Genomic DNA, 57671 nt, shown 5'->3' with positions numbered 1-57671 from the left:
TTTGCGAACCGTTTTAACACCGATGAAAAAGGAGAAGTAGCTCTGAAAACCGTCGGTGATCCTTTGACTCAATCAGATGTGCTGTATGTACTGAACAAAAATGAGCAAGGATTGGCGGATGACCTGGACCAAGCCATTCAGGAAGTGAAGGACGACGGCACGTTGTCGAAGCTGAGCATCAAATGGCTTGGAGAGGACTTCACAAAGTCCCTGGAGGATGTGAAAAAAGAAGGTTCCAGCAGTAAGAAGTAAGGACAGACTTGGACATTTCAGCGGTCAGGGTACTTTATGTATTCTGACCGCTGATGTATAGAAAGGAGGCAGGCATATGAGCAGAGAGTTCAATATTGATTATGTTTTTAGCTTTATCCCGAAAATGCTGTCCTATTTGCACATCACCTTGTTTATTGTGGCAAGCTCGCTTGTGTTGGGACTGATCATTGGTCTGTTGGTTGCGCTGCCTCGCATGTATAACATTCCATTTCTCAAACGTGTTTCTCAGGTGTATGTTTCTTTTTTCCGTGGAACCCCTATTCTAATTCAATTGTTTCTGGTGTATTACGGCCTGCCAGAGCTACTAAAGCTGGTGGATATCAATTCCTCCAGGTGGGATGTGCTGTGGTTTGCTGTAGCGACCTATGCGCTCAACAGTGGAGCCTTTATTTCTGAAATTATCAGGTCTGGTGTAGGAGCTGTAGATCGGGGACAAATCGAGGCTGCACAGTCAGTCGGCATGTCAGGCTATCAGACTTTTACACGTATCATCTTGCCACAAGCGCTGGCTGTGGTGGTTCCCATATTTTCCAATCTGGTCATTGGTAATTTGAAGGATACTTCGCTGGCGTTTACCATCGGTGCGATGGAGATGACAGGAAAATCGCAAACATTAGGCTCGGCTACCCAGCATTTTGTTGAAACGTATATCGCGTTGTCTCTTATCTATCTGGTGATCAGTCTGATTGTACAAAAATTATTCAAGGTGCTGGAAAATACGCTTCTCCGGCATGAGCATAGAGATTCAGTACAGAAAGAGCCCGCAAAACGAAAAGGTTTTGTGGTGCGTTACCTGAGAAGTCCTCGTCTGAGTAAAGGAGGTAAAGGCATATGAGTCTGGACTTTGGATTTGTATACACCGCCTTTTTGGGATTGTTCTCGGCGTTGCCCAACACTTTAATCATTACAGTGGTTTCCGTGCTGGCAGGGTTGGTCATCGGGATTATAACGGCGTTGGCACGTATTTATAACGTTCCTGTGTTGTCGCAAATCTCTCACGCTTACGTTACTTTTATCCGAGGTACACCGATGCTGATGCATCTGCTGCTTATTTATTTCAGTTTGCCCTTGTTGATTGATGCAGGAGCGAAGCATTTCGGTTGGTCACTGCAATCCAAAGACGTTCCTTATATGGTATTTGCACTCATTTCGTTCTCCATTACCAGTGGCGCCTATATGTCTGAGGTCGTCCGTTCCGGAATCCAGTCGGTCAACAAGGGCCAAATTGAGGCGGCTTATGCGGTTGGTATGACGACATGGCAAGTATTGAGACGCATCGTATTTCCACAGGCGTTTGTGGTGAGTTTGCCGAACCTGACGAATTCGGTTATTGGGATGCTGCATGGCTCTACCTTGGCCTTCACGGTTTCGGTCACGGAAATCCAGGCACAGGCTGAAATTCTGGCATCCACCAACTGGAAATATTTAGAGGTGTATATTGCGGCAGCACTGCTATTTTGGGGCTTGACGGTATTGATTGAGCGAATATCCGGTTTGGTAGAGAAAAAAATCAATGTGTTTAATGGAGGTCGAGCATCATGATCCGTCTACAAAATATTATAAAGTCGTTCGGCAAGCATGAAGTGCTCAAGGGCATTGATTTGACCGTGAACAAAGGCGAGGTTGTCGTTATTTTAGGACCAAGTGGTTCAGGAAAAACGACCTTGCTACGCTGCATTAATTATCTGGAAAAGCCGAATGACGGAGAAGTCAGCATTGGCGATTTTACCGTGAACTGCAAGCGACCTGCGAAGAAGGATGTCTTGGCCTTGCGTAAAAAGACGGCTATGGTGTTCCAGCAATATCATTTGTTCAAGCATAAAACTGCGCTGGAAAATGTCATGGAGGGACTCATTGTTGTCCGCAAGGTTAAGCAGGAGGAAGCCAAAAAAATCAGTATTGAAGTGCTGGAAAAGGTTGGCCTCGGCGAAAAACTGAATCATTATCCGAGCCAGCTATCCGGCGGGCAGCAGCAGCGTGTCGGCATCGCACGCGCTTTAGCGCTGAACCCGGAGGTAATTTTGTTCGATGAGCCGACTTCGGCGTTAGATCCTGAACTGGTAGGTGAGGTGCTGTCGGTGATCCGCAAAATCGCAAAGGAAGGCATAACAATGATTGTTGTGACACATGAGATGGGCTTTGCGCGTGATGTTTCTAATCATGTGGTTTTTATGGATGGTGGTCATATTATCGAGGAAGGCACACCGGACGCTATTTTTAATCACCCCAAAGAGGAACGTACCCAGCAATTTCTGAAGCGAATTACACCAGAATATAACTATTCCATTTAGACGGGAGAGGCAGAAAATGAGCATAAAAATCGGAGTATTGGATCAAAGCCCTATACACGAGGGTGAAACGGCGGCACAGGCCCTTCGCAACACAATTAAGCTGGCGCAGCGTGTAGAAGAGCTGGGATTCACACGCTTTTGGGTATCAGAGCATCATGATTCCGAGCAGGTTGCAGGCTCATCACCAGAGGTGCTTATTTCCCATCTATTAGCACGTACCGAGCGTATTACCATCGGGTCTGGCGGGGTAATGCTTCAGCATTACAGTCCATATAAAGTGGCTGAGAACTTTAATGTGCTAGCCTCTCTTGCACCGGGACGTGTAGATTTGGGTATCGGACGTGCGCCAGGTGGGTTGCCGAAATCTACACAGGCGTTACAACGCAACGTGCATGATGCGCCTTCTCTTGAAGAGAAAATTGATGAAGTAAGCCGCTATATTCATAATATCCCGCCTGAAGAAGGACCGCTCGCCGGATTACAGGCGAATCCGATTCCAGAAACACCAGCAGATATTTATGTTTTGGGCACTAGCACAGACAGTGCTGGCATTGCCGCGCGTTTGGGGTTGCCCTATGTTTTCTCGCAATTTATTAATAGTAGTGAACAGGTTGCACTGGATTCATTCCGTACGTATCGGGAGTCTTTCGATTACAGTTATGGACGTGAGCCGAAGGCTCTTTTTGCACTATCGGTTATTGTGGCGGATACTTCCAAGGAAGCAGCGGAGTTGGCCGGTGAGCAGAAGCTATACAAGATTCACCTGGCCAGTGGCAAAACGGCTACGGTGGGCGCGCTGGAAAGTGCAGAGGAATTTGGTAAGCAATCGGGTGAAGAATATACAATTGAAGTTACAGAAGCACAAATTAACAAAGGAAATAAAGACGAAATCTATGCTGCGCTGACGGATATACAAGCGAAGTATCAGGCTGATGAACTGATCGTGACGACAGGCATACGGGATATCGAAAAGCGTGTGCGCTCATTCGAGTTGTTGCATGAGGCTTTTGCCGGATTGCCTGTGCAGTTCTAGATACTATTGACATAAGAAAGTTATAGCCAATAATGGATTCACAAAGGAGGAATAGGGATGAGTGGATCAACCGGGACAAAGGAGCAGGTTTTGGAGCAGAAGCTGGTGGAAATTCGCCGTCATCTGCACCGTTATCCCGAGCTGTCTAACGAGGAGGTTGAAACTACTGCCTATATTCGCCGCCTGCTCGAAGAACAGAATATAATGATTCTGGATGTGCCGCTGCGTACCGGATTGGTAGCGGAAATCGGCGGACAGCAGGAAGGTCCAACGGTTGCGCTTCGTGCAGACATTGATGCACTGCCCATCCAGGAGGAGACGGGATTGCCCTATGCTTCGCTACATCCTGGCAAGATGCATGCCTGTGGGCATGATTTTCATACGGCATCCCTGTTAGGTGCAGCCGCATTGCTGAAGCAGCGGGAGCAAAAGCTGAAAGGGACGGTTCGACTGGTGTTCCAGCCAGCCGAGGAGAAAGCCAAAGGCGCTGCCCAAGTGCTGGAAAGCGGTGCGCTGGCAGGGGTACAGGCCATCTTCGGCCTGCATAACAAACCAGACCTGCCCGTAGGCACGGTCGGTATCAAAGAAGGACCGCTAATGGCAGCGGCAGACGGATTTTACATTGAGGTGGAGGGCTTGAGCACACATGCGGCAGTTCCGCATGCAGGGATTGACCCCATTGTGGTATCGTCGCATATCATTACGGCACTGCAATCGATTGTGAGCAGGAGCGTTAACCCGCTCGATAGCGCGGTCATCAGTGTCACGAAGCTGCACAGTGGCAATGCCTGGAACATCATTCCGGACCGCGCTCATTTGGACGGAACCATTCGCACCTTTGACGAGAACGTCCGAGCTCAGGTGGCTGAACGCTTCGAGCAGGTCGTCAAGGGCGTAGCCGATGCTTTTGGCACGAAAGCGACCATTCGCTGGATTGAGGGCCCTCCACCTGTACTGAACGACGGTAAGTTGGCTGTTATCGCGGTGCAGGCGGCCGAAGCGGTTGGTCTGGAGGTCGTTCGCCCTATACCTTCCTCGGCAAGCGAGGACTTTGGATTTTATCAGAAGAACGTCCCAGGTGTGTTTGTCTTTATCGGCACTGCGGGAAGCCAGGAATGGCATCATCCTGCCTTTGATCTGGACGAACGCGCGCTGCCGGGAACAGCGAAGTTGCTAGCTTCACTGGCTGAATCGGCGTTGAAATCCATAGAGTAGGAATACAACGCTACTCTATGGATGCTGATCCCCTCTCTATGAAGAGGGGATCTTTTTGTTTGACGGTATATTATTCCAATGATAATATAAAATTGTTATTTAATTCAAAATTGAGAGTGGGTGTAGGTGAGAGATAAACGTTTGTTATTTTGAATGTGCTCGTAAAAATAACAGGTACGGAGGTTGAAAAATGCCGAAGAAAAAAGGAATGATCATGGCTTCTTTTTCATTGGTAATGGCTGCTTCTTTACTGGTTGGCGGAGCTAATGTCGGTTCAGCAGCCTCAGATTATGAAAGCACCTCGAATATAGAAATAACGAGTAATAGCTTGGCTGCCGCTGAAATACCTGCTAAATTTAAGCCTTCGGTAGAATGGGTTTGGAAGAATAGGATAGTCAAAGAAGGCTCGACCAACCGTAAAAATTTGATTTTTGATCAAATTTATGCGGGAAAAGGAACGATAAATTATGTAGTACGCTGGCAATCCTCTAAAAATATCACTCTTCAGCAGCGTAAAGATATGGCTTCCATGCTAAGTCGCCAAATAAATAACTGGAATAAGCAGCTAAAAGGATATGACGGCTGGCCGTATAATTATATTACTGTAAAAATAGTAGGCTGGGCCGTTGCCAATCCGTCGCAGATTCTTAACAAACAATCGAATGAAATCGTTTACACGGATACGATTACCGATGACTTAAGTAAAACAGACCCCAATATTCCGGCAAAACTTCCGGTTGCTCCTAATGCACTGTCGAGATTTGAACATTTTATGGACCCTAACTATACGTATCCGGGGGGACTGGACAAGCGATTTGATATGTACTTATGGGGAACGTCTAATTTTCAGGGTGGAGCCGGTGGTGACTGGGGACAACGTATGCCTGATGATTATATCCTGAGCACCTTGAATTCGGATGAAGTTCAGATCACAGAGCATGAGATGGGGCATGGATTCGGCTTGCCTGATTTCTATGAAGAGCACGAGCGTCCACCTGGAGGGTTCCCTGTGCCTACGATTATGTGGGCCGGAAATTCTCCTAAAATTACAGAGTGGGATACCTGGATGTTGCGTTATACCTGGAGCCAGGTCAAGAAGGACACCTCTCGTTTTCCCACCCGTTAAAAGAAAATGTATGTATTCAAAGGTTGTCTCCTGCGATTTTTGGTGGGAGACAACCTTTTTTATTTTATAGATAAACAGTTTGACTCGGATGGGACTGACTTTGGCTTTGCATCAGTATTGTGCCTTCATTTTCGTATGAATGAATCACTAAGAATGAACGGATGTACGATAGTATGTATAATGGACATCAGATATGAAAGAAAAGAGGACAGAAAGCGATGAGTCACGACGTGAATGCTCCTTATGATGTACATGTAGCATATGGACCAGTGTTTGAACTGCTCAGCAGCTTACACACTTTTATTTGTCGTAAAGCGTATAAGAAGACAGATTTAATAGCATCCAGATGGGCGGACCAAGTGCGTGGAACGCTGTCTCCGAGGCTGTCCGCGTTACTGGAGTCCATGGAAATCAATGCAGACTGGAAAATTATTTATGGACTTGTATGTATGCTTTCTGATCAGGGGGGCGTTGAAGAGGTCGTGGATCGTTTGGAAAGCCAGTCTTTACAGGAACTAAAGCAACAGGCATCAGCCTATGGGATTCCGCTGTCTGACGACATGGAGAACCTCCGTAAACTTGCTTTGCAACTGCTATCCGGCTGGAACGAGGAGTATTTTCGTCACGTGGATACAAGTATCCTTAGCGGCCTGGAACTCGAAGCTGAATGCAGAAAACGGGAGGAGAACGCATATAGTTCTATGGAGCGGGTGGATCGTATAACTAATGGCTTCCGATTCGAGCCTTCCGCTGGACTGACGCAGGTGTTGCTGGTACCGCAATATCATTTTCAGCCGATGAATATTATTTATCGATTTGGGTCACTTTTGTTATGTCATTATTCCGCAGGAGTATATGTTCAGGAGGATGATTTTTTATCACCACAGGAATACCGAATGATTCGAAGTTTAGGGGAGAAGAGCAGGCTCAAGATTTTAAAATATTTGTACCAAAGCCAGTCCCCGCGAACCTTCATTGAGATTGTCCGTCATCTCAAGCTATCCAAGGGAATCACGCATGATCATATATTTAAGCTCCGTGCCGCTGGCTTTATTCATGCACATTTTGATGGCGAAACATTGCTTGGCTACAGTGCACGGCTTACGGCTGTGGATGAGATGCATGGGAGTATCCTTGGTTATATGGAGCGAAGGTAGGTCGCAATATTAATCATTGACAAAATTATTTATTTGTGCTATAATTTACAATTAATTATATTGATATTATAATAAGGTTCTCCTGGCCAGGGGAATCTTATTTTTGTTTTTATGGGAGGATCAATGTATGAAGCCAAATGAGTCTAGTTTAACTTCCTTAATATCAGCTTTTGGCCGAGCATATCATAGTCAACATGACACACCCAAAATTTTTGATGATTTTATGGCTAAAGATTTAATTTCCCAAAATGAGTTTTCAGATATCAGAGAGAATATGATTAAAGGAATAGCGTTTTTCAATAAAGATATTGCGCAAAGGTTCCAAGATGATCCGGATGAAATTTTAAAATGGATTACACAAGTTCAACTTTCTCCAACGACCTTAGCACGTGCTGCATATTGTGAAAAAGTATTACTTAATGAAGTTAGGTTAGGATTACAGCAGTATGTCATACTAGGGGCCGGGTTAGATACGTTTTGTTTCCGACATCCAGAATTGAAAAATAGCTTAGAAATATTTGAAATGGATCATCCAGCAACACAGGAATCTAAAAAGAAAAGGTTAGCTCATGCAAATTTAAAAATACCGAGCAATCTTCATCTGGTTTCTATGGACTTTGCCCATCCATTTTCGTATTCCAATCTATTGGATGAAGGGTTTGCTAATAAAAAAACATTCTTTAGCCTTCTGGGTGTTTCTTATTATTTAACTAAGGAGGAAATTTCAAGATTAATAAATCATTTGTTTACCAAGGTCCCATCGGGGAGTTCGATCGTTTTTGACTATGCAGATGAAAACCTTTTTAAAGAGAAAGGCATGTCTAATCGAGTTGAAAATATGGTAAAAATGGCTTCAGTAAGTGGAGAACCCATGAAATCATGCTTTGCTTATGATGAAATTGAGGGAATGTTAGAAGCTTCAGATTTACTAATTTATGAACATCTATCCCCGGATACAATAAATAGCCTTTTCTTTGGTGAGAGGGCAGATTATTTGTCCGCATTCGAAACGATTCATTATATCCATGCTATAAAAAAATAATATAACAATAAATAAGAGACAGCCTCTCAATCTACTATTAGGGATTGAGAGGTTTTATTTATATTTGTACAAGAATTCGGATAGATATTGATGAGCAGAGTTTTATATAAAAAAATGCAGTTCTCCCTTTACAGAACCCTAATAAATTCCTATAATGAGGTTTATCTTCTTAATCACAACTTGTTCTATCGGAATTTAATCATTTAACTCGGGGGGATTATGTTGAAAAAGGGTATTATTTTACTTAGCAGTCTACTTCTGGCGAGCTCTACCTTGCTGGCAGCTTGCTCTAACGGTGGATCGGAAAGCAACAACAATACTACTGCCCAAAATAATGGGGACACACAGACAACTGCTACAGCGCAGCCATTAACAAGTCTGGTAAAGGCTTCTGATATGTCCAAATTGCCGGAAGTGTCCAAAAAAAGAAACGACTCCATTATTGTAGGCCTGACTGACCCGGCCGGAGTATTCACGCCGTATTTTAACCAAAGCGGCTATGACGGCAACGTCATTTCGCAGTTATGGACTCCGCTGGTTACGGTAGATGAGAAGGGACTTCCACTGCCCAATCTGGCGAAGAGCTGGGATATTTCCAAGGATAATTTAACATATACGTTTCATCTGGTTCCCAATACCCAATTCAGCGATGGCTCACCTTTGACAGCAGAGGATGTCGCTTTTACCTGGACGTTAATCTATGACAAAGCCTATCCGGGCGATAGCCAAATCCGAAAGCTGAACATTAAAGGCGGCAAAGCCTATACGGAAGGCAAGGCACAACAAATTGATGGAATTAAGGTAATAGATCCACAGACTATTTCTGTGACATTGGAAAAGCCAAACGCGCTGGCTCTGACTATTCTCGGTGAATATGTATTGTCCAAAGCTTACTACGGCAAGGATTATAAGTTCGGACAGCTGGATTATTTTAAAAATTTGCATGGTAGCCCACTGGGGAATGGGGCATATAAGTTGGAAAAATTCATTCCAGGGCAAGAAGTTCGTCTAGAGGCAAACGATCACTTTTTTAAAGGCAAACCGAAAACGAAACACTTCATATATAAAACAGCGGAAGGCGATGCTTGGCAATTCATCGAAACAGGGGATACCGATTTTGCTTCCTTTACCGCAACGCAAGAAAATATCGACAAGCTGAAAGGACTCGGCTTTTTGAATATTTTGCCTTATACACCGAGCACCTATGGATATTTGCAAGTCAATCTGGAAAATGAAAAGCTGAAGGATAAAAAGGTTCGTCAAGCGTTGACCTATGGATTGGATCGCAAAAGCATTTATGTTGACGCAGCACAGGGAGCAGGGGCGGTCGCCAACATTCCTGCTTCTCCTATATTCTGGTCATACACGACCGATGGAATCAATCCATACAACTATGACCCGGAGCAAGCGAAAAAGCTGCTGGATGAAGCGGGCTGGGTAGAAGGCAGTGATGGCATTCGTGAGAAAAACGGCCAGAAGCTGACCATTCACTTGCTGACCTCCAAACGTCCAGAAACAGACACCTTTATCGCGCTTGCGGCTGAAAACTATAAAGCGATTGGCGTTGACTTGCAACCGGAAATCTTTGCAGACTTTAATGCAATGGTCGCCAAAGTGGAAGGTAAAGATTATGATCTCGCCGCCTTCTCGACAGCCATGCTGACAGACCCATCTGATGGAATCGAGCCGTTCGTCAATGGTGAAATCAAGGGATATAACAATCCGAAGCTCAAAGAGCTCTATGAAAAAGGTTTGGCTACGACGAATATGGAAGAGCGTAAGAAAATATATAAGGAATTATATGTACTGCTAAATGATGAACTACCCGTTATTTTCACCAACTACAAGAAGACTGTATATGCTTACAATGGTCGAATGGAACATGTAAAGGTCAGCCCATTCATTGGTTTGTCTGGTAATCTGTTCGAGTGGTCCCTTAAATAAGCCACCTTTGCGGGCCCCTTGTGAAGAACTTCCGGTTCGGATCAAGGGGTCTGCCAAATGGAGGACGCGTAATGAGTAGCCCGACCATGAATTGAAAGGAGTCTGTCATGAGCTCGTTTTTAACGAAAAGACTGACGTATATGATTATTATTTTGTTGGCCGCTTCGATGATGATTTTTTTTCTGTATGCCATGACACCGGGAGATTTCATTAGCGGTAATCTGAAGCTGTCGCCGGAGAGAAAAGCGGAGCTGAGGGAAATTTACGGGTTGAATAAGCCTATTCTTGAGCGCTACGGAAACTGGCTAGGCAATGCGCTGCATGGTAATTTCGGCTATTCGCTCGCTCAACAGAAACCGGTGCTAACCTTATTTAATGAATATATCTGGAATTCATTCTTGTTGGCCATTGTATCCACCTTCCTGACCTGGCTGATTGCAGTCATTATTGGTGTGGTTGCTGCTTACAAGCAGTATTCTTGGTTCGATACACTAGTCATGGTGGTGATTTTTGCCGCGATGTCTGTACCCTCTTTTTTTATCGGACTGTATCTAATCAAAATTGCGGCGGTCGATCTGAAATGGCTGCCACCGGGCGGGATGCTCAATACGGGCAGTAACGCTACAGGCATGGAGTATGTGAAGGAGGTTCTCCAGCATATGACCTTGCCGGTGATCGTGATGACACTGCTGGGCTTGGGGTCGCTGACCCGTTACTTCCGCAGCAATATGATCGACGTGATCCAGCAGGATTATATCCGTACAGCTCGTGCAAAGGGCTTAAAGGAAAGAAAGGTGCTTTTTACACACGCATTGAGAAATGCACTATTGCCTGCCATTACGCTCGTTGGCTTTGAATTGCCTGCGCTGTTTGGCGGATCTCTGATTATCGAAAAGATTTTTAACTGGCCCGGGATCGGTCAGCTGTACATGCAGTCTTTTTCGCTTCGGGATTATCCGCTGCTGATGGGCTTTACGATGCTGATTGCCATATTGAGCGTGATCGGGACGCTGTTATCCGATATTTTGTATCGCATTGCTGACCCGCGTGTGAAAGTGTAAGAAGGAGGCTATGGAATGTCATCCGTGAGCAGTAATTTGAGCAAGAGCAACCGCAGACTGCGATTAAATGCCAAATCTTCAATGTGGCAGCAAGCGCTCCGGCAGCTGTTCAGAAACAAGCTTGCTATGGCTGGACTGCTCGTCGTGGTATTTATGTTTTTGCTCTGTTTTATCGGTCCGTTATTTTCTCCTTATTCCGATAACAAAACGAACATATTAATAATGAACAAGGCGCCGAATATCCATCACTGGCTAGGAACAGACAAGCTGGGACGGGATGTGCTGACACGTGTGATGCAGGCAGGTCAAATTTCTCTTACTGTGGGTTTGGCTTCTATGGTGTTGTCTGTCTTTTTAGGAGCAACGCTGGGGGTTATATCCGCCTATTTTCGCGGAATTGCGGATCAAATCATTATGCGCATTGCCGATTTGCTGCTGACTATACCCAGTTTGCCATTGCTATTTATTATGGGTGCGCTGTTATCTGACTGGAAGGTTCCGCCTGATCAACGGATGTATATCGTCATGTTGATGCTGAGTCTGGTCAACTGGCCGGGGATTGCACGGATGGTGAGAGGTCAGATGCTTAGTTTGCGAGAACGTGAATTTATGCAGGCAGCGACGGTACTAGGACTATCGAATCGCCGAAAGCTTTTTAAGCATCTGCTGCCGAATATTTTGCCATTGTTGATCGTTATCGCTACATTGAACATTGGCGGAGCCATCCTGAGTGAATCTGTACTCAGCTTCTTTGGTCTTGGCGTGTTGCCCACGACACCGACTTGGGGCAATATGATTGATGCCGCCAACAATGTACTGGATTTTCAGCAACGACCTTGGTTGTGGATACCACCAGGCCTGTCTATTTTTGCAACAGTCATCGCTATTAATATTTTTGGTGACGGGCTGCGGGATGTACTCGACCCGAAACATAAGAGGTAGGTGATCATGCACCATGGACAATTTACTTTCCATTGAACATTTAAGCACTCATTTTTATACAGAAGAAGGAACGGTCAAAGCGGTGGATGATATCAGCTTTCGCGTGAAGCCGGGGGAGACGGTATGCATTGTCGGTGAATCGGGCTGCGGCAAAAGTATTACCGCCATGTCGATCATGGGCCTGATTCAGAGTCCCGGTGGTAAAGTGGCAGGTGGAAGTATCCGTTTTGAGGAAACCGATCTGCTAGAGCTTAGTAGAAATGAGATGCGCACGATTCGCGGACATGAAATCTCCATGATTTTTCAGGAGCCGATGTCTTCATTAAATCCGGTGATGACCATTGGTGAACAACTGTCTGAGCCACTGATTGAGCACTTAAAGATGGGCCGAAAGCAAGCTCGCAAGCGGGCGCTAGAGCTGATTGAACAGGTCGGCATATCCCGACCGGAGCAGATTTTAAAAAGCTATCCCCATGAACTGAGTGGAGGGATGCTGCAGCGAATTATGATTGCCATTGCTGTTTCTTGCGGACCCAAGCTGCTTATTGCGGATGAGCCGACCACGGCACTGGATGTAACAATTCAGGCACAGATTCTCGACATGCTGCGTGAATTTAAAGCCCAATCCAATATGTCGCTCATGCTAATCACCCATGATTTGGGTGTTGTTGCGGAGATGGCCGATTACGTCATTGTGATGTATGCGGGCAAGATCGTCGAGGAAGGCGAAGTGGTGCAGCTATTCAATCACCCCAAGCATCCCTATACACAGGGGTTGCTCAAGTCCAAACCGGTGCTTAATCAGCGCCAAAAGGAGCTGTATTCCATCCCCGGACAGGTACCTAATCCACTGGAGCTGACGACTTCCTGTTATTTTCATGACCGCTGCGGGCATTGCATGGACATTTGTCGTGTAAAGGAGCCTACATTAAAAGAAGTTTCAGCTCAGCAGAAAGCATCCTGCTGGTTGTATGAGGAGGCGGTTGTTTATGGCTGAGACGTTGTTGGAAATAGACCGTTTAAAAACATACTTCCCGGTGAAGTCCGGTTTTATGAATCGTACTACAGGGCACGTGCGGGCAGTAGACGATATAAGCTTTACGATCCGTCAGGGTGAAACCTTCGGTCTGGTGGGGGAATCGGGGAGCGGTAAAAGCACGGTGGGCCGCACGATTGTCAGATTGACGGATAAAACAGATGGTACCGTAAAATACAAAGGGGTGGATCTCCACAGCTTGTCGGCCAAAGGGATGCAGGAACTTCGTCCTAAAATTCAGCTGATCTTTCAAGACCCGTACAGCTCGCTGAATCCGCGTATACGGATCGGAGATGCCATTGGTGAGGCGCTGCTCGACCACGGTATAGCTACCAAAGAGGAGGTCCGGCAGATCGTGCTGGACGTACTTAAGCTGTGTGGATTGTCGGAATATCATATCGACCGTTTCCCGCATGAATTTTCGGGAGGTCAGCGTCAACGGATTGGCATTGCCCGCGCGCTGGCGCTTCAACCGGATCTGATCATCGCTGATGAGCCGGTGTCAGCGCTGGATGTGTCCATACAGGCGCAGATTATTAACCTTTTTGCCAAATTGCAGGCCGAGCGGGGTCTGACATATTTGTTCATCTCCCACGATTTGAGCGTAGTTGAACATTTATGTTCTCGTATTGGCGTGATGTACCTAGGCTCTATGGTCGAAACAGCTTCGCGTGACGAGTTATTCGGCAATCCGCTGCATCCGTATACGAAGGCGTTGCTGTCGGCTGTGCCTATACCAGTGCCGAAGCTAAAAAGAGAACGTATTTTGCTCAAAGGGGATATTCCAAGTCCGGTGAATCCGCCTTCGGGCTGCAAGTTTCATACGCGCTGCCCCTTTGCAATCGACCGCTGTTCTCAAGAGATTCCATTCTATCGTGAAGCTCGCCCAGATCACTGGGTGGCTTGCCATTTGGCTGAATGAACGAAGTTAACTCAGCAAGTTTTGTGCCGTTGTCACGGCAGACCGTTCACCGCAATGAAACGGTTCTGCTAGAGCAACGGCTTTTTGCTGTATAGTGTTTTGAAATGTTTGAGTTGACAATCTACTTGAAGCAGAGGTATATTAAACGTTAATCGTAATTATTACTATTAAAATGCAAAAGCATGTCCATATTTGTGCCCTTCCGTCCCGCGATCGCGATGGGGAACCTTTATGATTGGCATATATAACAAGGAGGAGCTTTAGATGGCCAAGAAGTCGAAAATCGTAAAAGAGAAGAAACGTCAGGAAATTGTAGCGAAATATGCGGATTTGAGACGTGAATTAAAAGCAAAAGGGGACTATGAAGCTTTGCAAAAGCTTCCTCGGGACTCATCCCCAACCCGCTTGAAAAACCGTTGCGAGCTGACAGGCAGACCGAGAGGATACCTGCGCAAATTCAAGCTGTCCCGAATTGCGTTCCGCGAGCTGGCCCATAAAGGCCAAATTCCAGGTATTACGAAATCTAGCTGGTAATTTAGAAACCGATTAATTGTTTGTATGTTTATCTGATAGCAGGTTGTAACGAGAATGCTTCATGCCAGTAGGGTGGCGTGGAGCATTCTTTTTCGAAGGAATATATTATCATTTGTATTGATTCTCCTCAGTTGGTTAGGTAGAATATGGACGGGTTAAAAATAATACATAACAAGCGATTACATAATGTGGATATGTCAGATTATGTATACCTCAGGAGGAGCTACAAGATGGAAGTGAAACAGAGAGAGGACTCCTTTTGGAGTATGGTCAAAAAAGGAAATAAATCTTCAGGCTCGGCAGCGTTGGGTAATACCGGCATTGCCCTGATTAAGGGGATTGCTTTTGCCTTGACAGGCAGTGGCTCTATGTTTGCTACGATGATGCATTCCATTGCGGATGCAGTGAACCAAATGTTTGTATTTGCGGGCAGTGTATTGGCAGAGAAAAAACCTACGAAACGGTTTCCTACTGGCTTTGGACGGGTAATTAATCTTTTTTGTATGGTTGCTGTTATTGTCGTAACGATTATGGCCTACGAAACTGCATTGGAAGGAATTCATTTGCTACAGCATCCGGCTGAATCTGCACAAGGATTTTGGATTAATGTAGTGGTGCTGGTTTTGTCATTGGCGGTTGACGGATTTGTATGGAGCAAAGCGATGAAAGAAGTGCTGCATGAATCCAGAGTGGAAGCGAAGGGGCTAAGTATTTTTACTTCTGCCTTTCGTCATGTGGGACGTGCTGCGCCACCAACCCGTTTGGTATTCTATGAGGATTTGGTTGCAACGACAGGTGGGGTACTCGCCCTGCTAGCTGTAGTGGTCACATCGCTGACAGATTTTAAGTTGCTGGACGGAATTTCGAGTATTCTCATCGGCTGTCTGATGGTCGGTGTAGCGTTCCGGGTCGGTTATGACAACATGGTGGGCTTGATTGGTGTATCAGCACCTCCCGATATCGAAGAACGTGTGGCTTCCATTATCCTGGCAGATACACATGTGACTGATATTTCTCAAATGCGTATTTTGCAGGAGGGACGTTACTATCACGTCGAAGGGGTGATCGAGCTTACTTCGGGCATGACGCTGGCTGATGCTGATGATATCAAATTTAGAGTCGAGGATGCTCTGCTGCGTGATCCTAATATTTCAGATGCCGCATTGGGGATTCTAGAGGATGACGGGATTAGAAACTGGAAACAAGAAAAGCCTAAAGCTTAGAAAAATGGACCAAAGCGAATCTGGACGGAGCTTAAGAACGTAAATAAGAACCTTCATGACCACGACAACGTGGCGTGGAGGTTCTTTTATATTTTTCCAATTGTATTCCTACCCCTTTGAATTTAGGCTGATTGTTAGATACAATGAAAGCGTTAACAAAAAGAGGGTGAAACGAATGCTTCTCATGGGGAGGAAATGCGAATGAGTCTTCTGAAGGAGGCTTGGCCTGCTTCGCGGCTCGTCAACGCGCTGGCTGGCGGAGTGCAGGGTTCAGCAAGACAACGCTTAAGGAGCAATTGGACCCAAAGGCTACGGTCAACTGTCGATAAACCGGCATTCGCCGAGCTTTGGAAGGACATCGAATGCATCTGCAATGATGTTCGGGAAGCGCCTTGGCCTGAACTACCATTGTCTCTGTTCCGGCAATTTGCTAATACAGGGGAGCGCAAGCCGTATGAGGATGTATACTTCGAACGGCGCGGACGACTAGTTGCTATCGTGCTGGCAGCTGTTGCCGATCCGGAGCCTCGGAAGATGAAAGAGGTGGAAAGCGGACTGCTGGACATATGCAGCGAGTACACTTGGGCGCTTCCTGCACATGTCAACGAAGAGGACACTGTAACACCGCCTTGGCAGCAGGTGGATTTATTCGCGTCCGAAACAGCGCAAATGCTGGTTGAAATTTTATTGCTGCTTAGAGAAAAGCTGGCTGATCACGTAGTCGTTCAGGTGCACAAAGAGGTTGAGCGCCGTGTACTGGAACCTGTTTTTTGGCAGCCTCATCATTATGATTGGGAAACGGCAGAGCATAACTGGTCGGCAGTATGCGCTTCGGGTTGCGGAATTGCTGCATTGCTGCTGGCAAAAGACGACTTTTCCAAAGCGGTAGCCATCGAGCGTATGCTGGGCGCACTGGATTGTTTTTTGGCAGGCTACAGAGAGGACGGGGGATGTCCCGAAGGCGTAGGTTATTGGGTGTATGGCTTTGGGTACTTTATATATTTTGCCGATATGCTACGTGAGTTTACCGAGGGAGCTGTGGATATTTTGAACTCGGAAAAGGTAAGACAAATCGCAGCCTTCGCAGAACGGGTCCATTTGTCGGACGGTATTTTCGCTAATTATTCAGATAGTAGTGAAACTGAACGGTTACCTTCCGGACTCATCTCTCATGTGAATTATTTGCAAGGACGTCCATCTACACTCCCTTTTCGCGTACCTGGTTTGTTGGAAGATCCGTGTCGCCGCTGGGCTCATGTATTGCGTAACCTAGTCTGGACGAACCCCTTGGTGTATGGATGCGGAGAAGCCGTAATCGATTATTTGCCGCAACTCGGCTGGTTGATGTGCCGTAGCCTCAGATCTAGTCATCATGGATCTGGGGGGCAGCAGGATCATTCAGATGCCGTACTTGCTTTTTCAGCCAAGGGTGGGCATAACAATGAGCCGCACAATCATAATGATCTTGGACATTTCATCCTTCATGGCGGCGAAAATCTACTCTGTGATCTGGGAGCAGGCTTGTACACGAAAGCCTATTTTTCGCCCGGACGGGAGTCGATTATCAATATTTCCTCCAGCGGCCATTCCGTGCCTATCATCAATGGGACCACACAGAAATCCGGAGCAAAGGCAAGGGCGGTTGTGCTGGATGTTGCTATGGATGAGCAGGAGGGAGCACAGACAGTCACAAGCTTTAAGCTCGACTTGACATCTGCTTATGCTGTTGATGAAATGGCTGTTTTCACCCGTTCCTTTACCTGGAGTGTACTGGAGGGAAACGAGGGAGCAAGGCTTACTGTCACAGATCATTTTGAGTTTGAAACGTCTGATATGAACGTGAGGCCGTGGGATGTGGAGGAGCTTTTGATCAGCCGTATTCAGCCTAATACAGGAGCAGGCTTCGTGGAATGGAAGGGAACGAATGCAGTGGTTAGACTAAATTATGATGCTGGCGCGCTGAGGCAGAGGCTGGAGGCCGTGAAGCATATAGATCATGACGGAGTGCCCTTTGTATTTTATAAGACATCACTGCAACTGGATTCCAATCGCTGGAACGGGAACGGCTCAGCAAGTGTCGATTGCAATCTATTTTTTACCATACATCAATCTTCATGTTGAATGGGAGGCATACAGAATGAATAAGCTTCAAACAGGCAGCGTATACCCTTGGCAGACGGAACTGGAGAGATTTATAGAACAGGTGGTAAGCGCACCAAATCGAGAAAATGATGGATGGACACACGAACGTAAGCTGGCTGTGCTGGAAAAGCTGGTTCGTGCATATGCCTTGTATCAAGATGAAAACGGAGCTATCATTGACCCTCATTCTGAAAGTGAACGGTATTACTCCACTCCATCCTATGCGTTGGCTGCGGCTGTGCTGGTCAAAGAAGGCCGGCATGATTTACTCGAATCTGCTGCTGCGGCCTTGACGCATAGCATAGCCTGTGTAGTGGAGGAAAAAGCGCCAGATCATCACCCGGACTTTTTTCCAATTATGATGATGGGGGCGTATCGTATCCTTAAAAATCTGCTGCCAGAGCAAGCCACGGCTTGGAAGCAGCAGTTGAGCAGGATTCAACCTGAGCAGACTTACATTTTTACGATGAGCAAAATGAAAAATCCAAACCGGATGATCAACTGGAACGCGATCATGATTTCCGGCGAGTTTTTGCGTGCCACTGAAGGGATTGCAGCCGATTCTGAGTGGATGGAGACGTATATCCGCAACTACCATTTACCTCGCTTTACCAGTTTGGGGCTGTATCAAGATGGTCCGCTGGATAGGCCCAATAGCCCATTCGCCTACGATATTGTCACACGGTTTCATCTGGGCGTGATGCTGGAGAGCGGATATAATGGCGGCTGTGCTCTCGAAGTGCGTGACTACCTTCGCAGAGGTGCACTTAGCTCATTGCTGACTTTATCCCCACATGGGGAAATTCCTCCGCGTGGAAGAAGCGCGCAGCACCAATGGAACGAAGCGGCTGCGGCCTTTGTTTTTACAACACATGCACAGCAGGCGTATACAGCAGGCGAGCATGGGCTTGCAGGTGCATTTCGGCGGGCAGCAGATCTATGCTGGCAATCCATTAGCCGATGGCAGACCGATAATGGCAAGCTGCATATCGTCCGCAACCATTATTCGTCTGAGGCACGCCATGGCTTTGAGGTGTACTCGAATCATACCTGTTACAGTCTGTGGACGGCAGCGGTGCTGGCCCATACCCTCCTACATGGGAAGGAGATTGATCGTATTCCTCCAACCTCTATCCCGGCGGAGATAGGCAGTCGGGTGTTGGCAACGGACGGCTGGTTTCAGACCGTCATTGCAGCTGTAGACGGGCAGCAAATGCTTGTTCAGACCTCAATCAACGATCCGTACAATATTCCGGGCATCGTACGTATTCAACGTTCTGCGCTGCCGTCTCTGATCGGCCCATCCTCAGCAGGACACGCAGATCGCGGCTTTACGGGTTTCGCGGAGGGAGATATTTTCCCGCTGAGCTATACACCAGCCTGGCAAACCGAAGACGGAAAATGGCACAGCTTGTCAGAAGGAATCCCCGGTACATTGGAGTTCGATCGTGATGGAGGGATTGATCCGCAGGATGGCGGAGGAAACGTACAGATGGAGCGCAGCTCAGCGTCTGATGGAGAGACAGATTTCACTCTGCTGTGGGAAGGTCCATTCCCGGGGGTGAGGGAAATCCGAACGCATTATCGTCAGGTGCCCGGCAAAATTGAAGTGTCGTATGAGCTTCAGGGCAATATTCAGAATGTGGGGGCACTTATTCCATTGATGGCGTATGACGGTCGGGAACGAAGTGTGATTCATCATGTGATGGCAGCCGGGGAGGAAACTGAAAGCATTCGAGTAGAATATGCGGGCGCAAGCCTTGAAGTTATCCCTACGACGGAAGGAACAAACGTCGTATGGCCGGATGAATTGACTGCCGTAGCCTGCCGAAATGGTTTACTTAAGGGAGCGCGTCTAGAGTGTGGCGGCAGTCGCATTTCCTTTATCATTCGGTTACCTGAATAGATAGTTCGGGAGCCATAGTTATCTTCAATCATGTGGAAAGGGAGAGGGAAAAAGGAATGACAAAATCAGAAGCGTGGCTGGAGCAATCGTGGGAGCTGGCATTGGATAAAACGCTTGCCTTGGCGGCAAGACTGGGGGACGCCTTTCCACATGTTGCAGAGGGTGGGCGTTATGATAATCGTGAGGAAGCGTGGTGGACAGCAGGCTTTTATCCGGGACTGCTATGGCTGGCCCATCGAGCACGTCCTGATTGGGAGTCTGCCAAAATTGCACAACGGTGTGAGGCCCGGTTGGAAAAAATACTCTACAATAGCGAAGCTGTAGACCATGATCTCGGTTTTATTTGGCTGCTCAGCGGTGTGGCCGCCCATCGGTTGACTGGAGATTCAGAGTCCAGAAGACGGGGGTTATTGGCTGCTAATTTGCTGGTTGCCCGTTTTAACGTAAATGGCCGCTTTATTCGCGCGTGGAACTTCCACTCGAAGGATATGGATACACGGGGTGTTGCGATTATAGACAGTATGATGAATTTACCCTTGCTCTATTGGGCCTCGGAGGAAAGTGGAGATCCACGCTTTGCGGCTCTCGCTGTCCAGCATGCAGATACCGTGGCACGTGAGTTCGTTCGTTCGGACGGCTCCATTGCGCATGTGGTTGAGTTCGATCCGGAGATTGGAAAAAAGGTCGCTGAGCATGGCGGACAGGGATTTGCTCCCGGTTCCGCCTGGGCACGTGGCACGTCTTGGGCTTTGTACGGTTTTACGCTTTCGTATGGATACACACGCGATCCGCGTTATTTAAAGGTGGCCGAGAACACGGCTGACTTTTTCCTGTCCCAGTTGGGCGATGCTTGCCTGCCTGTATGGGACTTTAGAGCAGAAGAAGGACACCGCGAAGCATGGGATTCGTCAGCTGCGGCCATTGCAGCTAGCGGTTTGCTGGAACTAGCAAAATATTCGGCACGTGCTGAGCAATTTACAAAAGCTGCAGAATCCATCCTTCAGGGTTTGCATCACACGTGTACGGCATGGGGCGAAGAACATGAGGGATTGCTGATGAACGGAACCGTACATTATCCTGAGCAAAAACACATTAATGTGCCCATCATCTACGGCGATTATTTCTTTGTCGAAGCATTGGCAAAGCTGCGTGGTGAGGAAGGTTTGTTTAGTGTGGAGGGCAAAAAATATAGTAAGTAAGATGGTCAGGAACAAGCTCATTCGAGCTGAGTTGTTGCTTGTCAAATCGATATAATAAATAGTGAGGCAGCGTATGTGTAAACTCATTTACACATACGCTGTTTTTTTATGCGTGAAAAGGCTGATTTTAATTCGATGCCAAAGTACTACGTGTAGGTAGATAAGAGACTGTAGCAGCGCTTATTTCGTGCCTAATCAGAGTAAAATCACGGTATATAAGCTCTTAAATCCTATAAAAATGTCCATTTTAATGCATGGAAATAGGTCTTTTCACTTGTTTATGAGTGTTTATTCGTAAATTTACAATTCAGGGAGGTGGCCGTATGATATCTCCTTGGGTAAAGGAATAAAATGGATTTTAACGAATGCAAAGGAGTTATACATCATTATGACAGTAACAAGTGATAGTGTAAGAAAGATTTACGGAGGATTTTGGGTGAGAACGGCAGCGTTTGTGATTGATCTGATCATCCTTACTGCCATAATCCTTTCAATAGGGGGAGCAATTTACATCATCCCAGATATTTTGGGTATAAAGGAGACGGTGTTCATACAAGTACTGCTTATGTGGTGGCCGCTAATCTTTTGGCTCATGGTGCCATGGCTGTACTGTGTATTATGGGAGTCGTCGAAGGTAAGAGCAACACCAGGTAAGCTCGTGTTCTCTTTAGTTGTTGTAGATAAGGAAGGAAAGCGTCTTGGATTCTTACATGCCTCAGGGCGTTATTGGATTAAAGCCATTTCTTTTGTGATTTTACGTCTTATTTACATTGTGGTCGCTTTTACTGCGAAAAAACAGGGAGTCCACGATCTTTGTGCCAGCACCTTAGTTGTAAATAAAAAAGAGTTGCAGCGACATGAGCAGCAATCGTCTCTACCTCCAGTAGCTTCTAATAGAATGAATTAAGGAAATCGCCGTTGCAGATGATGGGACTATTATGTAATATAAAGTAAATGATAATGATTATCATTTTCTATGAAACTACATAACTTGGAGGATACATCATATGCAACATATAAAAATATCGCCTCGATTCCCCGTGCTGACGAGTGTAATGCTCATTATAGCCATTGTACTTTCAGCTTGTAGCTCACAAGAAAATGGTGCCCAAACTTCCCTTACGGCAGGACAGGCTACAAACAGCACGGAGCAAAAGGAAACGGCATCTACAACGCCGACCACCCGGGAATATACAGACTTTCAAAAACGTAAAGTCACGATTCCGGTAAATCCGCAGAAAATTGTTTATGTAGGCAGTGATCCAGGGGATTTGCTTGCCTTGGGTGTACGTCCAGCAGGTGCGAGTCTGAGTGTCATTCAGTCACAAATAGTGTACGCAGACCTTACCAAGGATATTATCGATATAGGCTACCCGGTGAATCTGGAAAAGCTGACGATGCTGAAACCAGACCTTATTCTTTTTGATAATTGGGATGTAAAGACGATTGACACGTTAGCTAAAATTGCACCTACCGTGGTTCTTAATTCCGAATTGGCAACTTTTGAACGTATGCAGGAGCTAGGTAAACTTCTTGGGAAAACTAAAGAGGCAGATCGGTTTAAAACCTTATATGACGAGAAGGCCAAACAAATGAAGGCCAAGCTGGATGTTGACATTAAGCCGGGAGAGACAGCAACAGTGCTGTTAGTTATGGGGGATAACCTGTATGTTATGGGACATCAGGGTATATCCGTGTCGTTGTATGATATGCTCGGTTTTATACCAGCTTCCAAGGTACAGACAGACTTGATTGATAAAAAAGAGCGCTTTGCTACCATTTCTAACGAGGTACTTCCTTCATTTATCGGGGATGAACTCTTTATTCTGTCGGATCAGAGTGAAGAAACAATTGCAACGACCAGAAACCTGATGAATAGTGAAGTGTGGAAAACGATTCCTGCCGTTCAGAATAAACGGGTTTATACGCTTGACAGCTCGTGGAATTTTGATGATGCCATTACGAGAGAACGATTGCTGGAACAAATTCCAGATTTGATGAAGCAAAAGTAAACAAGGAACCAGCCAGTGCCTGAAAGCATTTGCTGGTTTCTTTGTTTTTTCATTATGGCAGTGTAACGTCCTCACGAACGAACCCCTCGATGTCCTTACTTTTATAGAATTTCATGAAAAATAAAAAATGTAAGTTATTCTTACAGTTTACATGTTCTTTTTAGCTTGTTTTGAGTTATAATGAAAGGATGCACATTATGAACGAATTGGAGGCACAGCCCGATTGACTACTTACCCTTTTGCCTTTGATCCGTCCAAGCCGTTTATTGAGCAGGCAAGTGACTGGATTGCAGATGTATTTTATGAAGTTTTGCCTGAAGTCGGCTTTGAGGTTCGGGATGAACAAATTTATATGGCATTCCAGTTGGAACGTGCCTATAAGGAAAAAAAGACCATTTTTGCAGAAGCAGGTGTAGGCACTGGCAAAACGCTGGTATACCTGCTGTACGCTATTGCATATGCCAGATACATGAGAAAACCGGCGATTATCGCCTGTGCGGATGAATCATTGATTGAACAACTGGTGAAGCCAGAAGGAGATATCGCCAAGCTGGCACGGCACTTAAGCTTGACGATTGATGCTCGATTGGGGAAGTCACCGGATCAATATATTTGCCTGAACAAGCTGGATGAGGGGCGAAGCGGACTGGATGAGGACGCAGATGTTTTCCACGATATTTATCAGGGTCTGCCAGATTTTGTTCATTTTCCAGATACGTTACAATCCTTCACTCCATACGGGAACCGGAAAGAGTATCCCGAGCTAACAGATGGACAGTGGAGCAGACTGGGATGGGATGTATTTCAAGACTGTCTCGTTTGTCATCAGCGCCATCGTTGCGGACAGACGTTGTCTCGTGATCATTACCGCAAAGCGGCAGATCTGGTCATCTGCTCTCACGACTTTTACATGGAGCATGTATGGACCTACGAAGCGAGAAAGCGCGAGGGTCAGCTGCCGTTGCTGCCAGAGCACAGCTCTGTTGTTTTTGATGAAGGGCATTTGCTGGAGACAGCAGCACAAAATGCGCTTACTTACAAGCTTAAGCACACTCAATTTGAGTCTATTATTACCCGACTGCTAGAGGGGGAAGTGCGGGAATCACTGGCCATGACGATCGAAGATGCAATCTCCCAAAGCGAGGCATTGTTCGCCGCGCTCAATAAGAACAGTCAGCCAGTACAGGGGTCTAATCGCAAGGAGTTTATCCTGAATGAATCGTTGATTCGGGAGGTGAACCGTTTTGGTGAACTGATCGGCACGATCGAGGAAGAGCTTGTGTTTGAAAGTGGGTTATTCTCTCTGGATGAGTATCAAGTCAAAATTGTAGAAGAACATTTGGAAATGATTCAAACTGCTTTGGCTTTGTTTAAGCGTCCTGAACTTCTCATCTCGTGGGTGACGGAGGACCAGGATGGATTAACGCTTGTGGTTATGCCGAAGATGGTAAAAGAGATTCTCAAAGAACGAGTATTTGCGCAGCATATTCCAATCGTATTCTCTTCGGCTACACTTTCCGTGGAGGGTTCATTTGACTATATGGCGCAGAGTCTCGGTATTGAAAACCCGTTAACGTTTTCCGTCGCTTCACCTTATGACTATAGTGATCAGATGCAAGCGGCATTGTACCCGCTGCAACCGGAACATAATCCAATCCAGAGAGCGCTGACGCTACTGAAGAAATCGCAGGGAAGAGCGCTTATCCTGTTTCCTTCTCAGGAGGAACTGACTGCCTTCCAAAGGGGGCTCGCTGCTTACCCAGAGGCATCTGCCTATCGTTTTCTGTATGAAGGTTCGGCTGAAATCAGCCATCTGATCTCCGCTTTTCAGAATGATGAGGAGAGTGTGTTGTGCGCTGTTACATTATGGGAAGGATTGGACATCCCTGGACCATCCCTGTCACATGTTATCATCTGGTCGCTGCCATTTCCTCCGAACGATCCGGTTTTTACGGCTTTGCGCAAGGATGCAGCAGATCCGTTCAATGAGATAGATATGCCTCACATGGCACTTAGGCTCCGACAGGGCATAGGGCGTTTAATCCGCTCGCGTAATGATCAGGGCTGGATCTCGATCATGGGTCACGATTTGAATCGTCCAGAAGTACGCACACAAGTTGAACAACTACTGCCTGCGGGCGTAGAATGCACCGTAATTGAAGGAAAACGGGAGGGAATAAAAACATGTTGAATTTTACAGCATATACAGTAGATCAAATTAAAGATGCTTTTGGTATTTTGAGTGGACAGCGTTATGAATTTATCATTGAGATAGAGGTAGAGGAAGACGACGAGCTATACACTGAAAACGGAATATATATCCGTGCTCTTTATTTAGTAGACGAAGGAAAGACAGGACTACTGAAGTATGAATTGTTTGAAAAAGCAACGGATCGTTACATCGAGCTTGAACTTGAAGAGGATGAGCTGCAAGCAGTTGAAAACTTCTGTAAAGAACATGTACAGGATGGAGCAGTAAATTAACAGTAAGGGCACATAGCTAGCACAGCTATATATTTGCAACCTATAATGAGGACATCAAGGAGCCTTGGCAATGACCAGGCTCCTTTTTTCTATGACCAGTGAAGTGAACCTATGTGCTCTAACGCAGTCTGTCCCACATATTCACCATAAACAGCATAATACCCGCCGCGAGTAACACCCATCCTATGACGACCCACACTCCAGCCTCTGCAATCGCGTAATTTTTACCTATAATCGCCAATATCAACATTGGCAGACTGATGTTATGTATCCAAAAATGGATACGTGCCAAAATCGTAACTGAAAGTGCAGGAAAGGCCACATAGATTAGACCTATGATCCCAAGAGTCGTCCAACCCAGTAAATGGATATGAGACTGAATAGGGGACAGGCTATAATCACCCGACACGCCAATGATTGCACTGAGCAGCGCACCGAGGGCAAAATATACGGCAGCTATCTTTAAGCATTGCTTACCCATAGATAGCATCCTCCTATGTTAGAAAAGGGAATTTTGAGAGATTATTCTCCATCATATCGAGGCAGGATATCAAGGGTGTGGGTGTTGTGAATGGTCCATTTGACAAAAGCTTCAAATACACATAAAATCTTATTGCATCAATACTTACCGCATTACTATGTTTTTGGAGAAGACAGCGAATTTCTCCGACAATGGGCGCTAATTTTTGACCGTTGGTTTATTTTGGATTCGCCATTAAAAGGAGCTTGAAATTATGAATGTATATCGCAATACCCTTGAACTCATCGGGCGCACGCCATTAGTGGAGCTGAATAGCTATTCTCTACCCAGAGGAATTCGCCTGTTCGCCAAGCTGGAGTTTATGAATCCCGGCGGCAGCGTGAAGGACCGGGTGGGAAAGGCTCTAATTGAAAAAGCGTTAAAGACAGGCCAGTTGAAGCCGGGCGGGACGTTAATAGAAGCAACAGCAGGCAATGCAGGTATTGGTCTTGCGATGGCCGCGCTTCATTATGATATCTCGGTTATTTTTGCTGTGCCTGAGAAGTTCAGCCAGGAGAAGCAGGACCTGATGAAGGCATTGGGAGCACGGATCGTTCATACCCCGACAAGTGAGGGGATGAAGGGAGCCATTGAAAAAACAAAGCAATTGGCTGCTGAAATCAAAGACGCATACTTGCCACAGCAATTTAGCAATCCTGATAATCCAGAGGCTTATTACACGACAATGGGACCTGAAATTTGGAACGATCTGGACGGTAAAGTGGACGTATTTGTGGCAGGAGCAGGCTCGGGGGGCACATTTATGGGAACCTCGCGTTATCTTAAGGAGCAGAATGCAGCCATTAAAACGGTCATCGTAGAGCCAGAAGGGTCCATTCTGAATGGTGGCGAGTCAGGCCCTCATAAAACAGAAGGGATCGGCATGGAATTAATCCCTGAGTTTGTGGACAAAGGCTTTTTTAATGCCATTCATACCATTAGCGATGTGGACGCATTCAACCGCGTCAAGGAACTGGCGGAACGTGAGGGTATTCTCGTCGGCAGCTCCTCCGGTTCAGCCCTGCACGCTGCTTTACTGGAAGCAGAGAGCGCACCGGATGGTGCACATATTGTCACCATTTTCCCAGATAGCAGTGAACGTTATCTGAGCAAAAAAATATATGAAGGCGGGATTTAAAATGAGACGCAAAACAAAACTGATTCACGGTGGACTCCCTACCGATCCTCATACTGGTGCGGTTAACGTTCCTATTTATCAGGTAAGTACTTATGAGCAAGAGGAAATCGGCGTTCATAAGGGATACGAATATTCGCGTACAGGCAACCCGACTCGGTTTGCACTGGAAGAGCTGATTAAGGAACTGGAGGAAGGCAAACGTGGTTTTGCTTTCGGTTCCGGTATGGCAGCGATTCATGCAGTATTTTCCTTGTTTAAAGCAGGGGATCATATTTTGTTAACCGATGATGTATACGGGGGCACTTATCGTATTGTAAGCAAGGTGCTTAGTCGGATCGGGATTGAGTCCACATTTGTGGATACAACTGATCTGGAGGCTATTTCCCAAGCAATTCGTCCTAATACGAAGGCATTGTATGTCGAAACACCAACCAACCCGCTGTTGAAAGTTACTGATATCCGCGCGGTTTCAGAGCTGGTGAAAAAGCATGAGCTTTTATTGATTGTGGACAATACATTTGCTACCCCTTACTGGCAGACGCCAATTACACTCGGGGCTGATATCGTCGTTCACTCGGCAACCAAATATTTGGGTGGACACAGCGATGTTGTAGCCGGTTTGGCTGTAGTCAACAGTGAAGAGCTGGGCGAGCAGCTTCATTTTCTACAAAACGCCATTGGCGGTATTCTCGGCCCGCAGGATTCCTGGTTATTGATCCGCGGTATCAAAACCTTGGGTCTGCGTATGGAAGCAATCGAGAAAAATGCAAAGGAAATTGCAGCCTTTTTGGAAAAGCATCCGAAGGTTAGTAAGGTGTACTACCCTGGGTTGGAAAGCCATGCACAGCACGAGCTGTCCAAAACTCAAGCTGAAGGCTTTGGCGGCATCATTTCGTTTGATGTAGGTAGCGATGCCAACGCGGTTGCCCTCCTGAAAAAATTGCAGTATTTTACACTGGCTGAGAGCCTGGGAGCGGTTGAAAGTCTGATTAGCGTTCCGGCACGTATGACGCATGCCTCCATTCCCGCAGAACGTCGCGCAGAGCTAGGTATTACCGAGGGCTTGGTACGGATTTCGGTTGGGATTGAAGATCTGGAGGATTTGATCGAAGACTTGCAATCAGCATTGTAAGAAAATAAGCATAATGATCCAGAGAGGTGGCAGAAGCTGCCTCTTTTTTTGTTGTGAGAATAGCTTCTTTTTTGGAAAGCACAAAGGAGTACATAGAGGTGACAACGAATAGTTTTATATAGTTCATTTGAAGGTTAAACCGAATATAACGCGGCTACGTCTCTGAGGAAACAAAAACCTGGAGGGGGAATGTTATGAGGTTCACACATCTGGAAAAGGCAACTACTGTGCTGTTGGATCATCCGGTACGTCTGGCGTCTGCTTATGCAGTCGGTCCAGTCGAGCTTCCGGAAAATTGTGGTGTGGGCAGGGAATGGTCTAGTCATTTTACGCATGAGGAATGGAATTTGGAAAAGGCTTGTAGTGAAGATGGAATTGAGCTTTCAGCAGGGGGAAGGGCAGCATGCCGGTTATTGACCGAGCTTGATCCCCGGACCTCTGAACTGAATCTAGGTGTTTTTCCGCCTTTGGCTGAACAAGAAAGACTTTTGCTGGTTTCAAATCTACGTTGTATGACAGCACAGGAAGTGATTTTCAGACCGTTTGAAGGAACTGGACAAATTTGGATAGATGGAACATTGGTATATGCAGAATCTGGACCCTTTCGCTTATATCTGGAGGAAGGTGACCACACGGTCGTTATCATTGCTGCGTTTATTCCTGATGAGGCTCGTTCTATTCGTGTCAGTGGAAATCAGGTATGCGATGAACCAGATGTGATAGAACTGCGTCGTGAATTCGTAGAGCGTAATATACGTAATCATATGGCTTGGTTAGAAGTTGAGCAAAGTGCTGGCAGGGAGGGAGAAAACAGCCCGATTCTATTTTACTTGTTGCGTAAGGATCGGGTACTTCTTCCCTCAGATCAAACGTTATGGGTCGAGGTAACGAATGATGAGGGTATGAAGTTGGATCGGTTTACAGCCCATTGGGAGCAGGAGCTAAGCTACGCCTGGGATGAGGAGAAGGCCAGGAAGACGGGAATGCTGCACTTCACCGTTACATATCGGGATCATGAGGCCGTAGAACATCATTTTGTGTATTCGGTACTTGTGCGGCCTTTGTCAGTCGTCGTGGAGTGCTTACAGGAAGAGTATGATCATTTCATTCAAGCCTGCGCTAAAGATGTTCTTCATTCTGCGCAGAAAATACAAATAGAGGGTCTGCTTGAGGAATTAAAAAGATTAACGGATTTGCCGGAAGATCCTTTTGAAATCTGGGATTCACGGGTGGTGCGTGAATATATCAAGCTATTAAAACAAATTTTTATGCATGGACATACCGAACAGTCACAGCACCCATCGCTGCTCCAGAAAGAACATATTTTTTTGACGGCTGACGGCATTGGCGAAGGTTTTTTTGTCTCCCGTTTGGACAATAGTTTACAACGGTATACAATCCAGCTTCCCAGCAACTACACGGCTGAGCGACGGTATCCTCTGATCGTTCTAATGCCTGGCAAGCGATATGAGCTGGGGCTACCAGATTTTCAGAATAGAGGTTTTGGGCAGGGCTGGGAAGACGAAGCTATATTTGTTACTTTTTCGTGTCGTGGCGTTACGCTGGGCAGTTATATTGGAGAAGCAGCTTTTTTGGAGGGACTAGATGTCATACTGCAAGCGTACCGAGTGGACGAAGAACGTATCTATCTGACGGGTTACTCGAATGGCGCATATGCTGCCTGGGCGATGGCACAGGCTTATCCTTCTCGGTTTGCAGCTATTGCAGTAATCTCAGGGGCGCCACATCCCAAGCATCTGAAAAATTTGATCAATATGCCAATATTAGATGTATGTGGTGACCAGGATTATTTATTTGCCCAAGCATACACAGCTCCTGTAACAGAGCTTTCATCGAACCATTTTAAAGGTGTGATAGAGCGGCAGTCTAATCATTGGGATACGCATGAGTTAAGACTTTTGGACGGCATACTGGGTTGGCTTATGCAATGGAAAAGAGATGTCGTGCCTCAGCGTATTGCCTATCGGACGGAACGTGGCAGACATAATCGAGCTTACTGGCTGGAACTGACGCGCATGGATGAAAACGAGGAATATGCGGAGTTGTATGGCGAAATGAGCCCCACTGGTGAATTGGATATTGAGGCTGTTCACGCAGAAGAATTTGTGATTCATCTCTCGCAAGAGGACATGTCCTTGGAACTCGCTCAGGTTCGTATTGGAGCCCGCATTTTCATGTTGGATTTACGAGAATACAGCCGCTTTCGCTTTGTTAAAACACACTCGCACAAACGCCCCTCACCCGAATACCGTTTGATTGCTGAACGGGAGGGAGGGAGCAGTGAAGACTCCACCAAAAATGCGGATGCAGCTAAGAGTATTGCGGGTTTGCAAAGCGTGGGAAGAAATGGTGCTAGTCATGGTATGGGTGTACTTGACGTTTATATGGATCGACTTCACATTGTCCTTCCATCCAGCTATGCTACACCGGAGGAGGAGCAGGCGGTGAGACGGACGGCGAACGCCTTGGCTAGCCCACGAACAGCGACTTGGAATCCGTATATCGGTGTTCATTATCCGATGGTGTCTTCTAATGATATTTCAGAGAAAGAGCTAGCTGATAGCAACGTGATTTGTATCACTTCGGATTTGTCCAGACATGAGTTGCTTCAGAAGTATCAAGCGCATCTTCAAATTGCATGTACCGAGGACGGGTATACATGGGGTGACGATTTTACGACAGGCGAATACTGTTTGTCATATATTCAGCCTAGCCCATGGTCAGCAACCCAGCAGATGCTTGTTGTAGCGACCAATTCACTCCGTCTGCTGGGTAAAAACCTTTTTATGCGCAGACTGATTATGCCCGGATATTTTAATGGTCTACACCCGTATTTGAATAAAGAGATTATTGTGTATGATAGCAAGGGAGTACGAGCATTTAACTTTACTTCCATTAGGCATGCTCAGCATAAGCTACAAGGCCAATGAAAGATTCAAGTGTGTTATCATAATCCATATTAAAAAACCGTCTGGAGGCATATTGGCCGATTCTGACGGTTTTTTTACTGCTTCATTGCAGTGATTTATTGATTGGGATACGTCATATATAAAAGGGCATTATGGCAGTCAGCTTTTATACTGCTCCATCAGGTACATGATCTTCACTTCATCGGCCAAATCTCCAAAGGGTTCTAACGGATTCTCCTGAATGATATGATATAAACGTTGGATTCGTTCCTTTGGTAGCTTCCGAACATATCTGGAGATGAAAGCGGCATGGGTGACTACGTAGCGTTTTTTACGGACTGCTGCGCTGGCTACGCGAACGAGAATATCTTCGCCCCCGGCCATTTCCAAAATACGACGCTCATAAAAAACCACATATCGGAATGTCCGATCCTTAATCAGCTCACGATTGAGTCTGGCAACCTCTCCAATGTATCTGACCATAAGGGGTTCAAAGCTTTTGATCAGAAGAGGATCGAGCGTTAATTCCATATCTTTGCGGAGAACAAAAGATTGCAGCAAAGCGACCTGCTGGAGCCTTATCCGATCATTGTGAATGAGTACGGCAATCTCGCGTAGCATTTCATAGCAGACACGCTCACTAAGCTGCCGCAGGGCTACTGCGTTCTTATGATTCACGCCCAATCCTTCCTGGATCTGTCCTATACGGCCTCTGAATAGGCGTATAAGCTGCCTACGCTGTTCATAAAGAACAATGCGGTGCTGTAGAAGGACCAAGGGCACGAGGAGAAACGCACCGACGATACCGCACAGTAGCATTTGCTGTGACGAGTGAGCGAAAAAGATAGAAGCAGCCAGCAACGCAATGCCGACAGCAAGGTCTTTATGAAAATAACGTTTGGCTCTGAGTTTAGCATATTGCTCTACAGGAATCAGCGTATCCCGACCACATGCTGTACATTTCTCTTCCCAAAGGGCGGTGAATTGTCCGCAACGCTTGCAGACTCTCAGCTTTTGGAAGGCATGCTCTGTGCGGGTAAAGGGGCGAAATTGCACAGCCTGCTTGGAACTATTCATTGTGCTCACTTCTCCGATTCAGCAGGGCAAGAAGCTCGGTGTCGATTTGTGCAATCGACGGGGCGCGTTTTTTATGTATATAGTAAATTAGTGATTTAATGGCGACAAAAAGAAACATAATCGCCAAACATCCGTATGAGATCATAGTGTACTTCCTCTTTCTGCTTAGATTTTTATTTTACTGTTTTACATGAGTGGGTTTCGCTAGGGTTATTTTTGTCGTATAAAGGAGAAGACTGGTGCCCGATTGCCCTTGTTGGGGTATAATTATATCATTACTGCAGGATATTGGTAAAATCCCGCGATATAATAGGCTTTTTGGTCGCATTCAGGCCGTTCGGGCAGGATTTTCAGCTAGCGCTCATGTAAAACTCATTATAATTTAATAGTAGTGGAGTACAACTGTAATTTAGAATGAGAATTAATCGGCAAAGGGGTACAAGCGATGTTTAGTAGAGACAGAAAATGGTTTTTGGTCATCGGAATCATATGTACAATGATCATGACTTCGATTTCGGCCTGGCAGCCACAGACGGCGAATGCCGCTTCACCCTCAGCTTCTAAAGTGGATGCGGTGTTGGTAGTCGATGTAAGTAATTCGATGAACACCAGTGATCCTGGGAAGATTGGCAATGAAGCCATGAAAATGTTTATTGATATGTTGTCAACGCAAAATGACAAGGTTGGGATTGTAGCGTATACGGATGTCGTACAACGCGAGAAAGCCTTGCTTAATATTTCATCCGAAGCGGATAAGCAGGAACTGAAGACATTTATTGACGGGCTGAACCGGGGAGCGTATACTGACACCTCCGTAGGTGTCAAGGAAGCGATCCGTATTTTGCAGGATGGCAAAACAGCCGGACATGCGCCTATGATCGTTATGTTAGCTGATGGTAACAACGATTTTAATAAGACGACAGGTCGAACTGAAAGCCAATCCACTCAGGATATGGCGCAGGCTGTAGCCGAGGCTAAAAAAAGCGGTGTGCCGATCTATACCATCGGTTTGAATGCAGATGGAAAGCTAAATAAGAATAAACTCGCCGACATCGCGCAGCAAACGGGAGGCAAGTCCTTTATTACAAGCTCGGCGGACGATCTGCCGAATATTTTGAGTGAAATTTTCGCCAGCAATCTGAAATTGAAAGTGGTGCCTTTGCAGTCCATTACGGCCAACGGCGACTATCAGGACGTTACGGTAACCGTACCAAACGATAGCGTGCTGGAAGCCAATATTTCAATTATGTCCTCGAAACCAGTGGACGCGAGATTAATAGACCCGTCGGGCAATACGAAGCCGATCCCTTCGAGCGATGTACTGCTGTCCAAGTCCAAAAGCTACTCGCTGATTAAATTGCTCAAGCCTGTAGCTGGCGACTGGAAGCTTCAAGTCAAGGGAGTGCAGCAGGATAAGATTGATATTAATCTGGTATTTAACTATGATTTGGAGTTGAAGCTGGACGCACCGCCTGCGAAATCATACAAAAAAGGTGACACGGTTCAAATTCGTTCCTATCTGACGAGCAATAACCAGCACTATCAGGATCAGGAATTGTATGCGAATATGAATGCTGTCCTGAAGGTCAAAGACCTTGATACGGGTACAACAAATGAAGTGCCCCTAACTAACGCAGGGGATGCTTTTACCGGCTCTTATACGATTCCAGATGAGCATGACTATGAACTAACCGTCAGAGCAGAGGAGAAGAGCTTTTACCGTGAAACGCAGCCCGTAACCATCAGCGCCAAAGCTGGGGCGGCGAGTGGTACGAATACTGGCACAACCCAGCCTACGACACCTGCTGAGAAGTCTAAGCTGCTGCCACTCATTCTTTTAGGGGTGGGACTGCTCGTTCTGCTGGTAGCGGCATATTTCATCTGGAAGGCTGTCAAAAAAGCTAATCGTGGCTTTGTCGGCCAGATCGTACTGGAAATCCGGGATGAAAATACCGGCGAAAAGACATACCCGCAGTATAAGAAGCTGAACACCTTCCGGGGCAAATTCAATTTACACCAGTTGCTGCAACTGGCGCCGGAATTTGCCGGAACCGATAAGGTCGTGTTCACGCCAGCGAATCAGGATCGGATCGTGGTGCGTAGCACTCCGGAGATTACGATTGAAAAATCCGGGCGTGCTGTAGACACAGGCAACGGTCTTGAACTGAAAAACGGTGATCGTCTGACGATCCCGCTGGCTAGTGTGGACAAAACCATTTTACTGGAGTTTATTTCAGTAAACAGCTAAACGAACCCTTAGGAGGTCATATCTATGAAACCAGTAGTTAGAGAGCATATCCAACAATTAGACGTATCACTCGGCGGAGGGATCGTAAGCGATAAGATCAGAGTAGATACCATTGATAACCCTATTTTAATTATCGGACTTGGGGGAACGGGGATTGACGCCCTTCTCCGCTTGAAATATCAAATAAACCGCAGATTCAAGCTGCCGGCAGACCCGGTTTCCAAGAAAAAGAGCGAGAAGCCGGATAATGTAGAATTTCTCGCTTTTGAAACGAATGAACAAGACCGTAACAAAAAATACAAAGGGATTGGCTTGGATCCCATCAATGAGTTTGTACTACTGTCCAATGCAGAAATCGGCGGATTGCTGCAAAACCGTAGTATTTTGGAGCCGTACATCACTGACTGGCTGTCTCCCGAACTGAGCATTACCGATGGTATGAACGGGGCGGCAGGGGTACGTCAGGCTGGGCGATTACTATTGTTCACCAAAATCAATCAGGTCGTACAAAGTATTGACAAAAAAATTAAAACCCTGTCTGAAGGCACTAACAAGAAGCTTATGGTGTTTTTGCTGTCTGGATTGTCCGGCGGTACAGGGAGTGGTACTTTCCTCGATATCTCATATATCGTCCGAGGCATCATTGAGCGCGATTATGGTTCCGCTGGTGTAGACCGTGTTAACACACTGGGTTATCTGTTCACGCCGGATATTAATCTGGCGAATAAAAGCCTGAGCGAGCATACGCGTGAATATATTAAAAAGAACGGCTATGCTGCATTGAAAGAACTGGACTACTGGATGAATGTGGACAGTCGTGGCGAACGCTTTAAGCAACAGTACGGTAACATTTTGACTGTAAACTCGCCGCTGCCGCCATTTAATCTGTGTCACCTTATTTCGGCTACGAATACGGAAGGCAAGCTGCTGGAAAATGCTTATGATTACTGCATGAATGTCACCGCTGAGAACATCACCAACTTTATGGCGAGTGAGGAAAAACAGTCAGGCGAAGAGTTCGCCATTCATGACTATATCAGCAACATTCGTACCAATATCGCGCAAATGAATAAGGCGTATCCAGCAAACTATGATTACAATATTATCGGAGCTTCTTCGGCAGTGCTGCCCATGGAGGAAATGACGACATATCTGGCTTACCGGATGTTTGGTAAAATGTCCAAAATGTTTGAGCAAGCGCCGAATCAGGAGGATGTAGAGAAGTTTGCCCGCAAGCTGGGTGTCGATCTGGATAGCATGATCAAAAACTTTGAATCTCGTGTACCTGAGCCGCTTCCGGGTTTTGAGAACAGTGAACGGTTAAGTTATAACAATGTTGTTAAAATGCAAGTAGTCAATATGGACACTGAGCTGGAGCAAACGTTCCTGACGCGTGCCCGCGAAGAGTATATCAAAGCGAAGAAACAACTTCCCGGTGAAATTACAGGACAGTTTACAGACCAAATCCGCCGAATGTTCCTGCATCCCGAGCAAGGACCGTTTTATGTATCTCGCATGATTTATACTGAAAAAGGATTTAGCTTGCTGAAAATGCTGCTTTCCTATGTTGAAACGCTGCGTGAATCGCTGCACCGTATTCCAACGGACATTGAATGGGCGCGTGAGCAAGCGAATGAGAAGCTGGGTGATGCCAAGAGCGCGTTTGTATCCAAGGATAAGAAGAAAAATGCATATATTGAAGCAAAAATTAATGAATATTGGCTGCGGGCTGATGTGGAACGTACAGAGCAGCTCATTGAATTTTATGAAGATCTGTATGACCTACTAAATAAAGAAAATAATCGCATTTATAATGTATTTACTGAAATTTTGAATGCACTGAGTGCCATTTTCGAGAAGAACGGCGATCTGCTGATTAACGGCGAGGAACAATCCGATCACAAAGGAAACAAGACGTACTATTGGAATCTGGTAAGTGTACCGGATATCTCAGAAGTTGTGACCAAGCTGCTGGATAATCGCAATGGTGACGATTTGATCCGTGATTTTGCCCAAGAATTGCTGGAAAATTCAGATCAATGGGTGAAAGATCAGGATATGGATATCATCAGCTCGATTTCTAATTTCTTGACTGACAAATTCGGTGATCTCATTACCCGTTCCATGGAAGATTTCCTGGTCATGAAATACGGACAGGACGAAGCAATTGAAAAATTTGTGGAGCGTTACATTGCAAGCAAGCTGGATGAGGAGGCTGTACCTGTCTTCCATTTGAGCAATAGTTCTGGCAATTTGTACTTCCCGTCATGGGGATTCGTTTCGGTACCTGTACAGTCGCCTAATATCCTGAAGGGCGTTCGCAATTATCAAAATAATGCAATTGGCAAATCGCACTTTACTATTAAAGAAAGTGAAGTCCGTAACCGGATTTTCTGGCTCAATACGCGTAATGGTGTTCCTCTGTTTGTATATACGCCGCTCAAAGTGTATGAAGAGAGCTATGAGAAAACCATTCTTGACCGCGAAGGTATTGGCCGACATCTGGTGCAGACAGGTCAGAACAACTGGACGAATTTGCCGTCGCCGATTCCTGAAAAGTCATGGGGAGAAACTTACGTCAACTCCCGTGTGCAAGCCCACAACGCCCGCATTCGCAATGACTTCGACCGAGCCAAGTCACTCGGCGTGATTCGTGAGAAGGATGTTGATCAAAATACAAGCAGCCGCTTTACTGTAATTCGCTCAAAAGCGCTAGATCTGAATGCGCTACTGGCAGCCTACGATATGCGATTGCAGGAATCCAAGCCGAATTTGGGTGAGGTGAAAAGAGCATGGTCTGAGCTGAAGCGTCTACTAGCTGAAGGGCTTGATCAGGCCGGAAGCAAGGATATTTTTGGCAGCATCAATGAAGAGATGGCGAAGGAAAACCTGATCCGTTCACCAGAGCTAACGCAGGTGGTTCGTGATGAGCTGGCGAAATATATACAAATCGAAGCAAAAGCCGCTGAACTGGAAGCTTTGCTGGGCAAATATCAGGATGAAGAAAAATGGTTGGATCAGTTCATTCAGGCACTCTACACGGACACAATTACGAAAAAAGGCGCTTTGTACGTCTATGATCGTGATGAAGAGGAAGAAGCGTGGGAGCCGTTTGCCAACGTCATGAAAAGCCGCAATTATGTGGAGTTTGAAGTCTTCACAAACTTCCGTGGTTTGGAAGAGAAGAAATTTGCAGCTCTAATGCGCAAGGCGGATCGCCGTGATGCTGTATTGACTTCATCTGAGGATATTACACCACTGCTGGCGAAGTTGGATGAATTGGCTGCAACTTACACAGAGGCTCGCAATCAATTGGAATATGAAAAGGTAGAGCTGGCTAATGGAGCGGAACTTTATGCATTCTATGCTCAAATGGCTGGAAAATTAAACGACATCCGCAGAAAGTTGAAGTAAGTATGAGAGAGCAGCTGTTACGTTATGCGGCTGACTATGCAGCCGCAGAGGACCAATTAATCGGAAGCGGGGATGGACGCAGCAGCATCCATTTCCCGTCCGTGTTTCTTTTTATCGGCGATCGCATGAGCCCGGTGATGAACACAATTGCAGATATCAACCGGACCAAGTGGGATAACAGCACAGGGGTAACCTATATTCAGATTCGCTCACAGGAAGAACATGCGGCTGTAGACCGCTCGGTGGATGCCATCGTTCATACGATAGCAGTACCGGAAGAAAGTAGCCACCAAACGCTACGCCGTGACTTGCACCAGGCTTTTTATACCCATGAATCGAAGTTAATTGAACTTAACACCGCGTTGCGCCGTGCTAGTGGACATCTGGCTGATTACGGACGGTTGTATTCCTCGTTCGAGCGTGTACATTTGTCGATCTTGACAACAGCGGATGATCCCATGAACGTATTAATTCCTGAAATTACGCTGTTGGCAGAGTATATTTTTGCGCAATCTTTTAAATCGGTACAAATGGATTTGTATGTGTTGGTGAGCGAAAGCGATCAGGCTGCCCAATTCGGCTACAGGAGTGCAACATCCGTTGCTTTTATGCGGGAGTTGGATTATATCCAGAGCCCAGCATATACGTTTACAGCACCGCTGCATATGACCGAGGACAAATTGACCATCCCGGTATCCCATGCTCCATCTCCGTTGTTTGATCTTGTCTATGTGCTGTCCGACAAAAATGAGCGCGGCGTAACGGTGGCGAATAGTCTGCGCGAGAGCTGTGATATTATTTGTCACATTCAGCTTCTAAAAAACCGTTATCAGGCAGGAGATTCCTATCGGTCACAGGATGGGGGCTACAATAATACATCGTTTAAGAACAACATCATGACGGAATCCGGGCGGCAGGGTTATGTGTCGGCCGGATTTTCCCGGGTTAACCGCCCTAATCAGTCGATTGCGCTTACAGTGCTGTATCACTTTTATGTGAAGTTGTTAGAGCGTATGAGAACCGAGCAAGAGTGGGACATACGTGATAAGCTAAATTATTTTGGTTTAGATGCTGCCGAGCGTGGCCGCACGCGAAATGATCTAGTTCCTGACAATGAGGCGATCATGGACATGAGCGCACTAATGACCAGCGGAGCCAGTTACGGCTCGTTGAAACGAATGACATTACGTGAAGCAGAGGAAGCCTTGTTTGGTCAGGGCTGCGAAGCCTTTTTCCGTGACAACTGCGAACGGATCGTACATAAACGCTTGGGAGATTTTCAGGCGGATTTGCGTTTGCAGACGGCTGTGAACGCAGCTGCTAAAGAACATCCTCATATCGGCTTTTTCGAGCTGACAGATTGGACAGATGAAAATCAAACAGGAAATGTGCTTACGGCTATTCGGGGACTGATTCGTGATACGTCCAATGATTTGCAGATTAGTGCAGCCGAACTGGATGCGCTGTATAGCGGACGAGTGGAGGATCAGCCCTTTCAACGACTGCCACTTATGGATAAACATAATGTGCGCAGCTTGATCCGTTATCTGACCGAGACAGTCTACGGACATAAATTGCACATGTTGCGGATTCAAGTGGATTTGGAGCTACTTCGCCGCTATGAGCTGGCATTGGAAAAATGGCATGCACAGGCCAAGCATATTACAGTACAGCTTGCCAACCTAGAGCGTGACCTGCATCAAACTGCAACGGACAGTATTCGGCAGGCTGACAGTTACACAGGCCAAAACCTGTTCGAGTACTATGAGCGTGTGACAGAGGATGTCATGCGTGAGCTAGAAAGCAAGCGGGGAAAATCTATATTCTTTGACACCCGGCATATGGGACCTGTATCTGGATTGCTGGATGGAGGTTTATCCGCGCTGGTGGATAGACTTACACAGACCTGCCGTACCTTGATTCTCAGCTCACAGCCATTTAATCAGACATTCGAAGAAGAATTATTACGTCGTGCCAATGTAGCTGCTGCATATGAAAATCGGCGGGTCGTTCCAAAGGATGAACTGTTTAAAAAACTGTATCAAACGTTAGAAGAGCATGGCGGAATTAATGTACGTTTGCTCGACTACACCCATGAGCATCGGTATGAAGAAAAGTACTTCTTTGGTGATTACGAAGGCGAGTTTCTTCCTTATGCGATGGAAGTGGACATTACTTCGCGAATTTACAAGCTGGGTTTTGTGCATGAGCGTCGCAGCAGCGGGGTGGAAAAACTGCATTTGATGGGCGGCTTCCATCTGGAAGATCTGATGGTTTACCGCAACGGCAAAACGTATTATGAGACATATACTGCGAATGGTTTCGTGTTTCATGGAATCGACGTGGACCGGTTGCCGGAATTGCGGTAGCCACATATTATCCTACTTTAATGATGGAAGGAAGCAACGAATCTTATGAAGCAACGTAAATTTAACGTTCTCCTGTTGGTGTTCGGCTTGCTGGGCGCTGTAGTAGGCTTCATCTTGGGAGAGCTTATTCTTCACAAATTGATAGGCCACTGGCCACATATCATCGTGATCGGGCTGTATTTTGGCATCATGGCGCTGTGCATTGGTCTAGGTTGTCTTATCGGCGAACTGATTTCGCCACAGTTAAATGGGCATTCATGGCGACAACGATACTCCGGATTGTCCTGGAAATTACTAGTACCTGCTACACTCGTCATGTTGTTCGTGGCAGGTCTGCTATTAGAACTAGGTTATCAGGTTAACCCTGAAGGGCGCAAGAGTGTACAGGACCTCGTGCTTGTGATTGATAATTCTGGGAGTATGCAGCAAACAGATCCCGATAATGAACGCCTAACGGCTGCCAAGAGTCTAATTGGGCAAATGGATGGTGATAAGCGCGTAGCCATTGTTTCATTTGAATCCACTGCGCAGTTGGTGCAGCCATTTACTCCCGTTGGCACAGACGCAGAGAAGCAAGCGGTTTATTCCAAAATCGATAGTATGCAGACTATAATGTCAGCCGGTACAGACATTGGGCTTGCTCTGGACGAGACGATCAAGGAGATTGAAACCCAAGGCAATGCGGAAAAAGGTTCACTCGTTATTATGCTCTCTGACGGCTTTAGTGAACTGGATACTCAGACCGCATTGGCTCCTTACATTGCCCGCCAGATTCCGATTAATACGATCGGCCTGAAACTGGCAGAATCGGAAGGTATAGCTTTGTTGCAAAATATTGCCAGCCTAACGGGCGGAACTTATTCTAATGTAGCTAATGCCCAAGGACTTACTCAGGCGTTCGGTAAAATATATAACCAAATTGGTGATCGCACGCTGGTAACGGAGCGGACAGGTGAGTATGCCGACAGTCTGTATTTTGCCATTTATCGCGTAACGGCTCTGGTTATCATTGGGGTTCTATTAGGGTTGGCTCTTGGATTGATGTTTGATAACCGTTTTCTCGCGAGGAATTTCGCAATTGGTGGAGTTCCAGCCGGCTTGCTCGCTGGCTTGATTTTGGAAAGAGGGTTATCTGGCTCGCCTATAGGTGACTTGATGATACGTTTGCTGGCAGCGCTCATACTTGCGGCCCTTATTGCTGTCTTTTCGCTTGTTCTGCCGATTGCGGAAAATACTCGCCGATCTTCTGGTGGTGGGAGCCAGGGGGGACCGTCAGGCCACCGGAGAGGGACACCAGAAGGCCCGACGCGCAATCGACGCAACAGTGGGTTTTAGAACGGGAGGCGGGAACTTATGCAGTATAGGGATGCACAGCCCGATGATCCTGTGATTTCGGAGCTGAGCCACAAAATTGACGACAACCGGGTTGTGTTACGCTGGCAGTGGCCTGAAGGCGCAGCCGTGGTCTATATTGCCAAACAATCAGCTGATACAGGTGCGAATGGACAGAATGAAGCACCGACTTCTGAACTGAAGCTTTTTACACGCGAGGAATATAAGGCCGCTGGCAGCTATCGTGACCGAATTGAAGGCATTGGACGTGTGCGGTATACCGTGTATCCAGCTGTTCGGGAGGCTGGAGAAACCTTTGTAATCCGCCAGCAAGACGGAGCCAACCAACTGGAGTTGAGCACAGGTAGGGCTAAAATCAAATATGCGGTTCACCATAAAAAAAGCTGGTTTCGCAGCCGCAAAACAGTCCAGATTCAGGTGACAGCCGAAGTTCCTGTTCCGCAGGAGGCGCTTTGCTACGTGAAGAAGCGCGGTGGCTATCCGGCAGACCGGGACGATGGAACCTTGTATGCGTTCACGGCACCCTTTGCCGCAGGACGGAATGTTTTACCCTCTATTGAAGTGGGGGGAGATGAGTATGTGCGGCTGTTTTTTACGAACGGTCAGAAGTATGGCACGATATATGAATTAGTCCCTGAATGAAAGGAGGCCACAACCGATGAGTTTTCTTAGCAATTTATTCAGAAGAAAGCCACAGGCCGAGCCACGGCCGTTATTCTATGATATTGTGTGCCCTTATTGCTTTAGTAAATTTTCACCAGAGGAAGTGGTATTCCGTGCTTCTCATCACCGCGAAGATGATGAGGATTACGCTTTGGGTGAAGATGAGCTGTTGAACAAATATCGGGAGCGTTTTGGCTTGGATAGTGTGCATGATATGGAGGCCATTCTTCATCCCTATGATGTACCTGAGGAGCATCGCTTGTATTCAGATCATGTGCTGACAGGTCTGACGGACCGTTACGGTGAGCTGACGCGTCACCGACTGTGCCCACACTGCCATAACGAGCTGCCTGTAACCGCAGGCAAGGTGCCGAGTAATATCATTTCGATTATTGGAGCTTCACAGGCGGGGAAATCTGTATATATGACCTCCCTGATTCACACGCTGCAGCATGTGACGGCCGACCATTTTGACGCGGCTTGCATGCCGCTCAATGCAGAGATCAGCCGCAAGTTCCGCACGATGTATGAGGAACCACTGTTTGAACGTGGCGATCTGCTTACATCGACGCAAAAAGAAAAGATGCAGGAGCCTTTTATTTTCCAGTTTGTATTTAAGGATGAGGAAAAGCCACCACTGACTTTGGTATTTTTTGATGTAGCTGGTGAGGGGATGGTCGATCAGGACTATCTGGGACTGCATGGACAGCATATTAAAAATTCTGCGGGTATTCTTTTTATGGTCGATCCACTGCAAATCCGTTCTATCCGGGAACGTATTAAGATTAATCTTGGCGATAAGCCTGGTGAATGGGTCTCGCAATATGATGAGCCGCGTGATGTCGTACTTACGATGTTCGGTGACTTTATCGCATACCAGGAAAAAGGCAAGACGGACATTCCAACCGCTGTGGTCCTGACCAAAAGCGACATGCTTACTGCGCTGGCAGATGAAGAAGGCACGTATATCAAGACGAACAGCAATATTTTTAATCCAATGGAACATCGCAAATACATGGATTTGGATGAGTTCTCGAACATAGATGGCGAAGTTCGGCGCTTTATCGAGAAGGTGGATAAGCCGTTCAAGGGCACAATGGATGTATATTTTACAGATACAGCCTATTTCGCGGTTTCTGCTCTAGGTAGCAATCCGGTGGAGCAAAAGCTGCAAGGGTTGGTTAGTCCGATCCGTGTAGATGAGCCATTCATTTGGCTGCTATACAAGTTGAAGTACATCGAGGGGAGAGAATCACAGTGAGTTATCCTACCTCTCGTATGATACAGCAGCAGATGTACACACGGGAACGGCGTGGTATTTTCCGTTCTACCGAAGGCTTTGATACCGTGGCTAATTCCAAAGGACTGGATACTTCATTTATTAAAAAGGTGTTGCATCCTTTATGTGTGTATGATGCGCCTGCGGCATTGACAGCGCGTGGTGAGAAGCAGGAGAGTGGCTATCCGGAAGCTTTACATCTGGTACGGACAGAGTCCGGGGATGTAGTGCTCGGACGCAGTATTTATAAAGCAGCGGATTTCACTGGGCTGCGGAGCGCTTTTTTTACGCATAACTATGTGATTCCGGCCGGACATGGTGAGTCTCCATCTGATTATAAGCAGTGGCTGAACACTTCGTTTGTCGATACCTATGATATTGAGCAGGGAACGGAATTACCGGAATTAGAGCGTCTACCAGGTGGAAGTGTATTTCCCGCTGTTGACCCGTCTGCAGTACTGGCTCAATTGCAGCTGAGCGAAGAAGTGTTCAAGCAGCTCTTGTACGCAGTCATGATGTCAGCCGCGGGTCGCAAAAAGGTATATGTAGCGCTGAATGTGCCAGCAGAAGTGGTAGCATCCTCAGCCAAGCAACTGCTGGGTGTGTTGTACGCGGCACTGCCTTATGCATTTCGCAACAGACTCGGATTTCTTACATATGCGCAGGAACCGAACAGCAGAAAAGGCATTCACTTAATGTTCGTTGAGCCTTTCAGCTTGCGTCCCGGTGATCGGAATGTAGAAAAGGACTTTGTATTTGACCTCTCAAACAATAGTCGAATACTGAATGTGGATGCAGAGCAGGTGAAACAGCCTTATTTTGACTGGATTGTCCGTACGCTACTGAATGGCGGGGCTGCGGACGATTTTCTCAAATTTGCCGAGCAAATGCTGACAGGCATGGAGGCAGGACGTGAACTATTGCCCTCCAGCTATCATGAGCTCATTACGCTGTACAGAATTGAGCAGGGAGAGCGGTCATTATACAACGAGCAGCGAATCGCTGTATTACGAAGCTTGACTGATTATTTATCGCTATCTGATGCGTTACCACGTAAAATGTGGCTGAATGATCTGTTTCTTTCATTTTTTGATCATGAGTTTGATCGGGTGAAGGATGGACATATTCCGGATGTAGGGCTGGTCGATTGCTTCAAGGACTATTATAAAGTTCATGCACGCAGCAGCGAAAATCGGCTGGTGGAATATTTAATCCGTTCGCTAAACAATGCTTATACTGCCAGGAATACGGAAGCAGTCACATATATTTATCATACGATTGAAGAGAATCCGTCATTAGGCAAGGTCTATTTTACGAAAGTACTGGGTAATCCGGCACTCACCAAAATGCTGTTCATTCCCTACATGGACAGTCAGATGAAAAGAACGCCTGATGTAAAGGGCCTGTTGGCCGTGGTGCATGAATGGGGCAGTCGGTATATCGAAGTGTCGGCGAATGTCGATTTTCAGCTTTTGGCCGAATCTGCATTGATGGGCAAGCTACGTGCTGAGAGAAAGCCGGTAGAGGCTGTGGCTGCCATTCACCAACGCTTGCGTCAATGGGACAGTAGTTCTGCCGTAGGCACACTGTCCCCGCTGGAGCAATCCGGATTGACAGAACGCTTACAGGAAGCAGCGGATCGGTATTTGCTCACTGAAGTAGAGCTAAAAGAAATTTCACCTGATCAGGTCGTACAGATTCCGTTTTTCACACGACCCGATTTGGTGCAGTGGGTTGGAAAGTTGCCTGCTCCTCTCAAGGGACAAGCCGTGCGATTGATTGCGGCTTATGATTGGTTTAACACGGAGCACCCGGAACCATCGGTGCTAGACGGTCTGGAGCCAAGCGAAGTAGAAAAGGTGCAAGATTGGGCTTATGGTTGGCTGCCCCAGCAGCTTGCAGAAGGCCATTTTGCCCGTCTGTTGCCAGCTTTCTATCGTTCTGATGGTACTGGCGAGGGAATACTGGATTTTGCTCGCCTGGTCAGTTCGATCCGCAAATGGGCGAAGGATAACGATACGATGTACCGCTTTATCCGCTGGTCGGAGGAACACGCTGAGTTTGCTACTCCACGTGGTGGTTTTGAGCCAGCCTATCGGCGTGCGTTGCTTTTATTCTTCCAAAAGGAAGGACGAGAGGGACTGCATAAAAAGACGCTTTGGCGTCAATATTTTGAATCTGCTAAGCCTGTGTTTAAAAATTTCTATTTGGCAGCAAAACGTGAGACAGATACGCCTTTGGTCAAAACGCTTCGTCGTTTCCGCAAAGGCGGGGTGATTTCCGGGATCGTATTAATCATTATTGCAGGTACATTAGGCGGCCTGAAAGCAACTGGGGTAATTGGATCTGTGGACACACCAACGCCTGCCGCTGTTCCAAAGCCTGTACAACAGCCAGTAGAGCCTATAGTGCCGATAAAAGAGGAGCCTACTGCAATAGTGACACATGTACCTAATACCAAGTCCACTACGAAAATGGTCAAGCTGTTGTTTGCGTTTCAAACATCGGCAGAGCAGGCAGAATTTAAGCCTAAAAAACTCGTCATTGTCGGCGCGGATCAACAGGAGCACTCATACGAAAATTTTACGCTTGCTGAACAGAATGATAAGGAAGCAGCCAGTAAAGCTAACAATGGTTCGTCCGGTGACGTTAACACTGAGGGAGCTACCACCAAAAGCAAGACAGCAGACAGAGAATCCACAGGTGGTGGTTCTACAGATCTGAACGGTACATCCAGCGGAAAAACCGCTGATCAGACTGGAGCAGTGACAGACAACACAGACGGAGGCGCGACTTCAGAGATATCAACTGAGGGTAGCGGTATAGCAACTGATAAAACCACGACCAGCACGTCCGATAATGGTACAGGAATAACGGAATATGACCTCGACAAGTATCCTTATCGTACGTTGTTGACCATTTGGCAACGGCTAGAGCTAAATGATGCTAGCACGGTTACCGTTGATGGGAAAGATTATCCGCTAGTTCAAGTGAAAACTGCGGACTAAGCAACTATAGACAGTAAAAAGACGGGTTCCTTTCAGGGCCTGTTTTTTTGCTATGTATAAGTTTATATATAGAATGTATTCGTTATTTTGAAACTGACTGTATTTAGTAGACGATCATTTTACGAAGGTATTGACACCAAATAGGCGGCTGATTAAAATTAGTTGGAATTCAAACTATTAAAATTCGATAGATATGGAGGTTAGCAGTGAAATGGGAAGTGAGGTGTACCCCGTTTGTCTTCCATGGGAGGAAGAGAGCACGATGTATTTAATTAAATGGATTTTCACCACCGTCCGGCGTGAGATTGAAACAGCACTGCGCCCTTTGGGGCTTACCTCCCCACAATCGCAGACGCTCTATATACTGGCGATGTCGCCTGGAGTCACCAATACGGATTTGGAAAAGCTATTGCTTATTGATAAATCAAGTGTTACCAGCCTGGTTAACGGGATCGTTAAGAAAAACTGGGCAGTACGCCAAAGTCATCCGGAAGATGCGCGAATGAAGCAAATCTATTTGACCGAGGAAGGCTTGGAGATTCACAAGGTAGCCGAACGTACCATTGAGCAAATTAAAAGCTCCGTAGGCAAAACGTTATCTGTCGGAGAGTCAGAGGCGCTGCGCGGTTTGCTCAAAAAAATTCTTCACGATTACCGTCCTGCGAATACCTGCGTTTGAACGGATAAATAGAAAAATGTGCCCGGATGGGGAATCCATAAGCTATAAAAAGTCACCTAGATAAGGTGTTAACAGGAGAGGGAGAAACCAAATGATAAAAGAACAAACTTATCCCAATGCGGATAAGCTTATGCGTGTTTTGGCCTTCACACTTGTTTTTTCAGTGATGAACGCTTTTATGTTTAATGTAGTAATGCCTGTGATCCGGGAGGAATTTCATATTAGTGCCTCCGATGTAAGCTGGCTGCTGACGGGTTATATGATCGTGTATGCGGTTGGCTCGGTGACCTACGGTAAGCTGGCAGATAAGTATCGTCTCAAGGATTTGCTGACATTTGGGATTATCTTTTTTGCACTAGGCTCGCTTATTGGGCTGTTGGCCAATCAATTTTGGATGTTAATTGTAGCTCGTTTGCTCCAGGCCACAGGGGCTGCTGTTATTCCGGCAACTGCTATGATTGTTCCTGTTCGTTATTTCTCGGCTGAAAAAAGAGGGCGAGCTTTGGGCGTCACAGCAATCGGCTTAGCATTAGGCACTGCACTGGCTCCTATTATTTCTGGTTTGATTACAGGCTTTGCGAGCTGGCGTTTTCTGTTCGTCATTTCCATGCTGCCACTGATCGCTTTGCCGTTCTTTCGCAAATACTTGGACGATCAGCGAGGAGAGGATCAGAAGTTTGATTTTCTGGGTGGATTATTGCTGGGTGGAACAGTGGCCTTCTTGTTGCTTTCCATTTCACAAGCCAATATGATATTTTTTCTGATCGGTGTGGTTTTATTTGGACTGTTTATATGGCGCATTAATACTGCCCACGATCCGTTCATCCAGCCGAAGCTGTTCCGTAACAAGCAATATTCATATGGGCTTCTTATCGCTTTTTTAGGGACGGGGATTAGCTTTGGATTGCCTTACTTGGCACCACAGTTTCTGAATAGTCTCAACCAGCTTACACCAGCAACGATTGGACTGATTATGTTTCCCGCTGCTATTGCGTCAGCTCTATTAGGAAAAAAAGGGGGGCGCTTGGCCGATAGCAAAGGGAATTCAGTTCTGGTGTATACAGCCGTATCGCTATTATTTATTTGCTTTATCAGCTTGTCCACGTTTGTAGGTGCGTCTCCGTATCTGATTTTGTTTTTGCTTATTTTCGGGAATGTAGGTCAGACCTTTATGCAGATTGCCATGTCCAACACAATTTCTCGTACTTTGTCGAAAGATCAGATTGGTGTTGGAATGGGGCTGCTATCTCTGTTGAATTTCATTGCCGGGGCGATCACAACAAGTGTTTTGGGCAAAACGTTAGATAGTTCCTCGTCCTTTCATTTGAATCCTGTTGTATCTAATGTCCAGGTGTTCAATTTTAGCAATATATTTACGGTGCTTGCGCTGATTGCACTTGTGACGATGGGGCTTTATGCGTTGCAGTTCCGGCGAGGGGCACGTGGCAGTAAGCCTGCTGTCGAATAAGGATAAACATTTTATGTAAGCTCATGCCATAACAAGGGTATAATATAGAAGGAGAAATTTTCTACGGAAGGATGGAGTGCCCAGCATGACAAGAAACCTTCAATATGTACCCTATGGTTATGAACCACCAATCGAAACGCACAAAGGGACTATGGTCTACTATGATACGTTTGAGCAGACTACAGCCAGTGAGCTGGAGCTTTTTGCCGAAACGGGGGCTGCACTATCTTTTACAAAGCTAGTGCTGTATCCACTACATGAAGAAACCGTCAGAAGAATGTGGAAGCAGCCAGTACGCTCGTATTATAAGCGGGTCGACGAGCTGGGAGAGTGGCAGCGAGAGCAGGCTTTGAGTGCTGTTGTGATTGAGAACTGGGAAGGTAAGCGAAAAAAGTATACGCCGATTGAAGCAGCCATTCGTTTTTTGGCGGAAAAGTATGCAACTCCGCTTTTTTTGTATATGAGTCCTGAAACTGCTAATTTGTGCGCTTCCTATGCATCCTTTGGAGAATGGATTAGAAACGTCAGGTTGGTGCTTTCGAGTGAACCCTTGGAACTTCATCCTAAGCTAGTACAGTACCGTAATCGCTGGAACACGGTAAAAGAAGCAACAAACCGCGACTCCAAGGTTGACAAAGAGGAGCATGAATTATAGAATAGAACTAATCGTAAAAATTACTATTGTAATTGTATACCATGTATTCCAATTGAGGAGGAAGAACAAATGCGCGTTATTGTTACCTTGGCATGCACCGAATCCGGTGATCGCAACTATACAACAACCAAGAACAAAAGAAATCATCCGGAGCGTATTGAAATGAGAAAATACTCTCCGCGTTTGAAAAAGTACACGATTCATCGTGAAACTAGATAATTTGAGGTTTGCTGCATAGCAACCTGAATGATTCTGCTTCGTGAGCGGAGCCTGTTAAGTTTGCATAAAGCCTGCGTTATGGAACCGGCGAAAACTTGAATTAGTCCAGTGGACAGAGTGTCCAAAGTTAAAGCTAGCACCTAAGAGGATGGCTTCTTTTCATGGTTGTTTGATAGATGCTAAGCTACATGGCACGCTTTGCCTTTTGAATCGAAAGCACGTGGCCACCGAGTTCTCCTATGCTGATGTCAGCATGCAGGACGAGCCGGAGAACCATTCACAATATGCTTATATAACGATGGAGGCTAACGAAAGATACGGAGCGTTCGTGTAATGGGCGATGCGATATATACGGCATCGTTCGCTTGTCGTTTACGACCTTGAGCGCAACTGTTACGATCTGTCGTCTTTTTTTCTGAGACATAACCGCTCTTTTTGCTAACTGATAGAGCATTGCTGCAGTGCGTTTGAGTTTGAAACTAAAACTACATGAAAGATTAGGTGAAACAAATGAAAAAAGATATTCATCCAACATTGAATAAAGTTATCTTTTTAGACCCTAGCTGTGGATTCTCTTTCCTGAGTGCTTCCACTAAGTATTCGCAAGAAACGATGGAATGGGAAGATGGCAACACATACCCAGTTATCCGTGTAGATACTAGCTCCGCTTCCCACCCATTCTTCACTGGTAAACAAAGAAACGTGGATATCGGTGGACGTGTGGATCGCTTTAACAAAAAATACAACCTTAAGTAAGACTCTTCGAAAGCTAGGTTTACGGATTATGTTGATAATTCGTAAACCTAGCTTTTTTGTTATCTACGGACTAATTACGTCCGAAAACAATGCGAATAACAAATGTATTTTGCGCCTCAAATGTAACACTCTTTTACTAGCTTTAAGTAAGCTTAATCAAGTAACCCGATTTGTCATTGCCATGTGGATCACTTCTCCTCTGGAAAAAGCCGTAGATCGCATCACGCACGTTTTGCTCAAACTGCACGTTGTTCCAATCCCAACACTGTTAATCGGTACCGCTTATCCTGATTGTTTGATAACATGCTCATTTTGCAAGTGCCAAAGTGTAATAAGAACATGAAAGCAGCAGTTTTCCCGGAACGGTACGAGAAGCTGCTGCTTTCCAATGTAAAATGAACGCGCACAATTGTCGACAATGCTAATCTTGGCAAACTAATCATTTTATAACGTAATTCTATACTTCGAATAAGATTGTCTTACTTAAAAATAATCGCAGGTATCTAGCCTGCGATTATTTTGTATAGAAAAAGAGTCGTGGTTAAGAGAGGATTTCGATAAATCACACGCGGAAATGAGTTATTTGAAGAATAGTATTGGGGACTTAATGCAACTAGCATCATTATAATAACTTTTGTTCAGAATTGGTTCAGAGCTTTCGTATATATTAATTGAAACGACATAAATCACTTTTTTTCGACAAATATATGAATAAAAATTAATATAAACGCATTATTTATCGATAAATTCAGTGAACAGGCTTATTAATTTTGAATTATGTAAAAACATTTCGAAGATCGAATAGGATCGTTTTACTCAAAAGTAAAATTAGGAGGTACAACCATTGAAGGTTTATTCACTTAAGTGGGCAGCCGCTCTTGTTGCTCTTCAGGCGACGTTTGGTACTTCTGCTTACGCTGCAACGCCTGCCGATAATTTGTTTTCAGATACATCCTATGTGACGAGTGATAAAATGGCAGTCATCCAAGAAGCTGTACGCCAGGGGCTTTTATCGGGAGATCCTCAAGGAACCTTTCGCCCTGCAGCAACATTAACTCGTCAGGAACTGGCAGTATTATTGGTCAGAGCTTTAAAATTGGACCCTGTTTCGAGTTCTTCTACTTTTAAAGATGTGCAAAGTAAACAATTTGCTACGCCATATATAGAGGCCGCACAAAAAGCTGGATTTCTATCCGGGGATGGATTAGGGAATTTCCGTCCGAACGATCCTGTTACACGTGAAGAGCTGGCAGCCGTGTTTGTTCGTGCAGTTGGAGGGGGTAATGCAGAGGGCGGATCAAGCATTTTGCCCAAAGATCAGTCCTTGGTAAGCCAATGGGCGGCTGGATCGGTAGATACGGCACTTCGTCTGGGCTTAATTGACATTCATGACAGCAAGCTCAATCCCACAGGTGAAGTAAAAAGGGAGGATATTGCTCCTTTTCTCTTGGATATTTTCAAAACTCAAGAGCAAACAGCTACGATCAATAGCATTGATGGAGACATTGTAACGATCGATAATGTTCCTTATTTAATAGAAGGAAAGTTGAAAGAGTTGATCGGAAACTCCAATAAAGATGCGTTAAAAGGAGCTATATTAAAGTTTAATTCGCGCAATCGTAATGTGGACGGGCTGCAACAATTGGAGATCGTACAAAAAGATGTTGTGCTAAACACTGATGGTCTGCCGGAGAGCAGCCTGCTTCGAATTTCAGGTGATGGTGTTCAGATTAAAGGGGATATCCAAGGAGCAATCGAGCTTAATGACGGTGTTTCTAATATCCAGCTGAATGGCAACGTAAACCATCTTACTGTGAATTCTGGCAATGGTATTTCTATTAAAGGAACTGGAACAATTGCGGAGCTTCAAGTTGCCAATACGAACGCTAAAGTGACATTGAATCCGAATTTTAAAGTTGAAACGATTAAGCTGCCTAAAGATGCATCCGTTTCACAAGTTATCCAAAATTACAACGAAGTACAAAAGCAGATTGGACAAATTCAGTTGACTGACGGAACGGTTCAAGAACCGACTACAGTTACGTCGAGCAGCGTGACATTTTCCTCTGGAGGTGGAAGTTCAACAAAATCAGTGACTAACCATGCGCCAGGCGTTACTACTGGGTTTACTGACACTACGTTAAGTACAGCAGATGAGCCTAAAAAGGTTAATCTGGCAAATAGTTTTACTGATGCTGATGGAGACACTCTGACTTACACAGCAGAGTCTTCTGCCACGAACGTAGCGACGGTAGCAGTGAATGGAAGTCAGCTGACTCTCACACCGGTGAGTGCAGGAACAACCAAGGTCACGATTACGGCGAACGACGGCAAGGGCGGGACCATAAACAGCCAGTTCAACGTGACAATCACACCGGTGATTCCCGAAGTCGTGAACCATGCGCCGAAGGTGGAAACGTCGATCAGCAATGTAACGACAGGAGTCGCAGACGGCATCAAGGCCGTGAGCTTTGCAGATGTGTTCGCAGATGAAGACAGCGACGCGCTGACATTCACTGCAACTTCGACGAATGCGGGCGTGGTGACAGTAGCGGTAAACGGAAGCGATCTGAAAATAACGCCAGTGAACGCCGGTACAGCCACGATTACGGTAACGGCAGATGACGGAAACGGCGGCACAGTGGATACGCAGTTCAACGTGACAATCACACCGGTGATTCCCGAAGTCGTGAACCATGCGCCGACGGTGGAAACGTCGATCAGCAATGTAACGACAGGAGTCGCAGACGGCATCAAGACGGTGAGTCTTGCAAGTGTGTTCGCAGATGAAGACAGCGACGCGCTGACATTCACTGCAACCACAACAGATACGGGCGTAGTGACAGTAGCGGTAAACGGAAGCGATCTGAAAATAACGCCAGTGAACGCCGGTACAGCCACGATTACGGTAACGGCAGATGACGGAAACGGCGGCACAGTGGATACGCAGTTCAACGTGACGATCACACCGGTGATTCCGGAAGCTGTGAACCATGCGCCGACGGTGGAAACGTCGATCAGCAATGTAACGACAGGAGCCGCAGACGGAGTTAAGACGGTGAGTCTTGCAAGTGTGTTCGCAGATGAAGATAGCGACGCGCTGACATACACCGCAACTTCGACGAATGCGGGCGTGGCGACAGTAGCGGTAAACGGAAGCGATCTGAAAATAACGCCAGTGAACGCGGGTACAGCCACGATTACGGTAACGGCAAATGACGGAAACGGCGGCACAGTGGATACGAATTTCACTCTAACGGTGACTCCTCCACCCGCTGTTAATCACGCTCCTGTTGTTCAAAGCACGATTAATGATATTTCTACAGAAGCAGGTGCTATGGACACAACTATTGGACTTGCTTCAACTTTTGCGGATGAAGATTTGGACTCGCTAACGTATTCCGCTGATTCATCGGACCCTGGCGTAGCAACGGTTTCCGTTACAGGCGATCAACTGATTATTACTCCGCTAGCAGTCGGGAGTGCTACAGTAACAGTCACCGCAGATGATGGAAAGGGGGGAACCGTTCAAACGATCTTCCAAGTCACTGTTGGAGAAAAGAAAGGACTTTTCTTCTCCGAGTTGGCATGGGGGGAGGGCGACCCTATGATGCAGATTATTGAGCTTTATAATGCGGGTTCAGAGAGATTGGATGCTTCAAAAATTAGAATTGAACGTAGTGGCGGTGCAGATCCGATCGAAATAAGTCAAGACGCTGGTGCTTTTATTCAAGGTAAAGCTACTTTTGTGATAGGAGAAACCATGTTTTTTGGTGATGTGTATGTAGATTACTCCACGGGTATGGAATTTTATAACGATGATTTAGCACCTGTCACTTTATCACTCTATTACGATAATCAGTTGATTGATACGGCGGTGTTTCAGCCTCATACCACTATAGCTAGACAATCCGATGTTACCCATGGAAATGCAGGCCACTACGAGGCGAGTGAATGGTTTGATGAAGGAATCGATTATACGGATAATATCGGTATCTTTAGCAGCGAGGCGCCATAATGAATAAAAAGAATAGAGGGAACATCATGAGTTCTAAACCTAATAAATGGCTGATTACATTAGCTTTGGCTGCACTTGTTGCTCCAACAGCCTTGCAGACGATTGCATCTGCTGCCAGTGATGCATCAAACGGAGCAGCTCTGGCCAGCCTGCCTTTTAAAGACATCAATAATGTTGCTTCTAAGCAAAAGACAAGCATCCTCCAAGCCATTGAAGCTGGGCTTCTGCGTGGAGGCCCATCCGGATCTTATCGGCCAACGGATTTGTTGACTCGTCAAGAAATGGCGGTTCTATTAACTCAAGCTCTGCAACTCTCTATTTCTAAAGCAGCAACCAGCAGCTTTGCGGATGTAGACTCGAAAAGTTGGTCGAGTCCCTATATTGAGGCTGTACACCGTGCAGGACTCATGAATGGAGACGACGGTAACAAATTCAGACCCAAAGCGGTAGTGACCAGAGAGGAGGCGGCAGTACTGCTTATGCGGGCCGCCGGGCTTCCTATCGCAGCTGACGCCACGGAGTCTGCTAAACTTACTGATTGGAATCGGGTTAGCCCGTGGGCACGGCCTTACGTAAATACGGCTTTACAGTCGGGTTCCATGGAGACGGATCAATCCGCTTTCAAACCTAAATCGTCTGTTCAACGTCAAGATATAGCCCAGTATATGATGTCTACCTTTTTCCCTAAGGACCATGTTGTCCAACTCCAAAAAGTGGAGGATGGAAAGGCTTGGATTAACGGGATTGAATATAAACTTTCGGATTCAGTTAAAGGAATCTTGCAAACCTCTAACCAGGAGATTCTCAAAGGAGCAGATATTCAATTTGTAGCATCACAGCGGACCATTGAATCGATCACCAAACTAGTCATCCATGCGAGCGGGCAAGCCCCGATAGGGCAAGCTTCCGAATTCAGTGGTAATCTTGTATTAGATGGTCATAACTCTACGATTGACGGAGACTTAACTATTGACGGTGATTACATTTCAGTTATGAATTTGAATGTCAAAAATAGCTTTACAGTTACGTCAAGCCTTGGACATGATTTCTATGCCTCTAAATTTACGGTACAAGGAAAAACATATATTCAGGGTGGTGACCAGAACACCGTATTATTTGATGCATCTGAGCTGAAGGATGTCGAGGTCTCCAAACAGGATGTCCACGTTGTCATTCAAGGAAATTCGACGGTGGATCAAATGACATTGACTTCCAATGCAACGATTGAAAATGATTCATCCTCAACGATACAGCATTTGAATGTTCTTGCTGGTGCCCAGCAGGTAGAGTTGCAGGGGACTATTCAGCAAATGTCGGTCAACAGCGATCAGTCCGTAGCTCTGACAGGCAAGGCCTCCATTAATACATTGGCTGTGAACAGTTCCACCCCGGTCAGTCTGGAGGTAGCTGGAACTATTTCAAATTTACAAGTAAATAACTCTGCAGCAAATATTAGTGTAAGCTCCTCCAGCCAAGTCACGAATACTTCATTTGCAGCAGGTGTGTCCTCTTCGACGGTATCAGGAGTCACTACAACTTCTTCTGGCAGCTCGCGTTCTACGGTTGTGACCAATACAGCGCCGAAGTTAGTGACCAAATATGACGATCAGGCCGTAACTGTGGGCGATTCTGAACTTCAAATTGACTTGCTTGGTCATTTTACGGACGAGGAGCAGTCCGAGCTCAAATATACGGCAGTGTCGTCTAGTACAAAAATCAGTACAGTTCGAGTAGAGGGAACAAATCTATTTATTAAGGCTGTTGGCAAAGGGACTGCAACCATTACGATTGCCGCCGATGACCAGGCCGGGAAAAAAGCGGGAACGAATTTCAAAGTTCGTGTCAATGAATCTCCTGTTTCATCGGGTATCCCTGATCAAAGCAAGCAGTTGGGGAGCGGCGACGTAAACTTATCTTTGGGATCGTTTTTTACGGATTCTGAAAATGATCCCATGACCTATGAGGTTGCGATCGATGATCCTTCCATTGCCACCTTTACCCTGACTGGTGATCAATTGGTATTAACTCCGGCAACTGTAGGACATGCCCAAGTTACCGTCAAGGCATCCGATGGTCGTGGAGGCAGCGCAAGCCAGTCGTTTCAATTGGCGGTAACTGCAGTACCTAATCAAAATCCGGTTGTAAATCAGAAGCCAGGCAACCAAACGCTTACTGTTGGCGATGCGGACTACATCCTGGATTTATCCCCGGTATTCCTTGATCCGGATAGCAATCCGCTAACCATATCGGCAGAATCCTCGGATCCATCTATTGCGACGGTCTCTGTTAACGGAAACCAGGCTACGGTTCATGCGGTTTCCTCAGGAACAGCAAACATCCAGCTAAAAGTGGCAAATGGCCTTGGAGGCGAGGTTAAGGCCAATTTTGATATTACCGTTAATGAACCTCCGGCATCCTTGGGAATTCCGGATCAAACGAAACAAATCAATTCAGGCGACATTCAATTATCTTTAAACAACTTCTTTACCGACCATGAGCAGGATACGTTATCATACAGCATTGATATTTCCGATTCTTCGGTTGCGACTGCAGTGTTGAATGGGGACACGCTTACCATTACACCATTAAAGATTGGCAGCACAGCAGTATCCGTTAAAGCATCTGATGGCCATGGAGGCAGCATAAGCCAGTCATTCCAAATGGAAGTAACCGCTGTTCCTAACCAAAAACCGGTTATAGATCAGAAGCCTGATAATCAGACACTGATTTTAGGCAATGCAGATTATATCCTGGATTTATCTTCTGTATTCCACGATCCCGATGGCGATCCTGTGGATGTTTCGGTAGAATCGTCGAATTCATCAGTTGCTGCTGTATCCGTTAACGGAAACCAAGTCACCGTCCATGCAATTTCTTCAGGAACAGCAACGATTCAGCTTAAAGCAGAAGATGGTCGCGGGGGCGAGGTCACTACTGATTTTGATGTTACTGTCAATGAATCCCCAGTTTCGTCAGGGATTCCGGACCAGATAAAAGAAATAAATACAGGCGATATTCAATTGTCCTTAAACGATTTCTTTTCCAGTCCTGATAGCGATATTTTAACTTACGATGTTAGTGTTTCTGACTCGACTGTTGTGACGGCTGACGTTTATGGGGATATGCTCACTCTTACACCGTTAACGATCGGTAGCACATTAGTATCGATCAAAGCAACAGGTGACCGGGGAGGGCAAGTGATC

42 protein-coding genes (2 of these 42 only partly in view) are annotated in these 57671 nt (G+C 46.2%); 40 read left to right on the top strand and 2 right to left on the bottom strand.

Features of this window, described 5'->3' with window-relative positions; translation table 11 throughout:
• The 23 genes from ACXHJ1_RS21115 to ACXHJ1_RS21005 all read left to right on the top strand — a co-directional run.
• Positions 1–252: the 3' end of a transporter substrate-binding domain-containing protein gene (locus ACXHJ1_RS21115; protein WP_126665648.1), read on the top strand. Its footprint begins 600 nt before the window's first position; only the last 252 of its 852 coding nucleotides appear in the window; its start codon lies off the left edge, out of view; its stop codon occupies positions 250–252.
• Positions 253–328: 76 nt separating this feature from the next.
• A complete protein-coding gene (locus tag ACXHJ1_RS21110; protein WP_457905182.1) occupies positions 329–1108 on the top strand; it encodes an amino acid ABC transporter permease in 780 nt (259 codons plus the stop codon).
• Entirely contained in the window at positions 1105–1815 is a 711-nt protein-coding gene (locus tag ACXHJ1_RS21105) for an amino acid ABC transporter permease (RefSeq protein ID WP_016821111.1), read from the top strand. Before ACXHJ1_RS21110 ends, ACXHJ1_RS21105 begins: the two co-directional genes overlap by 4 nt.
• A complete protein-coding gene (locus ACXHJ1_RS21100; protein WP_457905181.1) occupies positions 1812–2564 on the top strand; it encodes an amino acid ABC transporter ATP-binding protein in 753 nt (250 codons plus the stop codon). The genes ACXHJ1_RS21105 and ACXHJ1_RS21100 overlap by 4 nt, the downstream gene beginning before the upstream one ends.
• Before the next feature lie 16 nt (positions 2565–2580).
• Positions 2581–3597 (top strand): LLM class flavin-dependent oxidoreductase, encoded by a 1017-nt coding sequence (locus ACXHJ1_RS21095; protein WP_019687083.1) that lies wholly within the window; start codon positions 2581–2583, stop codon positions 3595–3597.
• 57 nt (positions 3598–3654) lie between these two features.
• Entirely contained in the window at positions 3655–4812 is a 1158-nt protein-coding gene (locus ACXHJ1_RS21090; RefSeq protein WP_457905180.1) for an amidohydrolase, read from the top strand.
• A gap of 190 nt (positions 4813–5002) precedes the next feature.
• A complete protein-coding gene (locus tag ACXHJ1_RS21085; protein WP_019687085.1) occupies positions 5003–5938 on the top strand; it encodes a hypothetical protein in 936 nt (311 codons plus the stop codon).
• Between the two features lie 218 nt (positions 5939–6156).
• The gene (locus ACXHJ1_RS21080) at positions 6157–7095 is read left to right on the top strand and encodes an ArsR family transcriptional regulator (RefSeq protein ID WP_016821116.1); all 939 of its coding nucleotides are present in this window, start codon (positions 6157–6159) and stop codon (positions 7093–7095) included.
• A gap of 127 nt (positions 7096–7222) precedes the next feature.
• The gene (locus ACXHJ1_RS21075) at positions 7223–8137 is read left to right on the top strand and encodes a class I SAM-dependent methyltransferase (protein ID WP_017428376.1); all 915 of its coding nucleotides are present in this window, start codon (positions 7223–7225) and stop codon (positions 8135–8137) included.
• Positions 8138–8356: 219 nt separating this feature from the next.
• A complete protein-coding gene (locus ACXHJ1_RS21070; RefSeq protein WP_457905179.1) occupies positions 8357–10081 on the top strand; it encodes an ABC transporter substrate-binding protein in 1725 nt (574 codons plus the stop codon).
• Between the two features lie 107 nt (positions 10082–10188).
• Complete coding sequence (locus ACXHJ1_RS21065) at positions 10189–11142, top strand: ABC transporter permease (RefSeq protein ID WP_090886983.1); 954 nt, start codon at positions 10189–10191, stop codon at positions 11140–11142.
• A 15-nt stretch (positions 11143–11157) separates the two neighbouring features.
• Entirely contained in the window at positions 11158–12084 is a 927-nt protein-coding gene (gene opp4C, locus ACXHJ1_RS21060; protein ID WP_107734166.1) for an oligopeptide ABC transporter permease, read from the top strand.
• A gap of 13 nt (positions 12085–12097) precedes the next feature.
• Positions 12098–13081, top strand: a complete 984-nt coding sequence (locus ACXHJ1_RS21055) for an ABC transporter ATP-binding protein (protein WP_019687089.1) — start codon at positions 12098–12100, stop codon at positions 13079–13081.
• Entirely contained in the window at positions 13074–14042 is a 969-nt protein-coding gene (locus ACXHJ1_RS21050; RefSeq protein ID WP_457905178.1) for an ABC transporter ATP-binding protein, read from the top strand. The genes ACXHJ1_RS21055 and ACXHJ1_RS21050 overlap by 8 nt, the downstream gene beginning before the upstream one ends.
• A 264-nt stretch (positions 14043–14306) precedes the next feature.
• Positions 14307–14576: a 30S ribosomal protein S14 gene (gene rpsN, locus ACXHJ1_RS21045; protein WP_017428381.1), complete on the top strand. Its 270-nt coding sequence runs from the start codon at positions 14307–14309 to the stop codon at positions 14574–14576.
• A 230-nt stretch (positions 14577–14806) separates the two neighbouring features.
• Entirely contained in the window at positions 14807–15799 is a 993-nt protein-coding gene (locus tag ACXHJ1_RS21040; RefSeq protein ID WP_016821124.1) for a cation diffusion facilitator family transporter, read from the top strand.
• 201 nt (positions 15800–16000) lie between these two features.
• Complete coding sequence (locus ACXHJ1_RS21035) at positions 16001–17920, top strand: hypothetical protein (RefSeq protein WP_457905177.1); 1920 nt, start codon at positions 16001–16003, stop codon at positions 17918–17920.
• Positions 17921–17936: 16 nt separating this feature from the next.
• Entirely contained in the window at positions 17937–19847 is a 1911-nt protein-coding gene (locus ACXHJ1_RS21030; protein WP_457905176.1) for a glycosyl hydrolase, read from the top strand.
• A 56-nt stretch (positions 19848–19903) separates the two neighbouring features.
• Positions 19904–21046, top strand: coding sequence for a glycoside hydrolase family 88 protein (locus ACXHJ1_RS21025; RefSeq protein WP_457905175.1), 1143 nt, complete (start codon positions 19904–19906; stop codon positions 21044–21046).
• 388 nt (positions 21047–21434) lie between these two features.
• Positions 21435–21953: an RDD family protein gene (locus ACXHJ1_RS21020; protein WP_025364737.1), complete on the top strand. Its 519-nt coding sequence runs from the start codon at positions 21435–21437 to the stop codon at positions 21951–21953.
• Between the two features lie 100 nt (positions 21954–22053).
• On the top strand, positions 22054–23058 hold the full coding sequence (locus tag ACXHJ1_RS21015; protein WP_031463407.1) for an ABC transporter substrate-binding protein: 1005 nt from the start codon (positions 22054–22056) through the stop codon (positions 23056–23058).
• Positions 23059–23281: 223 nt separating this feature from the next.
• A complete protein-coding gene (locus ACXHJ1_RS21010; protein WP_457905174.1) occupies positions 23282–25249 on the top strand; it encodes an ATP-dependent DNA helicase in 1968 nt (655 codons plus the stop codon).
• Complete coding sequence (locus ACXHJ1_RS21005) at positions 25243–25542, top strand: DUF6509 family protein (protein WP_019687094.1); 300 nt, start codon at positions 25243–25245, stop codon at positions 25540–25542. The genes ACXHJ1_RS21010 and ACXHJ1_RS21005 overlap by 7 nt, the downstream gene beginning before the upstream one ends.
• Before the next feature lie 118 nt (positions 25543–25660).
• Here ACXHJ1_RS21005 and ACXHJ1_RS21000 read toward each other — a convergent pair whose 3' ends face one another.
• A complete protein-coding gene (locus tag ACXHJ1_RS21000; protein ID WP_031463409.1) occupies positions 25661–26023 on the bottom strand; it encodes a hypothetical protein in 363 nt (120 codons plus the stop codon).
• A 253-nt stretch (positions 26024–26276) separates the two neighbouring features.
• On the opposite strand from ACXHJ1_RS21000, the gene ACXHJ1_RS20995 reads away from it, so the two are divergent.
• From ACXHJ1_RS20995 to ACXHJ1_RS20985, 3 genes are all read left to right on the top strand, one after another.
• Entirely contained in the window at positions 26277–27200 is a 924-nt protein-coding gene (locus ACXHJ1_RS20995; protein ID WP_016821132.1) for a PLP-dependent cysteine synthase family protein, read from the top strand.
• A 1-nt stretch (position 27201) separates the two neighbouring features.
• On the top strand, positions 27202–28332 hold the full coding sequence (locus tag ACXHJ1_RS20990) for a bifunctional cystathionine gamma-lyase/homocysteine desulfhydrase (RefSeq protein ID WP_457905173.1): 1131 nt from the start codon (positions 27202–27204) through the stop codon (positions 28330–28332).
• Positions 28333–28526: 194 nt separating this feature from the next.
• The gene (locus tag ACXHJ1_RS20985) at positions 28527–31283 is read left to right on the top strand and encodes a PHB depolymerase family esterase (RefSeq protein WP_457905172.1); all 2757 of its coding nucleotides are present in this window, start codon (positions 28527–28529) and stop codon (positions 31281–31283) included.
• 138 nt (positions 31284–31421) lie between these two features.
• On the opposite strand, the gene ACXHJ1_RS20980 is transcribed toward ACXHJ1_RS20985, so the two are convergent.
• Complete coding sequence (locus ACXHJ1_RS20980) at positions 31422–32339, bottom strand: hypothetical protein (protein ID WP_457905171.1); 918 nt, start codon at positions 32337–32339, stop codon at positions 31422–31424.
• Between the two features lie 445 nt (positions 32340–32784).
• Between ACXHJ1_RS20980 and ACXHJ1_RS20975 the strand changes: the two genes are divergently transcribed.
• The 14 genes from ACXHJ1_RS20975 to ACXHJ1_RS20910 all read left to right on the top strand — a co-directional run.
• The gene (locus ACXHJ1_RS20975) at positions 32785–34587 is read left to right on the top strand and encodes a vWA domain-containing protein (protein ID WP_031463418.1); all 1803 of its coding nucleotides are present in this window, start codon (positions 32785–32787) and stop codon (positions 34585–34587) included.
• Positions 34588–34611: 24 nt separating this feature from the next.
• Positions 34612–38001: a tubulin-like doman-containing protein gene (locus ACXHJ1_RS20970; protein ID WP_107734154.1), complete on the top strand. Its 3390-nt coding sequence runs from the start codon at positions 34612–34614 to the stop codon at positions 37999–38001.
• A 2-nt stretch (positions 38002–38003) separates the two neighbouring features.
• Entirely contained in the window at positions 38004–40370 is a 2367-nt protein-coding gene (locus tag ACXHJ1_RS20965) for a transcription initiation factor TFIID (protein ID WP_457905170.1), read from the top strand.
• Positions 40371–40415: 45 nt separating this feature from the next.
• Positions 40416–41705 (top strand): vWA domain-containing protein, encoded by a 1290-nt coding sequence (locus tag ACXHJ1_RS20960; RefSeq protein WP_107734152.1) that lies wholly within the window; start codon positions 40416–40418, stop codon positions 41703–41705.
• Between the two features lie 18 nt (positions 41706–41723).
• Positions 41724–42365, top strand: a complete 642-nt coding sequence (locus ACXHJ1_RS20955; RefSeq protein ID WP_107734151.1) for a beta-mannanase — start codon at positions 41724–41726, stop codon at positions 42363–42365.
• A gap of 16 nt (positions 42366–42381) precedes the next feature.
• The gene (locus ACXHJ1_RS20950) at positions 42382–43647 is read left to right on the top strand and encodes a TRAFAC clade GTPase domain-containing protein (RefSeq protein ID WP_017428407.1); all 1266 of its coding nucleotides are present in this window, start codon (positions 42382–42384) and stop codon (positions 43645–43647) included.
• Complete coding sequence (locus tag ACXHJ1_RS20945) at positions 43644–46673, top strand: GAP1-N2 domain-containing protein (RefSeq protein WP_457905169.1); 3030 nt, start codon at positions 43644–43646, stop codon at positions 46671–46673. Before ACXHJ1_RS20950 ends, ACXHJ1_RS20945 begins: the two co-directional genes overlap by 4 nt.
• A 211-nt stretch (positions 46674–46884) precedes the next feature.
• Complete coding sequence (locus ACXHJ1_RS20940; RefSeq protein WP_016821155.1) at positions 46885–47352, top strand: MarR family winged helix-turn-helix transcriptional regulator; 468 nt, start codon at positions 46885–46887, stop codon at positions 47350–47352.
• Between the two features lie 91 nt (positions 47353–47443).
• Positions 47444–48820: an MFS transporter gene (locus ACXHJ1_RS20935; protein ID WP_457905168.1), complete on the top strand. Its 1377-nt coding sequence runs from the start codon at positions 47444–47446 to the stop codon at positions 48818–48820.
• 85 nt (positions 48821–48905) lie between these two features.
• Complete coding sequence (locus ACXHJ1_RS20930; protein ID WP_107734148.1) at positions 48906–49475, top strand: hypothetical protein; 570 nt, start codon at positions 48906–48908, stop codon at positions 49473–49475.
• A 69-nt stretch (positions 49476–49544) separates the two neighbouring features.
• Complete coding sequence (gene rpmG, locus ACXHJ1_RS20925; protein ID WP_013370941.1) at positions 49545–49694, top strand: 50S ribosomal protein L33; 150 nt, start codon at positions 49545–49547, stop codon at positions 49692–49694.
• Positions 49695–50204: 510 nt separating this feature from the next.
• Positions 50205–50450, top strand: a complete 246-nt coding sequence (locus ACXHJ1_RS20920) for a type B 50S ribosomal protein L31 (RefSeq protein WP_016821159.1) — start codon at positions 50205–50207, stop codon at positions 50448–50450.
• 844 nt (positions 50451–51294) lie between these two features.
• Positions 51295–54468, top strand: coding sequence for an Ig-like domain-containing protein (locus tag ACXHJ1_RS20915; RefSeq protein WP_457905167.1), 3174 nt, complete (start codon positions 51295–51297; stop codon positions 54466–54468).
• A 26-nt stretch (positions 54469–54494) separates the two neighbouring features.
• Positions 54495–57671 carry the 5' portion of an S-layer homology domain-containing protein gene (locus ACXHJ1_RS20910; protein WP_457905166.1) on the top strand. The gene runs 1383 nt beyond the window's last position, so 3177 of the gene's 4560 nt are visible here — the first part of the coding sequence; the start codon lies at positions 54495–54497; its stop codon lies beyond the right edge, outside the window.

The sequence above is a fragment of the Paenibacillus sp. ALE2 genome (assembly GCF_054113385.1).
The sequence above is the reverse complement of the archived record's forward strand: the minus strand, read 5'-3'. Positions and strand labels throughout refer to the sequence as shown.

What these genes read in the sequence shown, in the direction of transcription:
- ACXHJ1_RS21110 (WP_457905182.1), top strand. Translation starts at nt 329, where the DNA reads ATGAGCAGAGAGTTCAATATTGATTATGTTTTTAGCTTTATCCCGAAA.
- ACXHJ1_RS21105 (WP_016821111.1), top strand. Translation starts at nt 1,105, where the DNA reads ATGAGTCTGGACTTTGGATTTGTATACACCGCCTTTTTGGGATTGTTC.
- ACXHJ1_RS21100 (WP_457905181.1), top strand. Translation starts at nt 1,812, where the DNA reads ATGATCCGTCTACAAAATATTATAAAGTCGTTCGGCAAGCATGAAGTG.
- ACXHJ1_RS21095 (WP_019687083.1), top strand. Translation starts at nt 2,581, where the DNA reads ATGAGCATAAAAATCGGAGTATTGGATCAAAGCCCTATACACGAGGGT.
- ACXHJ1_RS21090 (WP_457905180.1), top strand. Translation starts at nt 3,655, where the DNA reads ATGAGTGGATCAACCGGGACAAAGGAGCAGGTTTTGGAGCAGAAGCTG.
- ACXHJ1_RS21085 (WP_019687085.1), top strand. Translation starts at nt 5,003, where the DNA reads ATGCCGAAGAAAAAAGGAATGATCATGGCTTCTTTTTCATTGGTAATG.
- ACXHJ1_RS21080 (WP_016821116.1), top strand. Translation starts at nt 6,157, where the DNA reads ATGAGTCACGACGTGAATGCTCCTTATGATGTACATGTAGCATATGGA.
- ACXHJ1_RS21075 (WP_017428376.1), top strand. Translation starts at nt 7,223, where the DNA reads ATGAAGCCAAATGAGTCTAGTTTAACTTCCTTAATATCAGCTTTTGGC.
- ACXHJ1_RS21070 (WP_457905179.1), top strand. Translation starts at nt 8,357, where the DNA reads ATGTTGAAAAAGGGTATTATTTTACTTAGCAGTCTACTTCTGGCGAGC.
- ACXHJ1_RS21065 (WP_090886983.1), top strand. Translation starts at nt 10,189, where the DNA reads ATGAGCTCGTTTTTAACGAAAAGACTGACGTATATGATTATTATTTTG.
- opp4C (WP_107734166.1), top strand. Translation starts at nt 11,158, where the DNA reads ATGTCATCCGTGAGCAGTAATTTGAGCAAGAGCAACCGCAGACTGCGA.
- ACXHJ1_RS21055 (WP_019687089.1), top strand. Translation starts at nt 12,098, where the DNA reads ATGGACAATTTACTTTCCATTGAACATTTAAGCACTCATTTTTATACA.
- ACXHJ1_RS21050 (WP_457905178.1), top strand. Translation starts at nt 13,074, where the DNA reads ATGGCTGAGACGTTGTTGGAAATAGACCGTTTAAAAACATACTTCCCG.
- rpsN (WP_017428381.1), top strand. Translation starts at nt 14,307, where the DNA reads ATGGCCAAGAAGTCGAAAATCGTAAAAGAGAAGAAACGTCAGGAAATT.
- ACXHJ1_RS21040 (WP_016821124.1), top strand. Translation starts at nt 14,807, where the DNA reads ATGGAAGTGAAACAGAGAGAGGACTCCTTTTGGAGTATGGTCAAAAAA.
- ACXHJ1_RS21035 (WP_457905177.1), top strand. Translation starts at nt 16,001, where the DNA reads ATGAGTCTTCTGAAGGAGGCTTGGCCTGCTTCGCGGCTCGTCAACGCG.
- ACXHJ1_RS21030 (WP_457905176.1), top strand. Translation starts at nt 17,937, where the DNA reads ATGAATAAGCTTCAAACAGGCAGCGTATACCCTTGGCAGACGGAACTG.
- ACXHJ1_RS21025 (WP_457905175.1), top strand. Translation starts at nt 19,904, where the DNA reads ATGACAAAATCAGAAGCGTGGCTGGAGCAATCGTGGGAGCTGGCATTG.
- ACXHJ1_RS21020 (WP_025364737.1), top strand. Translation starts at nt 21,435, where the DNA reads ATGACAGTAACAAGTGATAGTGTAAGAAAGATTTACGGAGGATTTTGG.
- ACXHJ1_RS21015 (WP_031463407.1), top strand. Translation starts at nt 22,054, where the DNA reads ATGCAACATATAAAAATATCGCCTCGATTCCCCGTGCTGACGAGTGTA.
- ACXHJ1_RS21005 (WP_019687094.1), top strand. Translation starts at nt 25,243, where the DNA reads ATGTTGAATTTTACAGCATATACAGTAGATCAAATTAAAGATGCTTTT.
- ACXHJ1_RS21000 (WP_031463409.1), bottom strand. Translation starts at nt 26,023, where the DNA reads ATGGGTAAGCAATGCTTAAAGATAGCTGCCGTATATTTTGCCCTCGGT.
- ACXHJ1_RS20995 (WP_016821132.1), top strand. Translation starts at nt 26,277, where the DNA reads ATGAATGTATATCGCAATACCCTTGAACTCATCGGGCGCACGCCATTA.
- ACXHJ1_RS20990 (WP_457905173.1), top strand. Translation starts at nt 27,202, where the DNA reads ATGAGACGCAAAACAAAACTGATTCACGGTGGACTCCCTACCGATCCT.
- ACXHJ1_RS20985 (WP_457905172.1), top strand. Translation starts at nt 28,527, where the DNA reads ATGAGGTTCACACATCTGGAAAAGGCAACTACTGTGCTGTTGGATCAT.
- ACXHJ1_RS20980 (WP_457905171.1), bottom strand. Translation starts at nt 32,339, where the DNA reads ATGAATAGTTCCAAGCAGGCTGTGCAATTTCGCCCCTTTACCCGCACA.
- ACXHJ1_RS20975 (WP_031463418.1), top strand. Translation starts at nt 32,785, where the DNA reads ATGTTTAGTAGAGACAGAAAATGGTTTTTGGTCATCGGAATCATATGT.
- ACXHJ1_RS20970 (WP_107734154.1), top strand. Translation starts at nt 34,612, where the DNA reads ATGAAACCAGTAGTTAGAGAGCATATCCAACAATTAGACGTATCACTC.
- ACXHJ1_RS20965 (WP_457905170.1), top strand. Translation starts at nt 38,004, where the DNA reads ATGAGAGAGCAGCTGTTACGTTATGCGGCTGACTATGCAGCCGCAGAG.
- ACXHJ1_RS20960 (WP_107734152.1), top strand. Translation starts at nt 40,416, where the DNA reads ATGAAGCAACGTAAATTTAACGTTCTCCTGTTGGTGTTCGGCTTGCTG.
- ACXHJ1_RS20955 (WP_107734151.1), top strand. Translation starts at nt 41,724, where the DNA reads ATGCAGTATAGGGATGCACAGCCCGATGATCCTGTGATTTCGGAGCTG.
- ACXHJ1_RS20950 (WP_017428407.1), top strand. Translation starts at nt 42,382, where the DNA reads ATGAGTTTTCTTAGCAATTTATTCAGAAGAAAGCCACAGGCCGAGCCA.
- ACXHJ1_RS20940 (WP_016821155.1), top strand. Translation starts at nt 46,885, where the DNA reads ATGGGAAGTGAGGTGTACCCCGTTTGTCTTCCATGGGAGGAAGAGAGC.
- ACXHJ1_RS20935 (WP_457905168.1), top strand. Translation starts at nt 47,444, where the DNA reads ATGATAAAAGAACAAACTTATCCCAATGCGGATAAGCTTATGCGTGTT.
- ACXHJ1_RS20930 (WP_107734148.1), top strand. Translation starts at nt 48,906, where the DNA reads ATGACAAGAAACCTTCAATATGTACCCTATGGTTATGAACCACCAATC.
- rpmG (WP_013370941.1), top strand. Translation starts at nt 49,545, where the DNA reads ATGCGCGTTATTGTTACCTTGGCATGCACCGAATCCGGTGATCGCAAC.
- ACXHJ1_RS20920 (WP_016821159.1), top strand. Translation starts at nt 50,205, where the DNA reads ATGAAAAAAGATATTCATCCAACATTGAATAAAGTTATCTTTTTAGAC.